Origin of the sequence: Duganella sp. SG902, assembly GCF_013376005.1 — a bacterium.
Classification (GTDB): domain Bacteria; phylum Pseudomonadota; class Gammaproteobacteria; order Burkholderiales; family Burkholderiaceae_D; genus Rugamonas.
On sequence record NZ_JABMJK010000016.1, the window covers coordinates 54873 to 109286 of the forward strand.

The window sequence follows — 54414 nt, forward strand, 5'->3', positions numbered from 1 at the left end:
TAGGTCAGGCCGGCCAACACCGCGCCCACCTTGTCCAGGATCTCGGCGTGGTACACCCCCAGCGCCGTGTGCGCATCGGCGCGTTGCGGCGCCAGCCTGATCGCCATGTCGAGACTGCGCTTGACCTTGGGCCCCAGCCCTTGCGCCAGCGCCTTCACAATCGAAATCCCCTGCGAATACTGGCCCAGCGCATAGGCGTGCCAGTAATAGCCGGCCGGATTATCCGGCTGCTCGAGCTGCTGGCGCTCGCAGCGCTCGGCCACGCATTCGAAGGTGGCCAGACGCTTCTTCAGATTGGGCTCCAGATAATTGGTGTGCATGCAGATGGCCTTGTGCGCCACCGCGTAGCCACTCACCCCGACGTCCAAACCCAGCCGCGCGGCCCGCTCGAACTCGCCGGCGTGGAAGGCGATCCATGCCTGCTGCAGGGCCGGATGGGCGGGGAACACCTCGCGGTCGCCGGCATGCAGTTGCGGCCAGGCCGCTTGCAGGCTCTCCGGCGTGTGTCGATAGGCTGGGTCGGGATACGGGAAAGGGGTCCACGCCATGAGGCCTCCGATTCTACTTCAACTTCTTCAGGTATTCTTCGGACAGTTTCTGGAACAGCAGGCTGGTTTCATTGCGCAGATAAGGGCCGATCTGCGACAGCACCTGGTAACAGCCGCGCGCCAGCGCGTCGGCCATCGACTGCTGCTCGCTGTACTTGCGCGGATTGCGCACGTACTCGTAGGACAGCCAGTACGTCGCCACCACCACCATGTTGGTGGCCATGGCGTCGATGGCGTTGTCGGACGCCTCCAGCGATTTCTCGCTGCGCAGGTCCTCGCACAGCTGCTTGGCGACCTTGATCTTGTGCGCCAGGATCTGCTTGAAGTGCAGCTCCAGCTTGCGGTTGCGCGACAGCAGGTCGTTCAGGTCGCGGTAGAAGAAACGATAGCGCCAGATCAGTTCAAACATCAGGTGCAGGTACAGCCACACGTCCTCGATGTTGGAACGGCGGCCGTTCGGCACGGTCAGGATGCGCTCGATCTCGGCCTCGAACTGCACGAAGATCGAGTTGACGATATCGTCCTTGTTACGGAAATGGTAGTACAGGTTCCCCGGCGAGATATTCATCTCCTCGGCGATCACCGTGGTGGTGATATTGGGCTCGCCGAACTCGTTAAACAGGCGTAAGGACAGCTCTAATATGCGTTCGCGGGTGCGGCGGGGGGCTTTTTGTAGCATGGCGGGGAGACCTCTGTTTTTTCTGGTGCAAGCATAACACCGATGCTCATCACAGAGGAACACCCACGCATGCTTTTAGGCGCACATAGCGCGCAGATGCCGTTATTTAGCCTTCTTCGCGGCCGGCTTGCCGGTGGCGGTCTTCTTGGCCGCGGGCTTCTTCACGGCCGGTTTGGCGGCGGCCTTGGTCCCGGCCTTTTTCACCGCCGGCTTGGCGGACAGCGCCGCCACCTGCCTGGTCAGCTCGTCGATGCGCTGGTGCAGCGCGTCGACCTCCTGCCGGGTCGGCACGCCGATCGAGCTCAGCGCGCGCAGCACGCGCTCCTCGAACAACTGCATGGAAAAGAACTTGCCCTCGTCCTCCTGGGCCTTGGCGAAGGCGGCCAAGCCGGCTTGCCAGATCTCTTGCGACGACATGCGGACCGCGTCCGCCAACTGATCATCGTTCTTCTTCAACTTCTTAGCCATGTCCATCCCATGCGTGCTGTTTGCCGATATTTTATTCTAGCCGAGCACTTCTAGAGAATGGTTACTAATGCGGCAGCGGAACATCGGCCGGCACTTGATGCGGCTTCATCCATTTCTGGTGAAGCTTGAGGAAGCTGCCATCGCGCTTCATGTCGCGCAGCGCGCCGTCCCAGGCGTTGATGGTGGCGGCCGGCGTGCCGCCGGAGAAGGCGAAATGCACGTCGATCTGATCGAGCCGGAAAGCCACCTCCACCTCGCCGGCCGGATAGCCGCTCTGGCGCAACGCGTCGACATACAGCTCCTCGCCGTCGAACCACAGGTCGAAGCGGTGATTCATCAACATCCTGGCGGCGGTGGCGGAGGTATTGGTTTCGTCCGACAAATTGTAGCCCTGCGCGCGCGGCAGGCTGACGAAGATGCTGCCGCGCCGTCCGCCGGCGCGCAACGTGCGCGGATCGACGTTCTGGCGCTGCCACTCGGCCGGCGCGCCCTTGCGCGCGAACGCCGTCACGCGGGTGCTGAAAATGGGGCCGACAAAGCGCATGCTGCGCTCGCGTTCTGCCGTGCGCACGATCGACAGCAGCATCACGCCGGGCTCCGCCACCGCCAGCGTATTGGCGCGCGCCCATGGCACGATCTCGATCGGATCGTGCTGGCCCAACCGGTCCTGGATCGCCAGCGCCAGCTCCACGGCGAAGCCATCGGGCCGCGCGCCGTTCTGGAAGCTCACCGGCTTGCTCTCCATGCCATAGATTTTCAACGGCGCAGCCTGGCCCGCGCCGGCCAGCAGCAGGCACAGGGCACAAGCGAGGCGTATCAGGTTCATGCACTGGATAGTACCTCAAGTTACCGGCTTGAAAGTATGGCCTTCAGGAGTAAGGAAATTCTGATTCCGTTGTCGGAAAATGGCGAACAGATTTTTGCGCCGCCTATGAAGAACGATAAAACTATCGATATCATAAATCCAATCAATTATAGCCATCAACAGCGGTGCCATATAGTCAGTCTTAACACCTCAACTGACAAGGATCCCACGATGATGCTATCCCCCCTGAAGGCCGAGGCCGCTGGCCCCAATCGAGCGTTCACGGCAATCACTCTCCCGAACATGGCGACGCTCGTACGGGCGAGGTAAGTTGCCCGCCAAACGAGCACGCGGCGCTGGCCGGCTATGCCGCGGTCGGCCACGGGCGAGGTGTCCGGCCTCATGTCTTCCACCTCAAATGCGACAACAACTCTTGATCTACTCGAAAAATAATATGAGCTTTCTTTTTAACATAGCCAATCTGAAGGTAGGCACGCGCCTCGCGTTGGGGTTTGGCATCCTGATGTCGTTGATGCTGGGCCTGACCGCGACCGGTGTGTACCGTGTCAATCGTATCAATACCAGCCTGGCCACCATTGGGGACGCCAACAGCGTCAAACAACGTTACGCCATTAACTTCCGTGGCAGCGTCCATGATCGCGCGATCGCTTTGCGCGATGTGGTACTTGAATCGGACCCCGGGGCTACGCAGCGACAACTCGCCCTGATCACAACATTGGCCGCCAACTATGCCCGCTCCGCCACCCCAATGGACGCGTTGTTGCGGGCAGGGAAAATGGATCAGCTCGAAGCCGACGCATTGCGCGACATCGCGGCGGTTGAAATCCGAGCGTTGAAGGCGACCGACGAGGTGGTGCGGCAAAAGTTGGCGGGCGATCTGGCATCCGCCCAGCGTGTGCTGCTGCACGAGGCCAGGCCGGCCTATGTCGACTGGTTGAACAACATCAATGTGCTGATCGATCTCGAGGAAGCCAAAAATAAGGCGGAATCAGCCGATGCCCGCGCTGTCGCCCAAGCCTTTGCACAACTGATGATTGGCTTGTCCGCGCTGGCGATCGGCTTGGCGGCGGTGATCGGCTGGATCATCACCCGTAGCGTGGTGGGGCCGATCAGGCAAGCGACCGCGGCGGCGCGCACCATGGCGACCGGCGATCTGACATTGTCTATCGACGCCAGCAGCAGCGACGAAGGTGGGCGCATGCTGCTGGCCTTGCGCGAGTTGCGCGACAGCTTGGAGGTCACGCTCAGGCAAGTAAGACGGCAGGCGCTCAGCGTGGCCGGCATTGGCGCCGAGATCGAAGCGGACAACCAGTTTTTGGACATGCGCACTTCTCAGCAGGCGACAGCGCTGGAAGAGACGCACGCGGTCATGCAGCAACTTAGCGCGCACGTCCAACACAATGCGCTCCGCGCACAACAGGCCCAACAATTTGCCGACGAGGCCAAGGCGGTGGCGGCACAGGGCGGCACGGCGGTAGCGGAGGTGGTGGCCACGATGCGGGCGATCGACGAAAGCGCCCGAAAAATCGGCGATATCATTGCCGTCATCGACTCGATCGCGTTCCAGACCAACATCCTGGCACTGAACGCGGCGGTGGAGGCGGCGCGCGCCGGCGAGGCCGGGCGCGGCTTCGCCGTGGTGGCGGCCGAGGTGCGCAACCTGGCCAGCCGTTGCGCCAGCGCCGCCATGGAGATCAAGCTGTTGATCTCGGCCAGCGAGCAAAATGTCGAGACCGGCGGTGTCCTGGTCAACCGCGCTGGCACCACCATGTCCGCCGTGGTTGGCTCGATATCGAAGGTGGCCGACATGATGGGCGGCATCCGCCAGGCCAGCGACGAGCAAGCAAAGGACGTGAGCAGCGCCGGCCAGGCAGTGGCCATGATGGACGGCGCCACCCGTGAGAATGCGGCATTGGTGACGCAGACCGCGAAGGCATCAGGCCAGATGCGGCTCAACGCGCAACAATTACTGGACGCGGTTGACGCGTTCGCCCTGGCGCCAGATGAGACGCCTGGTGAGCGTCCGCCGAACACCGGCCATGGTGCCGGCAGAAAAGTCTTACTGGAAAACTCCGCCAAATCACGGTAATCCAGGTCGCGACAGCAAGCGGGGCGACGACAACTCGCGGTTGCTCAACCGGTCAACGCGGCGAGAATTGCGCTCCCCCGGCGCGGGCACCGGCGCCCGGTAGGGGCGGCTTACTCCACCACCCTGGCTTCCTGGATCGCGGGCCCGGGGCCGCCGTGCATTTGCGCCTGCAGGCGGAAGCCTTCGCGGATGTTCTCGCGCAGCACCGCCCCCTTCCACGGCTTGGTGTAGAAGCGGTCGATGGCGCCGTGGTTGATGGCGGCCATGATCGGCGTCAGGTCGGCGTAGGCCGACAGCATGATGCGGAAGGTGTCCGGACACAGGTTCTTGACCCGCTCCATGAACTCGGTCCCGCTCATCAAGGGCATGCACTGGTCGCACAGGATCACCTGCACCCGGTGCCGCGCCAGGATGTCGAAGCCCTCGGCCGCCGTCTGCGCGGTCAGGATGCGGTAGCCGTCCTGAGACAGGAAGTCGGTCAGCACGTCCAGCATGAAGGCGTCGTCGTCGACGATCAGCAGGGTCTGCTGATCGACCACGTCCTCGTTCGGCGGCGCCTGCATGCGGCGGCCCTCGCGCAGCATGGCCTCGAACTCGTCCTCGGGCAGCGGCCGGCTGAAGAAGTAGCCCTGCATCTCGTCGCAGCCGTGGCGCCGGAGGTAGGACAGCTGCGCGTCCTTCTCCACCCCCTCGGCCACCACGTTCAGCTTGAGGCTGTGCGCCATGTTGATGATGGCCAGCACGATGGCGGCGTCGTCCGGGTTGCTGGTCACCTCGCGCACGAAGGCGATGTCGATCTTCAGCTTGTCGATCGGGAAGCGCTTGAGGTAGGCCAGCGAGGAATAGCCGGTGCCGAAGTCGTCGATGGAGATCTGGATCCCCAGCGCCTTCAGGTTTTGCAGCACGGTGATGGTTTCCTCGGCGTTGGACATCAGCGAGCTCTCGGTCAGCTCCAGCTCCAGCAGCTCCGGGGCGATGCCGTGCTCGCGGATGGCCTTCAGCACCTCCTCCTCCAGCCCGCCGACGAAGAACTGGATGCCCGAGACGTTGACCGACAGGCGCACCGCGCCGGCCTGCGTCTTGTGCCAGTGGGCGATCTTGCGGCAGGCCTCGTGGATCACCCAGGTGCCGACCCGCACGATCAGGCCGGTCTCCTCGAGGATGGGGATGAACAGCGCCGGCGACACCATGCCGTGGCCCGGCCGCTGCCAGCGGATCAGCACCTCGGCGCCGCTGACGCGGCCGCTGTCGATGTGCACCTTGGGCTGGAAGAACAGCACGAACTCCTCGTTCTCGATGGCGCGCCGCAGCGCGTTCTCCAGGTCCAGCCGCGCCAGCGACTGCGCGTTCATCTCGGCGGTGAAGAAGCGGAAGGCGTCGCGCCCGGCCTCCTTGGCGCGGTACATGGCGGTGTCGGCGTACTGGATCAGGGTGTCGGGCTCGGTGCCGTCGTCCGGGTAGACGGCGATGCCGATGCTGGCCGTGACCGTCGCCTCGTGCCCCTTCAGGTCGAACGGCCGGCGCAGCGCCTCGCGGATCTTGTCGACCACCGCGATGGCGTTCTGCGCGCCCTCGGGCAGCATCAGGATGGCGGCGAACTCGTCGCCGCCGAAGCGGCCGATGGTGTCGCGCACGCGCAGGCAGTCGACCAGCCGGCTCGAGAACTGGCGCAGCAGCTCGTCGCCGATGGTGTGGCCCAGCGTGTCGTTGACGTTCTTGAAGCGGTCGACGTCGAGGAACAGCACCGCCAGCGACCACTTGTGGTCCTCGGCCTGGCGCAGCGAGTGCGCCAGCGAGTCGTAGAACTGGCTGCGGTTGGGCAGTCCGGTCAGGGTGTCGAAGTGCGCCAGCTTGAGCAGGCGCTGCTCGGCCTCCTTGCGCTCGGTGATGTCGCGCGCCACCGCCACCAGGATCCAGTTGGCGCCCGAGCGCAGCGTGCGCCGCTGCACCTCCACCGCCAGCGCCGAGCCGTCCCTGCATTGCAGCAGCAGCTCGGTCATGGCGCCGCTCTGGTCGCCCGCCAGCAGCTTGTCGTACAGCTCCTCCAGCTTGTGCAGGTCGCCCTCGAGCGAGCGGTTGGGGCCGACCTTGAGGAAGTCCTCGCGCTCGAAGCCCAGCATGCGGCAGGCGGTGGCGTTGACGTCGACGAAGCACATGCCGGCGCGGTCGACCAGGAAGATGGCGTCGGCGGTGGCGTCCATCGCCAGCCGGAAGCGGCGCAGGTCCTCGTCCAGGCGGATGCGCGCGTTCATGTCCAGCGTCAGCTGCGCGTGGTGGCGCTTGATCTCCTCGTACAGCAGCAGGTTCTCGTAGGCCACCGCCAACTGCGCCGCCACCGTGCCGGCCACCCGCTCGTCGACCTCCGAGAAGCCGTCCGCGCCCAGCTTGTCGACCAGGTACAGCCAGCCGTGGGTGCGCTCGCGCGAGGCGATCGGCACGCCCAGGAAGGAGTGCACCGGCGGATGGGTGGGCGGCAGGCCGACGCTGGCCGGGTCGCCGTTCAGGTCGTTGATGCGGCACGGCAGGCGCTGGTCCAGCAGGCCGCGCAGCACGCCGGCGCGCGGGGTCTGCGCGATCTGCCGCGCCGGCATGCCGGCGCCGCAGCTGGCAAAGTAGCTCAGCTCACTCGCGCCCGGCTCCAGCACGCCCAGGCAGGCGTACTTGGAGACGCAGATGTTCTGCGCCACCCGGCAGCCGATCTCCACCAGCGCGGCCGGGTCGCGCTCGGCGCCGAGCTCGATGCCCAGCTCGATCAGCGCGGTCAGGCGCAGGCTCACCGCCTGCAGGCTGGACAGCGAATGCGAGAGCCGCTGCGTCATGCGCGACAGCGGTTCGGCGCTGTCCTGCTCGCTGTCGCCGGCCAGCTGGGTGATCAGCTGGCTGCTCGACTCCAGCTCGTCCAGGTACTCGGCCACCTTGTGGTCGATGTCGTGGAGGCGGCCCTCCGGCGGCGGCTCGGGCGCGAACGCCGGCAGCCCCGCGGCCGGCGGCGCGCCCTCGGCCAGGCCCAGCGCCTCCTGCACCGTCTGCAGGATCACCTCCGGGTCGGACGGCTTGGGCAGCACCCAGCGCACGCCGCACGACTGCGCCACCGCCATGGCCTCGCGCTCGCGGTAGGTGGCGGTGTAGAAGATCACCGGCACGTTGGCGGTCTCCTCGTGCTCGTGCATGCGGGTGACGAACTCGTAGCCATCCATGTTGGGCATCAGGATGTCGGAGATCACCAGGTCCGGCTTTTCCGCCAGCACCATCTTCAGGCCCTCGGCGCCGTTGGACGCCTCCAGCAGGCGGTGGCCGCCGTAGCTCAGCAGCGTCATCAGGAACTCGCGGTTGAGCACGTGGTCATCCACGATCAGGATCGTGGCCGTGTCGTTCTTGCCCGGGGACGACACCGCCCCTTGTAAAAAAGACTCGATCTGCGTGACGAAGGTGTCCGGCTCGATGGGCTTGCCGATGTAGCCGTCGAAGCCGGCCTCCAGCAGCTTCTCGCGGTCGCCCACCATCGCCAGCGCGGTCACCGCCAGCGCCGGGATGTGGCGCACGGCCGGATCGGACTTGAGCGCGGCCACCACGCCGTAGCCGTCCAGCTTGGGCAGGTGGACGTCGCAGATGATCAGGTCCGGCAGCTCGCGCCGGGCGGCGGCCACGCCGGCCTCGCCGTCGCTGGCCGACAGCGGCGTGTAGCCGAACGCGCGCAGCAGGTACACCATCAATTCCATGTTGGTGGCGTTGTCTTCGATAATCAGGATCCGTGCCGACACGCGTCCCTCGCTTTCTTATGGTTCCAGCGGCAGCGCCAGCGTGAACACGCTGCCCACGCCGTACTCGCTGTCAAATAAAATCTCGCCGTGCAGCAGCGACGCCAGCTTGCGGCTCAGGTGCAGGCCCAGGCCGGTGCCCTCGAACTGCCGCAGCGCGCCGGCGTCCAGCTGCGAGAACGCCTGGAACAAGGTGTCGCGCTGCTCGCTGCCGATGCCGATGCCGGTGTCGCTGACGCTGATGGTGGCGCACGGCCGCTGGCCCACCACCGCCTTGGCCAGCCGCACCAGCACCCTGCCGTTGTTGGTGAACTTGATCGCGTTGTGGACCAGGTTCATCAGGATCTGCTGCACCGCCCGGCGGTCGCTGCGCACCGTCACCTCCTCCGGCGCCGCCTCGAACTCCAGCGCCAGGCCCTTGCTGCGCGCCTGCGGCTTGAACGAGTCCAGCACCTCGTCGATCAGCGGCCGGCACGACAGCGGCGCCACCTCCAGCTCGATCTTGCCCGACTCGATGCGCGTCAGGTCCAGCAGATCGTTGATCAGCGACAGCAGGTGGCGCGCGCTGCTTTGGACCATGCGCAACTGTTTGTTCTGCTCGTCATTAATGGGCCCGGGCAACTTCATCAGCATAGTACCCGTAAACCCGATGATCGCGTTGAGCGGCGTGCGTAATTCATGGGACATGCCGGTCAGGAAGCGGTCCTTGGCCGCCACCGCCCTGGCCAGCTCGACGTTCTTTTCCTGCAGCGTGCGCTCGAACAGCTTGCGCTCGCTGATGTCGCGGATCGCGCTCATCACCAGCGCCCCCTCCTCCGTGTCGACCGGGCTCAGGCTGATCTCGACCGGGAACTCGGCGCCGTCGCTGCGCAGGCCGTAGAGGTCGCGGCCGCTGCCCATGGGCCGCACCATCGGCTGCGCCGCGTAGCCGGCGCGGTGGCGCAGGTGGGCGCCGCGGAAGCGCTCGGGCATCAGCGACTCCAGCAGCATGCCGCGCAAATGCCCGCGCGGGTAGCCGAACAGGTGCTCGGCCTGGCGGTTGGCCAGCACGATGCGGCCGGCCGCGTTGGCCATGATGATGGCGTCCGGCATGGAGTCGAGGATGCCGTCGTAGCGCGCCTCCACCAGCTTGGCGTCGCGCAGCACCTTGAGCTGGGTGACGTCCTTTTTACTCCACAGAATATAGGCGGGCTGGCCATCGTCGCCACGCACCAGCTTGCTGGAGCTGTCGATGTAGACCAGCGTGCCATCCTTGGCGCGGCGGATCGACTCGTAGCTGGCCACGCCGGCGTCGAGGGTGTGGCGCAGCACCTCGGCGCCCTCGCCGCGCAGGGGCGGCGGCATGATCAGCTCGTCCAGCCGGCGGCCCAGCGCCTCGGCGCTGGTGTAGCCAAAAACGGCTTCGGCGCCGTTGGTCCAGCACACCACCACGCCGTCGGGCGTGGTCAGCACGACGGCATCCGGGGTTTCGTTCAGGATCAGGGTGCCGAAATCGATGGTCATCGCCTCGCCTTATTGCTACGCGCACAGGAATAACCATACAGCAACGCGGCACGAAGATCCTCACACAAAATCACACATGCGCGGCCTCGATCTCCCGCAGCGTGCATTGCATGATGGCGGGATGGCGCCCCAGCGCCACGTGGCCTATGGCGCCAAACACCAGGTTGCGGGCGCCGGGCAGCGCGCTGGAGTCCTGCGGCGCGATGATGTTGTCGTGGACAGAATAGATGGAACTGATCAAAGTCCGTTGCGTAATTGCCTCAGACGCGGCCAGCGCGGCCAGCCAGGCGCTGTCGCGGCGCATCTGCGCGGCGTTGCTGCCGGGGCCGAAGTGGGCCAGCGCGGTGCCATGGTGCGGCGTGCCCAGCGTGATCACGCGCGCGATGTCGGCGCCGCCGTGGCGGCGCAGGTAGGCGCGCGCCACCAGCCCGCCCATGCTGTGGGCGACGATGATGACTTGCGGGCTGCCAGTCTCGCGGCGCAGGCGCGCCACCGCCGCCGCCACCTGCGGCACGTAGTCGTCGATCGAGGCGCCCGGCGGCTCGAGGTCGATGCCGTAATGGCTGACGCGCGCCGCGCGCAGCAGCTTGCTCATCGGTAGCCAGTAGCCGCTGTTGCAGGCGTAGCCGTGGATCAGCAGCACCGGCAGGCCGCGCGCGTCCGCCACCAGTCGCAGGCCGATCGGCCGCAGCATGTAGTAGGACGAGGTCAGCATGGAGGAGTGGAACTCGTGCCAGAACAGACGCGCCGCGCGCAGCGCAGTGAGCGCGTGGTCGGGCGGGGTGACGCTGCCGGCGCGCCAGCTCAGGTAAAAGTTGTTGGCCGAGATCAGCAGCCGCGCCAGCAGCACCAGCAGCAGGCCCAGCGCCAGGCAGGCCGCCAGCCTGGACGGCGCGCCGGGCGCGGCCTCCGCCGCCGGCCGCCACCAGGCATAGAGGCCGGCCGCCAGCAGGCCGGCGACCACGGCCTGCAGCAGCAGGAGCAGTATCAGCAATCGTTTGATCATGCGCGCATGATAGCGCGATTGCGCCCGCTCAGGCGGCCGCCGGCCGCGCCGCCGGCTTGCCGCTGAGCTCCTGCGCCAGTCCGCTGGCCAGGCGCGCCACGATGCCGTAGATCGACAGCTGCGGGTTGGCGCCGATCGAGGTCGGGAACAGCGAACCGTCGTGCACCGAGACGTTGGCCAGCCCGTGGTAGCGGCCGCGCGAACTGGTCACGCCCAGCCGCTCGTCGTCCGACATGCCGCAGCCGCCCATCACGTGCGCCGAGGCCAGCTTGGTCTGCAGCACCTTGTACGGCAGCGCGGCGATCGCGCTTTTGGCCTGGGTCCAGCTGGTGTAGGGCTGGGCGCGCTCGTGCACCGGCATCACGCTGCTGGCGCCGGCGGCGAACTGGATCTCCGCCATGGTCAGCAGCGCGCGGCGGGCGCCGTCCCAGATCGCCTCGCCCACGGGGTAGTCGAGCACGGGGGCGCCGTTCACCATCTCCACGCTGCCGCCCGGCGCGCCGTCGTTGAAGCCGTCGCGCAGCAGCGCCAGCGTCACGTGCAGGTGGGCGAACTGGCGCATCAGCTCCGCGTGCTGGGCGCCGAAGCCGGTCATGATCGACGAGAACAGCAGCGGATGCAGCGGCGGCACCTCCAGCTTGTAGCCGAGCGGGCCGTCGATGCGCCCGGTGTGCAGGAAATGGTCCGAGTACACCGTCTGCGGCGCGCCGGCGTAGGCCTGCACCGGCTGCTTGCAGGTGGCCACCGAGGCCAGCGACGGATGCAGGAAGGTGCGCTTGCCCAGCAGGCCGCGCGGATCGGGCGCGGCCGAGCGCAGCAGCAAGGCCGGCGTGTTGATGGCGCCGCCGGACAGCACATAGTGCCTGGCGCGCAAGGTTAGGCGGCGGCCGGTCGGGCCGAGGCCGTCGGCGGCCAGCGCCACGCAGTCGAGCCCGGTCACGCGGTCGCCCTGGATCAGCAGTCGCTCGGCGCGCGCGCGCGTCAGCAGGCGCGCGCCGTGCGCCAGCGCCGACGGAATGGTGGTGACCAGCATCGACTGCTTGGCGTTGGTCGGGCAGCCCATGCCGCAGTAGCCGAGGTTCCAGCAGCCGTTGACGTTGCGCCGTATCAGCCCGGTCGGTATGCCGAGCCGGGCCGCGCCACGGCGCAGCAGGTCGTTGTTCTCGTTGGGCGGGGTCGGCCAGTCGCTGATGTGGAGGCGCTGCTCCATCATGGCGAACCACGGCGCCAGCGCCTCCGGCGTGTAGTCGCCCAGGCCGAAGCGCTGGACCCAGTGGCGCAGCGTGATGTCGGGCGTGCGGAAGCTGCTGGTCCAGTTGACGGTGGTGCCGCCGCCCACGGTGCGCCCCTGCAGGATGGCGATGCCCTTGTCCTTGGTCTTGCGCGCGGCCGCCTCCTGGTACAGCGCCGGATAGGCCTCGGCCTCGCGCATCTTGAAGTCCCGGGACGACTTCAGCGCGCCCTCCTCGACGATCAGCACCTTGAGGCCGGACAGCGCCAGGATCTCGGCGGTGACGCCGCCGCCGGCGCCGCTGCCGACGATCACCACGTCCGCCTCCAGCGTCTGGTCGTCCCGCAGTTGCGCGCAGTCGGTCACCTGCCAGCCGGCGGCCAGGCCGGCCTGGATCGGGTCGGGAATCACGCTCATGTCGTCAACTCCTTGAGCGGGCCCGGATAGCCGATGCGCTCCCAGCTGGACGGGTCGCCATACCAGGCGCCGATGATCAGGTCATGCAGCGCCTGGTAGGCGATTTGCAGCGTCTGCAGGCTATGGGTGCGCCAGCTTTGCAGGAAGGCCGCCACCTGTAGCGGATCGGCGCGTTCCCAGCCGCCGCCCACGCCGGCCAGCAGGCGGCGCGCCGGCCCCAGCGCCAGCAGGCCGAACAGATCCTGTATCTCTTTTTGCGTGGCCAGCGGCAGCCCCAGCACGGTGTCGCGCACGCGCGCGCTGGCGGCCGCCAGCGCGGCGGCGCGCGCGGCCGGCGCCTCCGGCAGGACCGGCCCCAGCATGGCGGGGATGACGGCCTCGAGCACGGTCTGGGCGGCGCCCTCCAGCGCGAAGCGCTGCGGACCGGGCCGGTGGGCGAGGCGATAGATGGCGCCGCCGGCGGCGAGGGTTAACGCGCCGGCCACGCCGATCTTCAGAAAAGATCTGCGGGGTTGCTGCATAGTCTCCGTCCATTTTTTATGATTTTGTCTAGTGTAATGGAAACTGCAACCCCGCTCGCGGGCAAAAATAGAGGCTGGCGTCTATTTCGATTCAGGCCGCCGGGCGCGGCTCAAGGGGCATCCTTGCCGGCGCGCCCGCTCATGTGGCGGGCGATGCCGCGCAGGATGTTGACCTCCTCCTTCTCCAGCCGGGCGCGCGCGAACAGGCGCTTCAGGCGCGGCATCAGCTTGCGCGGGTTGCCGGCGTCGAGGAAGCCGATCGCCACCAGGGCCTGCTCGAGGTGGGCGAACATGCCCTCGATCTGCTCGATGCTGGCGGCCTCGCCCTGGAAGCCGACCTCGTTGGCGTCGCCCGCCGGCAGGCGCGGCGTCAGCGCCACGCCGGCGCCGTCCAGCACCGCCATGCGGCACTCGTAGGCCAGCACCTGGGCCGCCTGCGACAGGTTGAGCGAGGAATATTCGGGATTGGCCGGGATATTGATCAACACATTGCATTTCTCCACCAGCTCGTTGGGCAGGCCGAAGCGCTCGTTGCCGAAGATCAGGGCCGCGCGCAGCGCGGGCTGGGCCACCAGCTGTCCGGCCAGCTGGCGCGGCGACAGCACCGGCGGTGAGAATTCGCGCAATCTTGCCGAAACGGCGGCGGCGTAGTTGACGCCCTCGAGCGCCTCGGCCATGCTGCCCACCACGCGCGCGCCGCTTAAAATGTCCTGCGCGCCGCTGGCGAAGGCGACCGCCTCGGGGTCGTGCAGCGCGTCGCCGCAGCGCGGCGCCACCAGCACCAGGTCGCTGTAGCCCATGGTTTTCATGGCCCGCGCCACCGCCCCGATATTGCCCGCGCGGCTGGTTTCGACCAGAATAAATCGCAGCTGTTTGAAAAGATTCGTGTTGATTTGGGGCAGGTTCATTTAAAATAGCGCAATCGCGCGGTATCGATACGGAAATTCAGCCAGAATTTTACCCTGTCGGCGCCGCCCCGCTCTTTGTCATTTTGTCTCCCTGTCGTGCCGCCGGGCTGGAATTCCCCCGGTGGGCGTTAGCATTTTTATACGGAAAAGCCCATGCATCCAATGATCAATACGGCCGTGAAGGCCGCCCGCCGCGCCGCCGCCGTCATCAACCGCGCCTCCTTCGACCTCGATCGCGTGATCGTGACCGAAAAGAACCACAAGGACTTCGTCACCGACGTCGACCAGGCCGCCGAGCAAGCCATCATCGAGGTGCTGTCCAAGGCCTACCCCGACCACGCCTTCCTGGGCGAAGAATCCGGCGCATCGGCCAACGCGCACGACGAGGCAGAATACACCTGGATCATCGATCCTATCGATGGCACCACCAACTTCATGCACGGCTTCCCCCAATATTCGATCTCGATCGCGCTGTCGCAGCGCGGCGTGATCACGCAGTCGGTGGTGTACGACCCGGTGCGCAACGACCTGTTCACCGCCACCAAGGGCGCCGGCGCCTACCTGAACGAGAAGCGCATCCGCGTCGGCAAGCTGGACCGCATCGCCAACGCCCTGCTGGCCACCGGCTACCAGACCGGCAACCCGGCCGCGCTCAAGGAATACCTCGAGATGTACGGCATCATGGCCGAGCGCTGCCAGGGCGTGCGGCGCGCCGGCAGCGCCGCGCTGGACCTGGCCTACGTCGCCTGCGGCCGCCTGGACGGCTTCTACGAGAAGGGCCTGAAGCCGTGGGACATCGCCGGCGGCGCGCTGCTGGTGACCGAGGCCGGCGGCATCGTCGGCGAGTTCAACGGCGAATCCGAGTACCTGTACAAGGGCGACGTGATCGCCGCCAGCCCGAAGGTGTTCGGTCAAATGGTCGGCCTGCTCGCCCCGTACGCCTGAGTTCCTCACAGGCTGTTACAAAAAAAGGGAGCGCATGCTCCCTTTTTTATTTCCTTATTGAAACAAGCTGCTATACTGAAAGTTGCGGCATCGCTCAGTCCGATGCCGCAAACCAAGAATCCTCGACTGAATTATCGAATTATTATGTCCTTTTCTTCCCTCGGTTTGTCCGACGCCCTCGTCCGCGCAGTGAGCGAAACCGGCTACACCGCGCCGACCCCGATCCAGCAGCAGGCCATCCCGGCGGTGCTGAACGGCGGCGACCTGCTGGCGGGCGCGCAAACCGGCACCGGCAAGACGGCCGGCTTCACGCTGCCGCTGCTGCACCGCCTATCGACCGACGCCGTGGGCGTCAAGCAAAGCAGCAACAAGACGCCGCGCGCGATCCGCGCGCTGATCCTGACCCCGACCCGCGAACTGGCGGCCCAGGTCGAGGAAAGCGTGCGCGTGTACGGCAAGTACACCAACCTGAACTCGGCCGTGATCTTCGGCGGGGTCGGCATCAACCCGCAGATCAAGCAGCTCAAGCACGGCGTCGACATCCTGGTGGCCACGCCGGGGCGCCTGCTGGACCACATGGACCAGGGCACGGTCGACCTGTCGAAGATCGAGATCCTGGTGCTGGACGAGGCCGACCGCATGCTCGACATGGGCTTCATCCGCGACATCCGCAAGGTGCTGGCCGGCCTGCCGCCGAAGCGCCAGAACCTGCTGTTCTCGGCCACCTTCTCGGACGAGATCAAGGCGCTGGCCGACGGCCTGCTGAACAAGCCGGCCACCATCGAGGTGGCGCGCCGCAACTCGACGGTGGAAATCATCGCGCAGAAGATCCACCCGGTCGACCGCGACAAGAAACACCCGATGCTGGCGCACCTGATCAAGTCCAACAACTGGCACCAGGTGCTGGTGTTCACCCGCACCAAGCACGGCGCCAACAAGCTGGTCGAGCAGCTGGAGAAGGACGGCATCGGCGCCATGGCGATCCACGGCAACAAGAGCCAGTCGGCGCGCACCAAGGCGCTGGCCGAGTTCAAGGACAACAAGCTGCGGGTGCTGGTGGCCACCGACATCGCCGCGCGCGGCATCGACATCGACCAGCTGCCGCACGTAGTCAACTACGACCTGCCGAACGTGCCGGAGGACTATGTGCACCGCATCGGCCGCACCGGCCGCGCCGGCGCCACCGGCGAGGCGGTGTCGCTGGTGTGCGTGGACGAGCACCAGATGCTGAAGGACATCGAAAAGCTCATCAAGCAGACCCTGCCGCGCGACGTGATCCCGGGCTTCGAGCCGGATCCGGCCGCGCGGCCGCAGCCGATCCAGCTGCGCAGCGGCGGTCCCGGCCACCGCAACGGTCCGGGCCGTCAAGGCGGCGGCGCGCGCAAGCCCGGTAACGGCGGCGGCAACGGCGGCCAGCCGCGCGGCGCCAATGGCGGCGGTCCGCGCGCCGGCGGCAACGCCCCACGCGGCAACGGCGGCGGCGCCCAGCACCGTTCCGGCGGCCGCGGCCGCTAACCCCCGGCGCCCCCCGCAATCCGGGGTCAGGTCCTCCATTTCTACACGGCCACAGCCGTAGCGACACACTACAGTTGTGGCCGTGTTCAAATGGAGGACCTGACCCCGGATTTTGGATTAGGATAGCGGCTCGACCACCGACCGCTATCAGTCCATGCCCAAGTTCGCCGCCAATCTGTCCCTGCTGTACACCGAAGCGCCTTTCCTGGAGCGCTTCGCGCTGGCCCGCGAGGCCGGCTTCGACGCCGTCGAGTTCCTCTCCCCCTATGCCTTCGCGCCGGATCTGATCGCCGCCCAGCTGCGCCAGCACCAGCTCCAGCTGGTGCTGTTCAACCTGCCGCCGGGCGACTGGGAGGCCGGCGAACGCGGCATGGCCTGCCTGCCGGGCCGCGAGGACGAGTTCCGCGCCGGCGTCGCCACCGCCCTGCGCTACGCCCAGGCGCTCGGCGTCACCCAGCTGCACTGCATGGCCGGCAAGCCGCCGCCCGGCCTCGACCCGCGGCTGGCGCGCGCCACCTATGTCGCCAACCTGCGCTACGCCGCCGCGCAATCGCGGCCGGCCGGCATCAATTTGCTGATCGAGCCGATCAACCACTTCGACATGCCCGGCTATTTCCTCAACCGCAGCGGCCAGGCGCTCGACATCATCCGCGAAGCGGCCTGCCCCAATCTGTTCCTGCAGTACGACGTCTACCACATGCAGCGCATGGAGGGCGAGCTGTGCAACACCATCCAGGCCCATCTGCCCCTGATCCGGCACATGCAGGTGGCCGACACGCCCGGCCGCCACGAACCCGGCAGCGGCGAGATCAATTACCGCCACCTGTTCGCCTTCCTCGACCGGATCGGCTACGACGGCTGGATCGGTTGCGAATACATCCCGGCCGCCGGCACCGACGCCGGCCTCGGCTGGCGACAGGCGCTGACCACCTAGTCTGCGCCCGCGCAACACGCGGAAGTTCACCACCGGCAACAATCGTCCTACCAACCGTGGAGTGCCCCATGAAACTGTCTCGCCTGTTCCTGATCCTCGGCCTGCTGGCCCTTCTCGGCGGCTGCGCCAGCAGCACGCCGCGCATGGCCGACGTGCGCGCCTTCGCCGCCGAGGCGCCCAAGCTGGGCGCGTTCCACGAGCTCACCGAGCGCTACCGCAACACCTACCAGCGCGAGCAGCCCTACCTCTCGCCCGAGGCCGACGCCCGCGCGCGGCAGCTCGACGCCCGCCGCCAGCAGGCCTGCGACGACTTCGTCAAGCTGCACTACGGCCTGCAGGCGTATATGCGGACCCTGGGCAAGTTGGCCGGCGACAACCAGTACGACCTCGAGGACCAGGTGAAGAACGTCAGCGGCGGCATCAAGGCCTGGCCCGATTCCGGCATCGACGACCGCCACGTCAACGCCCTCGCCGGCCTGACGCGGCTGGTCTCGCGCGGCCTCACCCGCCAGCTGCAGGACAGCGCCGTCAACGATCTCATGCGCGAGGGCCAGCAGCCGGTGCAGGAGGTGCTGGACGCCATGCGCACCCTGTTGCGCCTGTACGACAAGACCAGCGACAACGAGGAGAAGACCGTCATCGGCATGCTGGAAAGCGAGATCCCGTTCCGCGATCCGCAGCGCGACCGGCTGCTGCTGGCCCTGGCCAGGGCGCAGCAACAGCAGAAGCAGGCCGAGTTCCGCCTGATCGGCCTGCGCTACACGCTGGCGCGCCAGAACCTGGACGCCATCGAGCGCCAGCACCGCGCGCTGGTGGCGCAAATCCCCGCCCAACCGTAAGGAGCCGCCATGAGCAACCTCCCAAAGCAGGCCGCGCTGGAAGCGCTGGCCGATCAGTTGTCGGCCTGCGCCGACGCCATCCACCGGCGCCTGATGCGCGCCATCCGCAAGCCGGCGGCGGACGGCGGCATCCCCGGCATTTCGCAGGGCGTGGCGCAGGCGCTGTTCGAGAACGAGGTGGCGCTGCGCCAGCGCGCCAACGGCCTGTACCTCGACGCCGCCGCGCTGGCCGCCGCCGGGCTCGAGGCGCACCAGCGGCAGCTGCTGGCCCTCACCGCGCGCGCGCAGGAAAAGATCGACCGGATCGACCGCATCAAGGATCTGGTCGACCTCGCCGCCGAACTGCTGACGCTGGGCGCGGCGGTGGCCACCGGCAAGCCCGACAAGGTGCTGGCGCCGCTGGAGCAGCTCAAGCACCACCTCGACGCGCTGTAGAACGAATCGGCGCCGCCACGGTCCAACGCCGTAAGGAGACCACGGCATGAACGGACTGGACGACCCTCAATGGCGGGCGCTGCGGGCGCGCCTGGAGCACGCGCGCGCCGCCCTGCTCAGCCAGCTCGCCGACGATCTCGACCGCGACACCGACCTGCGCCAGCCGCTGCCGCACGTGGCGGAGGCCTCGCCGGCCGACAACGCCAGCCAGCGCGCGCTGCACACGGCGGTGCACGAGGCGGCCGCGCACACGGCGCGCCAGCTCGACGTGGTGCGCCACGCGCTGGCCAAGTTCGACGACCAGAGTTACGGTTTATGTGAAAGTTGCGGCGGCGCCATCGGCTACTCGCGGCTGGACGCGCGCCCCGAGGCGCGCTTCTGCATCAATTGCCAGACGCGGCTGGAGCAGCGCCGGCGCCGCGGCGCGGGGCGCTAACCATCGCGCCACGGCTGGTCGCGGATCTGCGCCACCTGGCGCCGCGCCATCAGGCGCCACAGCCGCAGCGCGTCGGCCGGCGCCGCCACGGTCATGGTGCGCGGCGCCGCCAGCGCGATCTCGCAATCGCGGTCGGACCACTCGGCGAAGCGCACCGCGCCGCCGCCCGACACCTCGAGCTCGTACATCAGGCCGTCGTCGTAGCCGAAGCGCAGCACCGCGCTGCCGGGACCGCCGTCGGCGCCGCCCGCCTTGCCGCCATACACATCGGCCAGCGCGGCCGCCATCTGCGCCTCGGACGGCGCGCTGACCTCGCGCCCGTCCGGACCGGTGAGCACTAGCCATGCCTGGGTCATTGCCGCCTCCCGCTGTTCGGTTGGGTGTAGCGGCTATCATACCGAAAATCGCCGGGCGCGCCGCCATCGTCGCCGATACGCAACAACGCCGGCCATCGGGCGACGCCGGCCCGGCCTACAGCAGGACCGGCAGCGAGTTGGGATCGAAGTCGCGCCAGTCGCCGCCAGTGATGCTGCCCTCGGCGCGCTCGATGTCGCGCGCGCCCAGGCGGCGCAGCACCTCCAGCGCGCGCTGCTCGTGCGCCGCGTCATCCACCGCCACCGCGATCAGCATGCCGGACTTGCGCGGCGCCTGCTGGTTGCTGCCATCGGCGTCCGGCTCGCCGGCCTCCTTCATCTTGTGCAGGCTGTACAGCGAACCGACGTGGGCGCCGACCAGCGCGCCCACCACCGGCCCCACCGGACCGCTGACCGGGATGGTGGCCGCGCCCACCACCGCGCCGGCCACGGCGCCGGTGGCGCCGCCCTTCACCACCCCCTCGTCGCTCTCCCTGGCGCCGGGCGATTTGTCATGGTCGCCGCCAAGCTCGTACACATCGTGCTGGCCGGGCGGATTGACGTAAAAGGAACTGATGCGGGCGGCGGCGAAGCCGGCGTCGAGCAGCGCCAGGCGCGCGTCGGCGATTTCATCTTGCAACTGGAAATGGCCCGCGATAATCGTGCTCATGGTCTTCTCCTGTCGTGAATTAAAGCGCAGTATCGCCGCGCGCGGCCCGCGTTTCCGTGCGCTCACGCACGACGCGGCGATGTTGATTGGTGTGCCATGAACGGGCTTGCGGCTCTATAATCAACTTAGCTTGCCGCAGTGCCAACTTGTCTCTTGATAGGAACGCCGATGAATCCAGTGCCCGAGCAGCCCGGCGCGCAGCCGCCCCTGACCGGCCCGCAATGCGAGGCCGGCCTCGCGCTGGCGCTGGCCCATGACCAGTTGCAACTCCAATATCAACCCTTGGTGGACTTGCAAAGCGGCGCCGTGGTCAGCCTGGAGGCGCTGGTGCGCTGGCAACATCCTGAGCGCGGCCTGCTGATGGCGCACGATTTCCTGCCCCAGGCCGCCGCGCACACGGCCGCCATCGGCGACTGGGTGCTGCGCCGCGCGTGCGCCGACCTGCGCAGCTGGCGCCAGGCCGGCCGGCCCCATCTCAAGGTCGCCATCAACGTCGACGCCAGCCAGTTCCTCGACCCCGGGTTCGGCGCCGAGGTGGCGGCCACGCTGGACGAGTACGCCATCTCGCCCGACGCCCTCAGCCTCGAAATCACCGAGACCGCGCTGACCCGCGCCGGCGCCCGCTGCGACCAGCTGCTGGCCGGCTTCAAGCAGCGCGGCCTGTGCCTGACGCTGGACGACTTCGGCACCGGCCACGCCTCGCTCAGCAGCCTGAAGCGCTACCCCTTCGACGCCATCAAGATCGACCGCCACTTCATCCGCGACGTCGCCACCAGCGGCAGCGACGCCGCCATGTCGCGCAGCATCATCGACATGGCGCACCACCTCGGCATGAAGGTGGTGGCCGAGGGGGTGGAGACCGAGGCCCAGTGCGACTTCCTGCGGCGCAATATGTGCGACCAGATCCAGGGCTATTTCTTCGCCGCGCCGATGGCCGCGGCCGCGCTGCAGCAATGGCTGGCCGAGGCGCCGGCGCTGGCGCCGCACCTGCTGCGCATGCACCGGCCGCCGCGCCGCCTGCTGCTGGTCGACGACGAGCCCAACATCGTGGCCGCGCTCAAGCGCCTGCTGCGCGGCGACCACTACCAGATCTACACCGCCAACGACGGCCCGCAGGGGCTGGAGGTGCTGGCGCGCCAGCAGGTCGACGTGATCGTCTCCGACCAGCGCATGCCGGGCATGCTGGGCGCCGACTTCCTGCGCAAGGCGCGCGAGCTGGCGCCCGAGTCGATCCGCATCATGCTGTCCGGCTACACCGAGCTGCAATCGGTGACCGACGCCGTCAACGAGGGCGCGATCTACAAGTTCCTCACCAAGCCGTGGGACGACGAGCAGCTGCGCGGCCACATCGCCGAGGCCTTCCGCGTCAAGGAGAGCGCCGACGACAACCAGCGCCTGCACCTCGAGGTGCGCACCGCCAACCAGGAGCTGGCGGCCGCCAACCGCCGCATGGAGCAGCTGCTGCAGGAGAAGCAGCGCCAGATCAGCCGCGACGAGATCAGCCTGAACGTCGCGCGCGAGGTGCTGCAGCACCTGCCGCTGCCGGTGATCGGCCTGGACGACGCCGGCATGATCGCCTTCATCAACGGCGCCGCCGCCGCCCTGTTCCAGCAGCACGGCGGCCTGCTCGGCAGCGAGGCCGGCAGCGCGCTGCCCGAGTTGTTCGGCGCCGACGGCGCGCCGCCGTCCGGCCGCCACGTGGCGCGCGTCGGCCAGCAGGATTACGCCGTGCACTGCCACCCGATGGGCAGCGCCTCCACCTCGCGCGGCAGCCTGATCACCCTGAGCAGCCAGGAGGCCAGCCATGCATAGCGCCGGCAAGAGCAGCGAGATCGATCTGGAACAGGCGGCCGAGGGCATGACGCTGGCCAGCGCCCTGCTGGACGCCAACGGCAGCGTGCTGCTGCCGCAGGACGCGCCGCTGACGGCGGCGGTGCTGGCCGCGCTGCGCCGGCGCGGGATCGACCGCTGCGTGGTGTGGAGCGAGGAGGACGCGCCCGATCCGGCCGAGCTGGCGCGCCAGCGCGCGTTGCGGCTGCAGCGGCTCGAGCACCTGTTCCGCCACTGCGCCGACGCCGCCGGCAGCCAGGCCCTGCTGGCGCAATTGCGCAACTACCGCCAGGAGCAGGCATGACCGCGGACGACATCATCAAGGCGGTGCGCGACCTGCCCTCGCTGCCGGCGGTGGTCAGCGAGCTGCTGGCCAGCATCGACCAGGAGGACCTCGACACCCACGCGCTGGCCAGCAAGATCACGCTCGACCAGGCGCTCACCGCCAAGACCCTGCGCCTGGCCAACTCCTCGTTCTACGGCATGCCGTCCAAGGTCAACACCATCCACCAGGCGGTGGCGGTGCTGGGCTTCCACAGCATCCGCACGCTGGTCACGGCGTGCGCGGTGACCGGCAGCTTCCCGGCCGCGCCCGCCAGCGGCCTGGACTTCCCGGCGTTCTGGCGCCACGCGGTGGCCAGCGCGGTGTGCGCGCGCGTGCTGGCGCCCTACTGCCGCATCAGCCCCGACACCGCGTTCACCGCCGGCCTGCTGCACGACCTCGGCACGCTGGTGCTGGCCACCCGCTTCCCGACCCAGTACCGGCTGGTCATCGAGCACCAGCGCCAGCACGACTGCCTGAGCGTGACGTCGCAGCGCGCCGTGTTCGGCGTCGACCACGCGGCGGTGGGCGCCGCGCTGGCCGCGCACTGGAAGTTCCCGGCCGCGATCCAGGCCGCCGTGGCCGAGCACCACCAGGATCCGCCGGCCACGGCGCCCGGCACCCAGCTGCCGCTGACCACGCTGATCCACCTGGCCAACGCGCTGGCGCACGCGCTCGACCTGGCCGGGCGCGAGGACGACCAGGCGCCGCCGCTGTCGCTGGCCGCCTGGCAGGCGCTCGACCTGAGCGCCGTGGCCTGCGCGCGCGTGTTCCACGACACCGAACAGATGTACAACGACATGTGCCAGATGCTGCCCCCATGAGCGCCACCTCCGCCTCCGCCCCCGTCCACAGCGAAGTGGCGCTGTCCGAGTTCTTCGACGGCCACCCGGTGGCCACCTTCGCCATCGACGCCCGCCACGTGGTCACCCACTGGAACCGCGCCTGCGAGCACCTGCTGGGCTGGAGCAAGGCCGAGATGATCGGCACCGACCAGCACTGGCAGGCGTTCTACCCGCGCCCGCGGCCGCTGCTGGCGGACCTGATCGTCACCGGCCAGATCGACCAGCTGGGCCTGCACTACGGCGACAAATTCCGCCCGTGCGCGCTGATCCCGGGCGCCTACGAGGCCGAGGACTTCTTCCCCAACCTGGGCGCCGGCGGCCACTGGCTGCACTTCACCGCCGCGCCGCTGCGCGACAGCCGCGGACGCCTGGTGGGGGCGATCGAGACGCTGCGCGACGTCACCGAGCGGCGCGTGGCCGAGAACGCGCTGCGCCGCGCCTACGACAACCTCGAGCACGTGGTCCACAAGCGCACCGCCCAGCTGGCCGAGATGAACGAGCAGCTGCAGGACGACATCCGCCAGCGCCTGCTGGCCGAGGCCGAGCTGCGCAACCGCAACCTGGAGCTGACCGCGCTCAACGACCAGCTCTCGCGCGCCCAGCAGCAGCTGGTGCAGTCCGACAAGCTGGCCTCGATCGGCCAGCTGGCGGCCGGCGTGGCGCACGAGATCAACAACCCGGTCGGCTACATCTTCTCCAACTTCAGCACCCTGCAGGGCTACCTGGCGCAGCTGTTCGAGATGCTGGACGCCTACCAGCGCGCCGAGCCGGCGCTGGAGGCGGCCGCGCCGGCGGTGGCCGCCGCGCTGCGCGCGCGGCGCGAGCAGATCGACCTCGACTACCTGCGCGAGGACGTGCCGGCGCTCATGGTCGAGTCGCGCGAGGGCATCGTGCGGGTGCGCCACATCGTGCAGGACCTGAAGGATTTCTCGCGCGTGGACGCCAACCAGGAATGGGTGTGGGCCAATCTGCACCGCGGCATCGACTCCACGCTGAACATCGTCAGCAACGAGGTCAAGTACAAGGCCGAGGTGGTCAAGGAATACGGCGCGATACCCGACATCCAGTGCCTGCCGCTGCAGATCAACCAGGTGGTGATGAACCTGGTGGTCAACGCCGCCCACGCCATCGGCGCCGAGCGCGGCCGCATCACGCTGCGCACCGGCAGCGCGCGCGAGGACGAGGTCTGGCTCGAGGTGGAGGACAACGGCAGCGGCATTCCGCCCGACACGCTGGCGCGCATCTTCGACCCCTTCTTCACCACCAAGGCGGTCGGCCAGGGCACCGGGCTGGGCCTGTCGCTGGCGTACGGCATCGTGCGCAAGCACGGGGGCCGCATCGAGGTCGACAGCACCCCCGGCGCGGGCAGCCGCTTCCGCGTGCACCTGCCGGTGCGCCAGTCCGACACCCCCGCCCCGGAGGACGCATGAACACCGCGCTGGACCAACCGCCGGCCGCCGCGCCGGACGCCACCGCCAACGCCGCCACCGTGCTGTGCGTGGACGACGAGCCCAACATCCTGAGCGCGCTGCGCCGCCTGTTGCGGCCGGCCGGCTACCGCGTGCTGCTGGCCGAGAGCGGCGCCGCCGGGCTGGAGGTGCTGGCGCGCGAGGCGGTCGACCTGGTGATCTCCGACATGCGCATGCCGGAGATGAACGGCGCCCAGTTCCTGGCCCAGGTGCGCCAGCGCTGGCCCGACACCATGCGCCTGCTGCTGACCGGCTACTCCGACATCCAGTCGATCCAGGACGCCATCAACGGCGGCGAGATCTACCGCTACATCACCAAGCCGTGGGAGGATGGCGACATCCTGCTGGTGGTGCGCCACGCGCTCGAGCGGCGCCAGCTGGAGCAGGACAAGCGCCGGCTGGAGGCGCTGACCCTGCGCCAGAACGCCGAGCTGAAGGCCCTCAACCAGTCGCTCGAGGCCAAGGTCGAGGAGCGCACGCGCCAGCTGCGCGCCGAGCACGAGGCCACGGTGGCCGCCAACGCCAAGCTCAAGCAGAACTTCGTCACCACCATCAAGATCTTCTCCAGCATGATCGAGCTGCGCGCGCACAACCAGCCCGGCCACGCGCGCCTGGTGGCCGACCTGGCGCGCAAGATGGCCGCCGCGCTGGGGCTGGAGGGCCGCGAGGCGCAGGACGTGTTCATCGCCGCCCTGCTGCACGACATCGGCAAGATCGGCTTCAGCGACGAGCTGCTGATGACGCCGCTGACCCTGCTGCGCGGCGACGCGCTGGCGCAGTTCCGCAAGCACCCGGCGCGCGCCGCCGAACTGTTGATGCCGCTGGAGGACATGCGCGGCAGCGCCGCCATCCTGCGCAGCCAGCTCGAGCGCTTCGACGGCAACGGCTTCCCGGACGGCCTGGCCGGGCTGGCGATTCCGCTGGGCGCGCGCATCCTGGCGCTGGCCGCCGACTACTACAACCTGCAGCAGGGCGGCATGGTGCAGCGCCACCTGCGCGCCGACGAGGCCAAGTCGCTGATCCTGGACGCCGGCGGCAAGCGCTACGATCCCAACGTGGTGGCGGCGTTCCGCCAGGTGATCGACGGCGACGCCCTCGACAGCGGCGCCGGGGTCGAGGTGCTGTCCGGCGAGCTGCTGCCGGGCATGGTGCTGGCGCGCGACCTGGTCAGCCGCGACGGCCTGATGCTGCTGGCGGTCGACCACGTGCTGGACGCGCGCATGATCCAGCAGGTGCAGGACTTCGAAACCAAGAGCGGCGGCCGGCTGTCGATCTGGGTGCGCAATCCGCGGGAGGGAGAATGAGCGCGATCTTGCTGATCGATGACGACGCCCACGTGCTGGCCGCGCTGGAACGCGCGCTGCGCCAGATGCTGCGCGAGGCGCCGCCCGAGATCGAGGCCTACGCCGACCCGTTCGCCGCGCTGGCGCGCATCTGCGAGCGCGAGTTCGACCTGGTGATCTGCGACTACATGATGCCGCAGATCAGCGGCGGCGAGCTGCTGCGCGTGCTCAAGGACGTGGCGCCGCACACCGTGCGCATCATGCTGAGCGCCTCCACCGAGTATGGCACGGTGGTCAGCGCCATCAACGAGGCGGGCGCGTTCCGCTTCATGAGCAAGCCGTGGGACGCCACCGAGCTGGAGCAGAACGTGCGGCTGGCGCTGGCGCTGCGCGCCGGCCAGCAGGCGCCGCCCACACCGCAGGAGCAGGAGGCGCGGCGGCTGGAGGCCGAGGAGCCGGGCCTGCTGCAGGTCAGGCGCGACGCCGACGGCTCGGTCATCCTGTAGCGGCGCGAGCTAAGCCTGGGCCGGGGCCGCGCCGGGCGGCTTGACCGGCAGGTGCACGGTGAAGCGCGTGCCCTGCCCGAGCTCCGAGGCCACCTCGATGCGGCCACCATGGCGGTTGACGATGCCGTACGACAGCGACAGCCCGAGGCCGGTGCCGCTGCCGACCGGCTTGGTGGTGAAGAAGGGCTCGAAGATGCGGTTCAGGTTTTCCGGCGCGATGCCGACGCCGTTGTCGCCGATCTCGACCCACACCCAGTGGTCGCGCGGACCGCCGGGGCCGGCCTCGAGGCCGGTGCGGATGGTGATCACGCCCTGCTCGCGCATGGCGTGGGCGGCGTTCACCAGCAGGTTCATGAACACCTGGTTGAGCTGCGAGGCCAGGCAGGTCACCGGCGGCAGCACGCCATACTGCTTGTCGACCCGGGCCTTGTACTTGATCTCGTTGCTGACGATGTTGAGCGTGCTGTCCAGCCCGCGATGGAGGTCGGCCACCTGCCACTCGGTCTCGCCCACGTGCGAGAAATCCTTGAGCGCCTGCACGATGTCCTTGACGCGCTTGAGGCCGTCCATCGACTCGCGCACCAGGTCGGTCACGTCCTCCTTGAGGAATTCCAGGTCGGCCTGCTCGCGCAGCGCCGCCAGCTTGGCCGCCAGCGGCGGATGCGGCGCGGCCGCCTGCTCGTATTGCTCGATCACGCCGAGCAGCGTGCCGACATATTTCTGCAGCGAGCCCATGTTCGAATTCACGAAGCCGACCGGGTTGTTGATCTCGTGCGCGATGCCGGCCGCCAGCTGGCCGATCGACGCCATCTTTTCCGATTGCAGCAGCTGCTCGTGGGCGTTGCGCAGCTCGGCGATCAGCTTTTGCTGCTCCACGCCCTTGGCCTGCAAATCCTCCTCCATGCGCTTGCGCTCGGTGATGTCGGTCAGCGAGCCGATCACCTCCAGCGGCGCGCCGTGCTCGTCGCGGATCAGTCGCAGCGTGTCGTGCATCCACAGGTAGCTGCCGTCGTGGATGCGGAAGCGGTATTCGTAGGCGCGCTGGCCCTCGGTGAACACCAGCGCCAGGCTGGAGAAGATGTTGGGCGCGTCCTCGGGGTGGATGTGGTCGAACCAGAAGTTGGGGTCGGCCACCATTTGCTCGGGACGGTAGCCGAGCACGTTGTAGGCGTTGTTGCTGACGAAGGTCATCTTGAAGTCGCCGCTGGGCACGGTGCAGTAGATGATGGCCGGGGTATTGTCGACCAGGTACTGCAGGCGCACCAACGGCGACGCCGCGTGGGCGGCGGGCGGCGGCGCGGCGGCGCTGGTGGAAAGAGAATCGAACTCCTCGAATTGCATATCGGTAGCCTCGCTGTGGCTGCTCCACCGATTATGCCTGAGTTTTTCCCGATGCCGCGCTCGCCGCGCGAGTTTACCAGCCAGTGACGTAAGCGTACGACGGCGGCTCCGGCGGCGGTGGCGGCGGCGCCATCCATTCGCGCGGATCGACCCGGTAATACTTGAGGAATTCGGCGTACAGCTCGGCGTGGTGCTCGGCCATCTGGTAGGGTTTCTCGAAGAAGGTCTCGGTGGCCACGGCAAAGAATTCGGCCGGATTGGTGGCGCCGTAGGGATCCATCACCGTGTGCTGGCGGTACATGGCGTTCATGCGCAGGTTCTGGTAGTCGCGCGACAGCACTTCCGACCACTCGCGGTAGCTGGCCGGGTTGCCGAGGTAGGGCGCGCCGTTGGCGCGGCCCGATTCGCTGTCGAGCTGGTGCGCGAACTCGTGCAGCACCACGTTGTGGCCGTCGGTCCAGTCGGCCGCGCCGCGCCGCACGTTATCCCACGACAGCACCACGCGGCCGTCGTCCCACGACTCGCCCAGCATGCTCTGGCGGCCCGGCGTGACCACCCCGCCCGGCCCCACCTCGGCGCGCCGCGCCACGAATTCGCTCGGATAGACCAGGATGGTGTGCAGCGCCGGATACACCTTGCTGGGGCGGTTGAGCAGCAGCAGGCAGGCCTGGCCGGCGATGGTGACGGCCATCTCGTCGCTCACCTCCAGCCCCTCGCAGCCGACGAACTTCTTCTGATGCAGGAATTGCACCACCATGCGCCGCAGCTGCCGCTGCAGATCCGGGCTCATGCGTTGATAGACGGGGATGTTGCGCCGCAGGATGGCCTCCGCCTCGGGCGGCAACGGCCGGGCCAGCACGCGCCGCAAGCGCCAGCGCGGATACAGAAAAGGCGCTGCAATCAGCAGCGCCGTCAGGCCTATCCAGATCAAAGCTTCCATGTGCCGCCGTCCGTGTCATGTCGTGACGGAATAGTTGGGGTTGCATGTTTGCATTTCAATACGCAAACATCATACCCCGGCGGCCGGCGGGAAGCTCGCGCCGCTTATTCGGCTTTTTGCTGCGACTCCGGGCTGCCGAACAGGGCCGCCACCAGCGGATCGCGCATCACCGGGCCGCGGTTGACGCGGATGGCGTAGTGGGTGTCGTCGGCCAGGATGTGGAAGTGGCGGCCGCTGCCGGCCATGGCTTGCTCGCGCAGGCCCGGACGTTCCTTGCGCGGCGGCGCGCCTTCGCGTTTCGGCTGGGCGATGGCGGCCAGGAAGGCGGCGATGCGCTCCGGGTCGGGCGTCAGCTGGTAGACCGCCTTGCCCAGATAGGTGGCGGTGCCCTCGACGTAGCGCGCCAGCTCGATCACGCCGGCCTCGCGCAGGTCGCGGATGTATTTGCGGGCGCCGGACGGCGAAAACTTCAGGAACCAGGCGATTTCATCGGCCAGCATTTCGTGCTGGCTCAGCTCCGCGATCAGCTTTTGCATGTTTTCAATGCGGCGCAGCGTGGCCGAGGTCGAACGCACGCGCTCGATCGAGGCCATCGACAAACCCGGCTTGCGGTCCAGCGGCGCCGGGGTCGAACGGTCCATCAGCGTCAAGCGGGCCGTGGTGGATTGCATTTCCGGCGAGGCTTTCATCTCGTTCTGGACCATGGTTTGTTGTTTGCTGACTGCGTGCATGGGATCACTCCTTAAATTGATGCCTGATGTGGTGTGCGTTAGGCCTAAGAATGCCCGTTTGCCCCGTCCCGGTCTGTGCGGCAACGAACATTATTGAAAGATCTTTAACCTTAAGCTGGGACAAATGCCGGACGATTAAGTTTCGAGAAATGTAAAAAATTTGATACAGCTCAAAGTTTTGTGCGGTAGCGAACGGTGAGCGCGCACCAACTTCCCTAATCTTCGGTCCAACAGCGATACGACAACATTGCTGGCAGTGAAACTTTTTCGTTACCAATCGGGAGCTCACCTGTGAATAAATCCAAGAAGATTGCCCTCGCCGCCGCAGCCCTGTGTGCGTCGTTCTCCGCCATGGCCCAAGATCCGGTCATCAACCCCTCGTGGTACATCCAGCCCAGCGTCAACGGCGTCAAGCCCGACTCCGACTTCGGCGTGGACAAACGCGGCTATGGCGCCGGCCTGAAGTTCGGCAAAGCCGTCAATGAAAACTGGGACATCCAGACCGGCTACACCTACGCCCGCTCGCGGGAAAACAACCAGCGCTACCAGCAGGAAACGCTGGGCGTGGACGGCCTGTACATGTTCTCGCGCAAGAGCTTCCGGCCCTTCATCCTGGTCGGCGTCGGCGCCGAGCGCGACAAGGTGAACCTGCTCGGCGATGTCGAGCGCAAGAAAACCTCGCCCTACCTGAGCGCTGGCATCGGCTTCCAGGCCGACCTGAGCGAGCGCGTGGCGCTGCAGGCCGACATCCGCAACGTGCACGGCTTCATCCGTGGCGATGAGTTCCCCAACAGCAAGAGCAATAACTATTACGCAACGGTGGGCCTGAACATCGCGTTCAGCGCGCCGCCACGCCCGGCGCCACCGGCGCCGCCGCCAGCGCCGGTGGTGCAGGAACCGCCGCCACCGCCGCCAGCCCCGCCAGCGCCGCCGCCACCACCGCCGGCGCGCTTCGAGAAGGTGACCATGTCGGCCACCGAGCTGTTCGCGTTCAATAGCGCCAAGCTCAACCCGAACCAGCCCAAACTGGACGAGATCGCCAACGTGCTCAACGCCAACAGCGGCATCAGCGACGTCACCATCAGCGGTTACGCCGACCGCCTCGGCAGCGACAAGTACAACCTGAAGCTGTCCGAACGCCGCGCCAACGCGGTCAAGGACTACCTGGTGAGCAAGGGCGTGGCCGCCAACCGCCTGACCGCCGTCGGCAAGGGCGAGTCCAACCCCGTGGTCGAGTGCAACGACAAGAAGCGCGCCGACCTGATCAAGTGCCTGGAGCCTAACCGCCGCGTCGAGGTGGAGCAGATCACCATCGAGCGCCGCGTGCAGTAAGGCGCCGGCGTCCCGGCAATCCCGCACCCTGTGCGGCCAGGGCCGGATCCCACGCGGGGTCCGGCCCCTTTTTCATTTTGGGGCAGCCATGAAACCAGCCAGCTTATTCCAGGTGCTCAAATGCACCGTCCTCGAATGGTTCGAACACCGCGGCGGCAGCATGGGCGCGGCGCTGGCGTTCTACACCCTGTTCTCGCTGGCGCCCATCCTGGTGCTGGTGCTGGCCATCGCCGGCTGGTTCTACGGCCCGCAGGCGGCCCAGGGGGAATTGTTCGCCCAGCTGCGCGGCCTGGTCGGCCCGCAGGGCGCGGAGGCCATCCAGCTGGTGCTGGCGGGCGCGCGCAACAAGGAGGAAGGCCGGCTGGCGACGCTGGTGGCGGGCGGCCTGCTGCTGTTCGGCGCCACCACCGTGTTCGCCGAGCTCAAGGACAGCCTCGACGCCATCTGGCAGGTGCCGCCGCTCACCCACGGCACCGTGTGGAACGTTGTGCGCACCCGCCTGCTCTCGTTCGGCATGATCCTGGTGCTGGCCTTCCTGCTGATGGTGTCGCTGGTGGTCAGCGCCGCGCTGACGCTGCTGGAGAAATACTGGGGCGGCCTGTGGAACGAGGCCGGCCTGGTGTTGACGGTGCTGAACGCGGCGATCAGCTTCCTGGTGATCGCCGCGCTGTTCGGCGTGATCTTCAAGATGCTGCCGCGCGTCAAGCTGTCCTGGCATGACGTCAGCATCGGCGCGCTCGGCACCGCCGCCCTGTTCACGCTGGGGAAATATGCGATCGGCGCCTACATCGGCAACAGCGGCGTGGCCAGCAGCTTCGGCGCGGCCGGCTCGCTGATCGCGCTGCTGCTGTGGGTGTACTACTCGGCGCAGATCTTCTTCCTCGGCGCCGAGTTCGCGCGCCAGTACGCGCTGCAGCTGGGCAGCCTGCGCCACAGCTCACTCGCCCAGTAGCTCGGCCACCACCCCCATCCCCTCCACCCGCTCGGCCACCACCTTGACGATCACCGTCAGCGGCACGCCCAGCAACAGGCCCCACACGCCCCACAACCAGCCCCAGAACAGCAGGCTGACGAACACCGCCGCCGCGTTCATGCGGGCGAAGCGGCCGGTCATCCAGGTCGCCACCACGGTGCCGATCAGGGTGGCGATGGCCAGCGAGGCGCCCATCACCAGCAGGCTCATTTGCAGCGATTCGAATTGCAGGAAGGCCACCACGCCGGTCGCCACCATGATCAGCAGCGGCCCGAAGTAAGGCATCAGGTGCAGCAGCCCGGCCACGATGGCCCAGGCGCCGGCGTTCTCCAGCCCGACCCAGCGCAGCGCGACCCACATCAGCAGCGCCAGCGCGGCGTTGGTCACCAGCAGCATCAGCATGTATTTCTGGATCGAGCTGTTGATGTCCTCGAGGATGTGCACGGTGATGCGCTTCTTGGTCAGCGACGGCCCGGTCAGCTTGACCAGCTTGCGCTTGAAGGTGTCGCCCGACAGCAGCAGGAAGAACACCAGGAAGATCACCATGGTGGCCTGGCTCAGGAAGCCGACCACGCCCATCGAGCCGGCCCAGATCCAGTTCATCACCGGGAACGCCTCCGACGGCGGCGACGGCGTGGCGCGGCGCGCGGCGCGCCGTTCCTGGGCGCCGGCGGTGGCTTGCTGCAGCTCGGCCGCCACGTCCTGGATGCGCTGCAGGGCGCTGGGGCCGCCGCTGTGCAGGCGCTCCGACAGCAGGCGCGACAGCTTGTGGCCGGCGGTCGGCAGTTCATCGACGATGGATTGGAATTCGCCCTGCACCTTGTCGATCACCAGCGCCGAGCCGCCCAGGATGGCGGCCGTCACCAGCGTGGCGCCGACCAGGCGCGGAATGCGCAGGCGTTCCAGCCAGCACACCAGCGGACTCAGGGTGTAAGTGATGAGGATGCCCAGCACCAGCGGCACCAGGAAATTGCGGGACCACTGCAGCGCGTACAGAAACGCCACCGTGGCGATCACGCCCAGCGCCAGGCCGCGCGCGTGGACATGCAAGGGCATACGAGGAGCATCCAGATCCTCTGCGGGCTGGTTCATGTTGGCTCACAAGAATTGCCGGCGCGTCCATGCGCGCCGGCGGGGCTGCGGAGATACCGGTACTTGATTACTTGACGTGGATGTCGTTTTTCACGGCGGTCACGCCTTTCACGCCGCGGGCGATTTCGCCGGCCTTGGCGATGTCCTCGGGCTGGGCCACGAAGCCGCTCAGCTGCACGGTGCCCTTGAAGGTTTCCACGTTGATCTCGGTCGATTTCAGGGTCGGCTCGTTGAAGATGCTGGCCTTGACCTTGGTGGTGATGACGGAATCGTCGACATATTCGCCGGTGCCTTCCTTGGTCGAGGTCGATGCGCAGCCGGTCATGGCGCCCAGCAGCGACACGGTGAACAGGGCAGTAGCGATTTTATGTGCGATTTTCATGGCGATTCTCCTTGGAGTAATGGGAACAATGAGTTTGTCAGCCAGCGGGACGTCTTGCCGTCTCTGCTACCGATGTCGCCATTAAACGCCGCTTCACCGCGCTTCTCTGTTCGGTAGCGTACAAAAATCGCCACGCGCCGCATCGTGCGTAATCGCACAGACCCGGCGGCGTGGGCTGTCTATGCTGGCATCACACTTTTCCAGGAGGACAATATGAAACGCTCAACTACGATTGCCGCCGCGGTCTTCGCCGGCGTTGCCGTATTGAGCGGCTGCGCCAGCGACCGCCAGCAGCCGCAACAGATCGGCTATATCAGCAATGACGCTGCCACCTACGGCACCATCGATTCGATCCAGGTGACCCAGGCCCGCGGCAGCTCCGGCGTGGGCGCCGTCACCGGCGGCCTGATCGGCGGCCTGCTCGGCAACCAGGTCGGTTCCGGCAGCGGCCGCACGGCGGCCACCGTGGCCGGCGCCGTCGGCGGCGCGGTGGTCGGCAACAACGTCGAGAACAACCGCAACGCCGGCAAGCAGGAATACCAGATCAGCGTGCGCATGGACAACGGCGACTACCGCATCGTCCAGCAGGACAGCATTTACGATCTGCGCGTGGGCAACCGCGTGCGCCTGATCGACGGCCGTCTGTACCGCTACTAACAACCTAGGAGAATGCCATGGGCACCATTATTCTGATCATTCTGGTTCTGGCGCTGATCGGCGCGCTGCCGACCTGGCCGCACAGCCGCAACTGGGGCTATGCGCCCAGCGGCATCACGGGCCTGATCGTCGTGATCCTGCTGATTATGCTGCTCACTGGCAGGCTATGACAACCAGGAGAACATCATGCTTCGTCACATCGTCACCGGCGTGATGATGGCGTGCACGGCGCTGGCCGTGCACGCGCAGGACACCACGCCACCGCAGAATGTCCAGCAACAACACCAGGAAATCGCCAAGGGCGAGCCGACGCGCTGGTCGCGGCCGGACACCACCCGGGCCGCGCAGGAACGCACGCTGCGCAAGGAAATCGGCGCCGCGCTGGCCGAGGCCAGGCAGGCCTGCAACAAGGGGCCGGCGAGCGAACGCGGCGCCTGCCTGAAGGACGCGCAGGCCACCTATCAACACGATCTGGCCAACGTGCCGCAATTGCTGGCGCAAAGCCAGCAGACGCAAAGCCAGCAAAGCCAATAAGCAAGCCCCACCAACAACAAGGCCGCTTCTGGAAGCGGCCTTGTTTCACTCGTCCTGCAGCGGCGCGCTCTTGCGCCTGAATAGCCAGGCCACGCCGGCCCCGGCCACCACGGCCAGCGCCAGCGCCGGCTTGATCAGGCGCTTGCGCGCGATGAACGAGCCGACGGTCAGCGCGTACGGCATCAGCGACTTGAAATTAATGCCGCTCAGGCCGCCCGGCTGCAGCAGGCCGCCCAGGCGCGCCTGCGCCAGCCCGACCGCGTGGTCGACCGCGCCATGCAGCAGCGCGTCCGGCTGCAGCGCCTGCGCCACCAGCGCCTTCGCGTGCACCACCTTGATGCGGTACAGCTCGCCCTCGCGTATCAGTCTTTGCTTTTCGGCCGCCAACGCGGCCGGATCCTCGTGCTTGCTCATCTGCCACTCCTCATACCAGCATGTCGCGGTCGGACTTAAGCTCGGCCATGGTGGCCGGCAGCGACAACTGTCCGCTCTTCAGCATGGCGCGCGCGTACAGGATCAGGCCGATGGCCACCAGCAGGAACACCGCCGTGATGATCGGCAGGATCAGCCAGCCGATCGCGGCCCACGCCAGGTAGACCACGGTGACCGTGGCGTACACCAGCGCGAAACCGCCCAGCAGCACCGCCAGCGCGAACACCAGCACCAGCTTGAGCAGATGGTCGCGCACCCCCGCCAGCTCCAGCGCGGCCAGTTCCAGCCGGTTGAGCAACAGGCCGACCGCGTTGCGGGCCACCAGGCCCAGCGACGCGATCAGGCCCGGCGGACGATTAGCTTCGTCTTGGGACACGGTGGCTTACTTGCGGCCGATGATGACGCCGATCAGCAGGCCGACGCCGGCCGCCACCGCGATCGAACGCCAAGGGTTCTCCTTGACGTACTCGTCGGCGTGCTTGGCGGCCTCCTTGGTGGCGGCCACGGCGCTGACCTGGGCCTCGTGGGCCTTGGCCAGCGCGGTGTCCAGCGCGCGCATGCCGCGGCCGCGCAGTTCCTCGGCCTTTTCACCGGTCAGCGCGGTGGCGGCGGTGAACAAGGCCTGGGCATCCTTAACCAGAGTTTTCACGTCGTTATTCACGGTACTGATGTTTTGTTCCAGCATGATGAAGCTCCTGTTGTGGTTGTTGATGTGAAAACTGTACAGCAAATGGGCTCACGCCGCCTTCCCGTGTTCGTCAAGCAGATCACGCATATCGTCGGCGTGTTCTTCTTCCACCGCCATGATCTTGATCAAGAGTTGGCGCGTGGTCGGATCGCTGTCGCCGATTTTGGCGATCATTTGCCGGTACGACTCGATGGCCACGCGCTCGGCGATCAGGTTGGCGCGCACCATCGATTGTACGTCTTCTGACGCATCATACTCGGCATGGCTGCGTGCGAGCAATGTTGCCGGATTGAAATCGGGATCGCCGTTCAGCTGGACGATGCGCTCGGCCAGCCAGTCGGCGTGTTCCTGCTCCTCCTGCGCGTGCTCGAGGAACTCGGCCTTGATGCCGGCGTTCTCGCGTCCGGACACCGTGTAGTAATGGCGCTTGTAGCGCATGATGCACACCAGCTCGGTGGCCAGCGCCTCGTTGAGCATTTGCACGACGGCGCGCCGGTCGCCCTGGTAGCCGGCCGTCACCGGCCCGTCCTCCAGGTTGCGGGCGGCGGCGCGGATGGCTTCGACATCAATGCCGGTTGGGGTAGATTCAGCCATGGGGTGTTCCTTCCTCGTTGATGAAAAATTAGCGGCGGTTGGCGATCGGGGCGCCGTTTTGCGACAGCACGATCTCCACCCGGCGGTTCAACTGACGGCTGCCGGCGTCGGCGTTGCTGGCCACGGGATAGGCCTCGCCGTAGCCGCGCGTGCCGATCTTACCGGGCGGCACGCCCAGGCCGATCAGGGCGCTGCGCACCGATTCGGCGCGGCGCTGCGACAGTTCCAGGTTGTGCGAGGCGGTGCCGGTGCTGTCGGTAAAGCCTTCGACCAGCACCACGCTTTGCGGTTCCTGCATCAGCACGTCGGCCACCTTTTGCGCGGTGCGCATGCCTTCGGCGCTGAGCTCGGCGCGGTCGACGTTGAACAGCACGTCGCTGAGGGTGATCACGATGCCGCGCTCGGTCTGCTTGGCCTGCAGGTCGGCCAGCTGCTGCTGCAGGGCGGCGTTCTTGGCCGCCTCGTCGCGCGCCGAATTGGCGGCCGCCTCGGCCTGCAGGCGGGCGGCGTCGGCGTCGGCCTTGGCCTGCTCGGCCTGCGACTTGGCGCGCTCGGCGCTCACGCGGGCGTTGTTGGCCTCGGCGGTGCGCGCCTGCAGCCGGATCTCGTCGCGCTGGCGGGCCGCGTTGGCCACGTCGGCCTCGGCCTGCTTGGCCTTGGCCACCTCCTGCGCGGTGGCGATCTTCTGCTTGGCGATGTAGGCCAGCTTGTCGATCTCGTTCAGGCTTTCCTTCTGGGCGGCGGCGGCGTTGGCGCGATCGAGCGCGTCGGCGGCGGCCTTGAATTCCAGCGGCGCGTTGGCGGCCACCGACGGGTTGCCCTGGGCGGCGCTGAAGTCGCTGCGCGCCTGGTCCAGCTGGGTCGTGGTGGTGGGGGTGGTGCTGCAGGCCGCGAACAGCATCGAGACGGCGAACGCGGTGGGCAGCAGGGCGAGTTTTTTCATGATGGGCTCCCTTGATCTTATTGCTGGCTGGTGGCGTTGGCGCGCTGCAGCTCCTCGCGCAGCAGGCGGATGTTTTGTTGCAGCTCGTCGGCGGCGCTGGTGGCCTTGGCCGAGGTGGCCTTGCTTTGCGCCAGTTGCGCGTCGGCCGAGGCCTGGGTGGCCAGGTCCTGCGCGGTCTTGTAGTCACGCGCGGCCAGCGCTTGGTTGGCGCGCATCAGTTTGTCCCGCGCCGACTGCATCTCGGCCGGCGCCAGCTCGGCGGCGCCGGCGCTGGTGGCGGACGCCACGGCGGCGCGCGAGACCGCCACGTCGGCGGTGGCCGGGGCCTTGTCGCTGGCGCAACCGCCCAGGCCGAACAGCACGGCCATGCCGCACAACATTTGCCATTGGGTGTTCATGGTCATCATTATTATTCTCCTCAAAATGTTTGGGATGAGCGTATTTATAAGCCCATGGCTGTCCAGCATCAGTACGGTGACGCACAAAAACGGAATGTGTAAAATGATGCAACTATCACTTTCCGCCGCTCCGCCTCATGCCCCTACCCCGCCGTACCCGCATCGCCCTTGCCGTCAGCGCCGTGGCGCTGACCCTGCCCGTGGCCGCCGTCGTCGCGCTCAGCCAGTACGACTGGAACCGCGCGCGCCCCTGGCTCAACGACAGGATCAGCGCCGCGATCGAGCGCCCGTTCGCCATCCGCGGCGAGGTGACGCTGGCGTGGCGCCAGCAGGGCCGCTGGCTGCCGCTGCCGCACCTCGTGGCCAGGGACGTGCGCATCGGCAATCCGCGAGGCATGAGCGCGCCGGCCGAGATGGTCAGCGTCGACCAGTTCGCGTTCGCCATCGAGCCGCTGCCGCTGCTGCGCCGGCGCATCGAGATCCCCGAGCTGCGCTTCGACAACCCGGCCCTGCTGCTGCAGCGCGACGCCGACGGCCGCAACAACTGGACCTTCAAGCGCGACGACCAGCCGTCGGCCTGGACGCTGGACGTGCACAGCGTGGTGTTCTCCAAGGGCACGGTGCGCTACATCGACGCCATGACCCACGTCGACGCCAGCGCCCAGGTCGACACCATCGACGACGCCCGCTACGGCGTGGCCTGGCAGCTGCGCGGCAAGTGGAACCAGCAGGACGTGAGCGGCGCCGGCAAGGCCGGCGCGGTGCTGTCGCTGCAGCGGCAGAGCACGCCCTTCCCGCTCGCGGCCAGCCTCAACGTTGGCGGCACCAGCATCAGCTTCGAGGGCACGCTGACCAAGCCGGCCGCGCTGGCGGCGCTGGACATGCGGCTCAAGCTGTCCGGCCCCAGCATGGCGCGGCTGTACGGCCTGACCGGCGTGCTGCTGCCGGAGACGCCGCCATTCGCCACCGAGGGCCACCTCACCGGCAACCTCGGCGCCAACGCCAGCCACTGGATCTACGAGCGCTTCACCGGCAAGGTCGGCCAGAGCGACATCGGCGGCAAGCTGGACTTCAAGACCGGCCAGCCGCGCCCGCTGCTGAGCGGCAGCGTGCAGTCGCAGCTGCTGCAGGTGTCGGACCTGGGACCGCTGATCGGCGCCGACTCCAAGGCCAGCAAGGAGGCGCGCGGCGCCGAGACGGTCCAGCCCGGCAACCGGGTGCTGCCGGTGGAAACCTTCCGCACCGAGCGCTGGACCGCGATCGACGCCGACGTCAACTTCAAGGCCGCGCGCATCACGCGCAACCAGGACCTGCCGATCCACAACCTCGACACGCAGATCCACATGAAGGACGGCGTGCTGGCGCTGACGCCGCTCAACTTCGACATCGCCGGCGGCCGCTTCAACTCCACCGTGATGCTCGACGGCAGCGGCAAGATCAATCCGCACGCCATCCGCGCCGAGCTGAAGGCCGACGCGCGCCACCTGCAGCTCAAGCAGCTGTTCCCGGCCATCGAGGGCATGCAGGCCACCGTGGGCGAGGTCAACGCCGACGTCTCGCTGTCAGCCAGCGGTAACTCGGTGGCCAGCCTGCTGGGCGCGTCCAATGGCGAGCTCAAGGGCGTGGTCAACCAGGGCAGCGTCAGCAAGCTGATGCTGGAGGCCATGGGCCTGAACATCGGCAGCGTGGTGCTGACCAAGCTGGCGGGCGACCAGCAGGTCAAGCTCAACTGCATGGTGACCGACTTCGCCGTCACCAACGGCCTGATGAGGTCGCGCCTGTTCGTGGTCGACACCGCCGACGCCCGCATCGACATCGGCGGCACAGTCAACCTCGCCGACGAGCGGCTCGACCTGACCGTGCGGCCGGACGCCAAGAGCATGCGCGTGATCTCGCTGCGCGCGCCGATCTATGTGCGCGGCACCTTCAAGCAGCCCGACATCAGCGTCGACAAGGGCACGCTGGCCTTGCGCGCCGGCGGCGCGCTGGCGCTGGCGGTGGTGGCGCCGGTGGCCGCCATCGTGCCGCTGGTCAGCACCGGCCCCGGCGAGACCGGCGGCTGCCAGGCCCTGACGGCGCGCTGATGGCCCTCTATGTGTGGTGGCGAACGGAAGCGCGCGGACCGATTCGGTAGCCTGTGACCATCGGTGATGGCGCAATACCGCGCCTAGCCTGCCAGAGGAGAACATCATGAACAACATCAAGCGAGTTGCAGCAACCGCCGCCGTGCTGGCGGCCACCCTGGGCCTGAGCGCCTGCGCCAACATGTCGGCCCAGGATAAGAACACCGCGATTGGCGCCGGCGTCGGCGCCGTGGCCGGCTCGGTCCTGACCGGCGGCAGCGCGGTCGGCACCGTCGGCGGCGCGGCCGTGGGCGGCGTGATCGGCAACCAGGTGCAAAAACCGCCGCGTTAAATCACCACCAACCCAAGCAACGTCATTCCGGCGCAAGCCGGAATCCATGCTGAGCCAAGCGCCAGCGTTCCATGGATTCCGGCCTGCGCCGGAATGACGTTGTCACTTCTCCTTGAACAAATCGTAGCAGTGGCAGGAGACCGACTCCAGCCCGGCGGCGTCGAGAATCTCGATATTGCCGCGGCTGTAGGTGATCAGCTTCTGCTGCTGCAGCGCGCTGGCCGCCTTGGTGACGCCCACGCGGCGCACGCCCAGCGCGTGGGCCAGGAACTCGTGGGTCAGATGGAATTTATCGGACTGCAGACGGTCACGCGTGATCAGCAGCGAGCGCGCCAGCCGCGCCTCCAGCACGTGGAAGCGGCTGCACACGGCGATCTGGATCGCCTGCGCCAGCATGGTGTCGGTGTAGCGGTGCAGCAGGCGCTGCAGCGATTCCATGCGATGGAACTCGGTCACGAAGTCGCCGGCCGCCATGCGGTACACGCGCCCCGAGCGCTGCACCACCGCGCGCACCTGGGCCTGCTCGTGCCCCAGCACCACCGAGGCGCCCAGCATGCCCTCGCGCCCCAGCGAGCCGACCTCCAGCGTCATGCGCCCCTCGGCCACCCCCAGCAGCGAGATCAGGCAATCGATGGGGAAATACACGTAGCGCATCTCCTTGCCCGGCTCGGACAGCAGCTGGCCGTTCTCGACCCGCACCGTCTCGCAGCGCTCCGCCAGCTGCAGCTGGTCGTCGTCCGGCAGGCTCGCCAGCAGGCGGTTGTTCGCCAGCCGTGGCGGCACGCGGTCGGGGTCGGTGGAGGGTGAAGTCGTGGTATGCATGGAACCAGCGTAAAGGCAATATTTTGCTCTGTATGTACGGTGACGCACGGAAGGATTAGATGTCCTGCAGGAAAATGTATGCCTCAATAAATAACAAAGGACATCTCATGGACACCCCAAACAAACCAGCCACCCACCCGATCATGGTCATCGCCGCCGTGGCGGTGGTGCTGTTCTGCGGCGTCGGCAGCGCCGCCATCCTGGGCTGGCTGCCGACCTCGAACGCCACCGTGCCGGAGAAAGTCAGCGGCATGCCACCGGCGTCGGAACAAGCGCCGCCAGCCGCCTACGCCAACGCCGCGCCGCCGCCGGCGCCAAGCCAAGCGCTGGCCCAGCAAGGCCCGGGCCAACAAGCTGAACAGGAAGGCCGCCAGGCGCCGTGCGCCAACTGCGGCGTGGTCGAGTCGGTGCGCGCGATCGAGCACCGTCCGCAAAGCAGCGGCGTGGGCGCGGTGGGCGGCGCGGTGCTGGGCGGCCTGCTCGGCAACCAGGTCGGCAGCGGCCACGGCCGCCAGCTGGCGACCGTGGCCGGCGCGGTGGGCGGCGCGGTGGCCGGCAACCAGATCGAGGGCAATATGAAAACCACCCACACCTGGGACATCGTGGTGCGCATGGACAACGGCAACAAACGCACCTTCCACCAGTCGTCGCAACCGTCGTGGCGCTCGGGCGATTCGGTGCGCGTGGTGAAAGGCCAGTTGCGTCCGCTCGACTAAGGGCCAAGGTACGGCAGCGTACAGAATTCACGACGGCAAGGCCCGATAATCATTTCAACACAACCTGAGGAGATAATCATGCTTTACACCATCGCTGTAGTGCTGCTCATCCTGTGGCTGCTGGGTCTGGTAACTTCCTACACCATCGGCGGTTTCATCCACATTCTGCTGGTGGTCGCCATCATCATGGTGCTGCTGCGCCTGATTAGCGGACGCGGCGTGTAGCGGCCTTCCCCGCCTTCGATTAAGCGGCGCCTGGTTCAACCGGCGCCGTTTTCGTTTATGCTCGTGTTTTTGGGAGGTTCCATGAAACGTCTTTTGCTTACGCTGGCGATGGCGGCCGCCGCCCACGCCGCCGCCCAAACGTCCATCAAGCCCGGCTTGTGGGAATTGAATAACAAGGTCAGGACCGGCAACGCCCAGACCGACCAGGCCGTGAGCGCGGCGCTGTCCCAGCTGGCGGCGCTGCCGCCGGCCCAGCGCGCGCAGATGGAGGCGATGATGGCGCAGAACGGCATCTCCATGCCCAAGGCGGGCGGTGACGGCGGCCTCACGCTGACCGCCTGCGTCACGCCTGAGATGGCCGCGCGCAAGGAATTGCCGCTCAATCAGCAAGGCAAGTGCACCTCGACCCAGCAGCCGGTGGCGGGCGGCATGAACGTGTCCTTCACCTGCACCAATCCGGCCTCCAGCGGCACCGGCCAGATCCGCTTCAATGGCGACCAGGCCTACACCATGACCATGAACGTCATCAACAACAGCGGCGCGGGCCCGCAAAACGCCACGGTGGAGTCGACCGGGCGCTGGCTCGGCGACACCTGCCCGGCCCGGCCGAAGTGATCAGAAAGCGTGCTTGAAGCCGACGTTGACGGCGCGATCGCTGCCGCCGCCCATGGGGCCGGTGCGATGCTGGATGGTGGCGAACGACGCGTACACATTGCTGCGGCGCGAGAACGCATAGCTGGCGCCAACCGCGAACTGGGTGGCGTCGCGGTCGGCCAGACCGCGGTCGTCCTTCTTGATGTAGGAGGCGAGGAAGGTGGTGGCGCCGCGCGGCACCGCCACGCCCACCAGCACGTCGCGGCTGTTGGTGGACGGATAGCGCAGCGCCACCGCGCCGTAGGGATTGGTTTCATCCCACTGCATGCCGGCGTCGCCCCGGCTGAGGCCGTAGGCGGCGTAGCCGATGAAGCGGCCGAAGTCGACATTGGCCACCACCAGCGAATTGCGCGCCGACTGGTCGACCGGCGGCGTGGTGCCGGTGGCGTCCAGCATGTTCTCCTTGCGCTGGTGCGTGATGCTCAGACTGACCCGGCCCTTTTCATAGCCCAGCGTGGCGCTGTAGGCGCGGTTGACCCAGGTGTTGAACGGCGCCTCGCCCACGTTGTACGTCAGCGAACCGACGAAGCCGCTGCGTGAACGCGGCGACTTGAATTTCATCGAGCTGTCGTAGCGTTTGTTGATGCCGACCTCGGTGTCGTCCACCAGGTTGTACTGGCGGCCGGTGGTCACCATGCCGAACGGACTGTCGAGCAAATCCAGCAGCTCGCGGTCCGACAACTGCACACCCGGCGCCTTGGGATCGAGCGCACGGTACACCTCGGTCTGCGCTATCGCAGCCAGGGGTGCAATCAGGGCAAGGGTGGCAAGTGCGGTTTTCATGATGGCTTCAGTGTAGGCCCGCGCCGTAAGGCCTTCTGTGCGCATGATCACGCACCGGTCAGATTGCGCAACGGAAATCTATGTACGCCAGCGTACATACAAGCCGGGCGGCGCTGGCTATACTCGCCGCATGTTAGAAATCCTCGAAAAAATCGACGCGGAAAGCAGCGACATCGGCCTGATGGTCGCGCTGTTCGACACCCTCCGCCCCCAGCGCGCCAGCGACGGCGCCCGCGCCACCGCCAACGTGCGCACCTTGTGTCAACTGTTGAAAGGCAATCCCGCGCACGCCGTGGCCCTGCGCGGTTACGCACGCACGCTGATCGCCGCGCGCCGCCACGCCAGCCTGTACACCGAGATCGGCGTGCTGTCGAACGACGGCTTCTTCTCCGAGCTGCGCACGCGCATCGCCTACCGCATCCTGCCGCCCGCGCTGGGCAACGACTACCTGAGCGAAGCGCTGGACCAGATCGTCTACAAGCGCACCGACTACCTGTGGATGGCCGCCGTGCCGGCCGAAGACTGGCTGGCGCTGTGCGACGTGGTCTGCAAGGCCGAGCAGCGCGCCGACGCGCCGCGCGAGCCCAACCTGATGCTGCCCGGCCTGCTGGACGCGCTGCGCACCCTGTCCTACCGCGTGTGCGCCATCGGCCTGGAGCCGCGCCTGACCAATTTCCACACCGAGATGGAAACCTACGAATCGCCGTTCATGGTGCAGAACTTCGAGCTCAACGCCTGGCTCGACGCCTATCAGCGCAGGCTGGCCGGCGAGGACGTGGCGCTGGAGGACAGCCGCCACCTGCTGGTGATGCTGGACCAGTGCGACGGCGTGATCGCCAGGATCCGCAAGAAAGCGCTGAGCCAGGGCACCAGTATCGCCCTCACCTACCTGCTGGTGTCGCTGACGCAAAGCCTGGACCGCATGCGCAAGCTGCTGTGGCTGGTCGACCGCCAGCACGACGGCGACCGCCGCCACGCGGCGGTGGCGCTGGGACTGGAGCTGGTGGAGGCGCACAACAACAAATACATGGTGCGCGACCTGCTGCGCGACAACGTCGACCTGCTGGCGCGCAACGTCACCGAGAACGCCAGCCACACCGGCGAGCACTACGTGGCCGACAGCCGCAAGGAGCTGCGCGCCATGTTCGTGTCGTCGGCCGGCGCCGGGCTGGTGATCGGCTTCATGGCGCTGTTCAAGATCCTGCTGTCCTACCTGCGCGCGGCGCCGCTGGTGGAAGCCTTCCTGTTCAGCATGAACTACTCGCTGGGCTTCGTGTTCATCCACCTGCTGCACTTCACGGTGGCGACCAAGCAGCCGGCCATGACCGCCTCGCGCATCGCCTCCGGCCTGCACTCCAGGGACGGCCGCAACATCGACATCGACAGCATGGCCGAGCTGTGCGCCAAGGTGATCCGCACGCAAAACATGGCGGTGCTGGGCAACCTGGCGGTGTGCATCCCGACCGCGTGGCTGATCGCGATGGCGTGGCCGTGGCTGACCGGCCACCACCTGGTGTCGCCGGAGAAAGCCATGCACCTGCTGCACGACATCGACCCGATCCACGCGCCCACGCTGATCTACGCGGCCATCGCCGGCGTCTGCCTGTTCGTGGCCGGGCTGATCTCGGGCTACTACGACAACAAGGCGCTGTACACGCGCTGGGCGCAACGCATCTCGCAGCTGCGCGGCCTGGGCTGGCTGCTGGGCCAGGAACGGCTGGACCGGCTGGGCGTCTACCTGGAGAACAATCTGGGCGGGCTGATGGGGAATTTCTGCTTCGGCATCCTGCTCGGCGTGATGCCGTTCATCGGCTTCGTGCTGGGGGTGCCGCTGGACATCCGGCACGTGACGTTCTCGTCCGCCAACTTTGCGACAGCGATTGTTGGACTCGATCACAATGTCAGCTGGGAACTGGTTGTGACCTCGGTGGCAGGTTTCCTTTCCATAGGGACAGTCAACCTGCTGGTCAGCTTTGGTCTCGCCCTGTGGGTGGCGCTGCGTTCGCGCAACGTCCATTTCAAGCATGGCTGGCTGCTGCTCAAGGCGCTGGGCCGCCAGTTCCGGCAGGGGCCGGTCGCGTTCTTCTTCGGGCCGAAAGACGATAACCAACTCATCGAAAAGGTCGACAAATGAAATCGGTGCACATGCGCTTCTGGCTCCCTGTCCTGCTGATGTGCTGGGGTTTGCTGGGCGCCTGTGCCTCGTTGCCGAATGTGACCGGGCTGAACGAAAAGATCGACGCGCCGGCCGCGCCCACCGTCAAGGGCCCGAACGGCGAACTGAGCGACGCGCGCACCAAGGCCCTGCTGGCCAAGCGCTGGTCCAAGGGCACGCTCGACCTGCAACAGCAGGCGGCGCTGGAGGAGGCGGCCACCGGCGTACCCCTCATCGCCGGCAACAAATGCACCCTGCTGTTCGACGGCCCGCAAACCATGTCGGAGATGCTGAAGGCGATCGCGGCCGCGCGCAATCACATCAACCTCGAGACCTATATCTTCGACCAGGACGAGCTGGGCCTGAAGTTTGCCGACGCGCTGATCGAGAAGCAGCAGCAAGGCGTGACCGTCAATATCCTGTACGACAGCGTCGGCACCATCGGCGTGCCGGCCGAGTTCTTCGCGCGCATGCGCAAGGCCGGCATCCGCCTGATCGAATTCAATCCGGTCAATCCCGCCAAGGTCAGCGGCGACGGCTGGAAGCTTAACAACCGCGACCACCGCAAGGTGCTGATCGTCGACGGCAAGGTGGCGTTCACCGGCGGCATCAACATCAGCGCGACCTACGCCAAGAGCTCGCTGTTCCGCTCGTCCTCCAAGCCGACCGACAAGTCGCAGGTGGGCTGGCGCGACACCCACATCAAGGTCGAGGGGCCGGCGGTGCAGGCGTTCCAGTGGCTGTTCGTGCGCCAGTGGGCCTCGCAGGACAAGGACGACTTGCCCGAGGCCGACTACTTCCCCAAGCCGGTGATCGCCGGTGACAAGGTGGTGCGCGTGCTCGGCAGCGAGCCGGGCGGCAAGTTTGAGATCTACAAGGCGTACGCGCTGGCGATCCAGGAAGCGAAGAAGTCCATCCACATCACCTCGGCCTACTTCGTGCCCGACCGCCAGACCGTGGACGCGCTGATCGCGGCGGCCAGGCGCGGCGTGGACGTCAAGATCGTGCTGCCGGGCGTGTCCGACAGCGGGCTGGTGTTCTATGCAGGCCACGCGTTCTACGACGATTTGCTGTCGGCCGGCGTGAAGATCTACCAGCTCAAGCTGGCCGTGCTGCACGCCAAGACCGCCGTTATCGATGGCGCCTGGTCGACGGTCGGCTCGACCAACATCGACACCCGCAGCTTCCTGCACAACAGCGAGATCAACGTGATCGTCATGGGCGAGGCGTTCGGGGTGGAGATGGAAAAGGCGTTCCAGGAGGACATCAAGGATTCCAACGTCATCACGCTGGAGCAATGGCGCGACCGGCCGCTGGTCAACCGCATGAAGGAATGGGCGGCGTGCTTCATGAACTACTGGCTCTGACCGGTCGTTCCGGCGAAAGCCGGAACCCATGGAACGCGTGCTCAGCATGGATTCCGGCTTTCGCCGGAATGACCGGGTTACGCCTCGGCCGCCAGCGACCAGACATCCCCGCTGCGGCGGAAGCATTCCGTGTGGACCGGCTCGAAGCTGCCCGTGCCCTCGATCCAGCTATAGCGCTCGACCCGCACATCATCCGGATCGACGCGCAGCACATTGAAGGAATTGGACTCCCCGCGCCCGCGCGTCGACGTGGCCGTGCCGGCCTGCACCACCAGCGCCGCGTAACCGCTGATCTTGTAGCGATGCGCGCTGTTGCCCGCGTGGCTGGAATGCAGGTGCCCGGCCAGCAACACGTCCACGCCGCACTCGGCGAACGCCTGCATCGCCATCGGCGCGCGGTCGACCAGGTCGTCCGGGTCGAAGTTGTCCGGCAGGTCGAACGGATGATGGGTGACGATGATGCGCGTGTGATCCGGCCCCACCGCTTGCATGCGCTGACGCATCTGCGCCAGCTGCTCCTTGTTGACACGTCCATCCTTGAACGTCAGCGAGCGCGCGGTGTTGATGCCGAGGACGGCGATCTCCTCGTCCACATATTCCGGCGCCAGGTCGAGCGTGACGTAGCGCGTGTACTTGCGCAGCGGCGTCAGGAAGCGGCTGGCGACGTTGTACAGCGGGATGTCGTGGTTGCCCGGCACCACGATCTGCGGCCCCGGCAAGGTGTCCAGCCACGCGCGCGCGGCCTTGAACTCCTCGGTCCTGGCGCGCTGGGTCAGGTCGCCCGAGACCACCACCACGTCCGGCGCCAGCCGGGTCACCAGTTCCTGCAGGGGCCGCAGCAAGTCCTGGTCGACGCGGCCGAAATGCAGATCGGATAAATGGACGATGGTGCGCATGCTCCCCTCCTAGGCCGGCACGATCACGGTCAGCGCCGATGCCCTTGAACGATAGCACAACGGCGGGCTCATGAGCGTGACCTCGCCATCGGTCGCCACCCGCAGGCGCTGGTGACGCGTCTCGATGGTCAGCTCCGGCGACGACAGCACGTCGAAGTCGCGCGCCTCGCGCAGCTTGCCGAACAACGCGTGCAGCGCGTAGCGCAGCAAACCGAGCCGGGTCGGCTTCTGCGCCACGTACAGGCAGAGCTTGCCGGTGTCCAGCCGCTCGCGCGCGCCCAGCGTCAAGCCTTGCAGGTATTCGTTGTTGCCGATGAAGACAAACGGCGTGCGCCGCAGATGTTCCTCGCCATTGATCCTGAGCCGCACGCTGAGGAAGGGAAACCGGCGCAGCGCGGCGAACAGCGCCCAGCCGAACGCCGGCCACTTGGCGCGGCCGAGGTGGCGCTGCTGCTGCTCGCGGTCGCGCACGATGTCGGGGTAGATTCCCAGGCTGGAATTGTTCAGGAAGATGCGGCCGTTGACTTCGCCCACATCCACCTTGATGGCGACCCCATGCACGACGTTGGCCACGGCCTCATCCAGATCCAGCGGGATCTTCAAGTCCTTGGCGAAGTGATTCAGGGTGCCCAGCGGCAGCACGCCCAGCCGCGTCGTCGTGCCGGCCAGCACCGAGGCCACGGCGTTGATGGTGCCGTCGCCGCCGCCCGCCACCACCACGGGCGCGCCCTCGGCCACGGCGCGCTCGGCGCGGGCGATCATCTCCTCGCCGCTTTTCGCCAGCGTGATGTCGGCCTCCACGCCCTGCGCGCGGAACTTCTCGGACAGCGCGGCGGTCCAGCCGCCGCAGTAGCCCAGGCCGGCGCTGGCATTCACAATGACGACGATTTGATCCATACGATTTATATTGTTTTCGCTTCGCGCCGGCGGCGCAAGGTGGAAATGGCGGTGATGCAAACGGCCAGCCACGCCACGCTGCCCGCCATCGCGGCCAGCACGTCGCTGACATAGTGCGCGCCCAGATAGACGCGGCTCAACGCCACCAACAATACCATCGTCAGGCAGAACGCCACCGTTCCCAAGCGCACATTCCACGCCGGCCGGGCGATCACGAGATAGCTGGCCAGCAGGCCGTAGAAGCAGGTGGCCGCCGTGGTGTGGCCGCTGGGGAAGCTGTAGGTCGCCAGCGTCACCAGCGGTTCCTCGAACACCGGCCGGGTGCGCTGGAACACATGCTTGAGCGCGACGTTCAGCAGCATCCCGCCCGGCACCGCGAACGCCAGCGCCAGCAGCCAGTAACGCTCCCGCGAGCGCCACAGATGCAGCGCGAAGACGCCAAACAGCAGCACCATGCCGGCCACCGAATGGGCCAGCGAGATGCCGAGCATGAAGCCGGTGAGCGGTTCGAACGCATGGGCGTTGAACCAGTGCGCCACCTGATGGTCCAACAGCGTGATGGCCTCCTGCCCCATCACCGCCTCGGCCAGTTCATGGAATACCCATCCGGAAATCACCAGCAACACCATGCCCACGGTCAGGTGCAGGCCGAATTCGCCGCCCGGAGACAATCTTGCCTCCACGAAACTAAGCAATTTGTTAGAAATTTGGTCCTCCCGCTTGGTCTGCCGATGAAGTTGGCCTAAAAACCACGAAACAACGAATTTACTGTTTATTTGCACAGTACCTGTTTATTCATACAGTAGTTGTGCTATTCTGAACTCCTCGATCAACACATCACCAACAAAAAGGAATTCACATGAGCACTTTGAACAGCAGCTATGGTTCCCGCTTCGGTCTGGAATACCTGCCTACCTCTTTCATGGTTCGCATGGGCAAACGCGAAATGATGGTGTGCCGTGACTTCCGCAAGCGCTTCTACGCGGTGAACCCGATCATGGAATGCGACACCGGCGTGCAGGCTGGCCATCTGGAAGTCCTGCTGTTCCGCCGCTGGCTGCTGATCCTGTCGAAATCGAAGGCTCACTAATGGTTGCCGGTGCCAGTTGCCCCACCCAGTCGCATGACAGGCCGGCCAACGCCGCCGCCTCGCTAGCGCTCCTCACCTGGGTTTGGCAACTGGCGAGCCGACATCCCGCGCCTCCACCGGATGCGCCTCATGCCACAGCGTTACAAACAGCACCATCACCACCGGACCGATAAACAGTCCCACCAGGCCCAGCGTTTCGACGCCGCCCAGTATGCCGAACAGTACGGCCAGGAATGGCAGCCGCGTGGCGTTGCCGATGATGCCTGGCCGTACAAAGTGATCCGCGACGAACAGCACCACGCCGCCCCACACCGCCACCCCGATGGCGGCGGGCAGCGCGCCATTGAAGGCCAGCAGGCCGGCCGCGCTCAGGAACGCCAGCGGCGCGCCGAAAGGAATGATGGCCAGGATGCCGGTCGCCGCCGCCCACAGCGCCGGCGAGGACAAGCCGGCCAACGCATAGCCAATACCGATCAGCACGCCTTCCGCCAGGCCCACCAGCACCAGTCCGTTGACGGTGGCGCGGATGGCGGTCGGGATTTTTTGCGCGTAATGCAGCCAGCGCTCGGGGCTGAGCCAATGGCTGCCGATGGCGCTGATCTGCCGGTTCAGCACCTCGCCGTCCTTGTAGAAGAAGAACAGGCACAGGAAGGCCAGACCGAAATCGACCAGCCGGTGCATGAAGCCCACGCCCGCTACCTTGAGCATGTCGCTGGCCGAATGGAAGCCGTTGATCTGGCGCTCGGACATCAGGTGCGCCAGGCCGTGCGGCTGGCTCAGCGTGGCTTGCCACCAGTCCGTGATGGCGTCGCCGATCACCGGCAGGTGGTGGATGAAGGCCGGCACAGGGATGCCGTCGGTGTTGGCCGTGACCACGTAGTTGGCCAGCTCCGGCGCCTGCCGCGCCGCCTGCGTCACGCCCAGCAGCACCGGCACGATGAACACGGCCGCCATCAGCAAGGTCAGCACGGCCGCCGCGATGATGTCATGCCGGCCGAAGCGCGCCCGCATGCGCAGGTACAGCGGCCAGGTCGCCACGCACAAGATTCCGGCCCAGATCAGCGGCAGGAAGAAGCGGTGCGTCACGAAGGCGGCCAATGCGATCAGCGCCAGCGAAAAACCGGCGCTCAGGATATCGCGCTGGGTTTCGGTCATTGCTCTCTCCCGAATGTTCTTATTGCCGCTATGGTAAGCGCATTTCGTCGCAATGCCACCACACCAATGACCGATTTCAGGCGTCCTTAAGCTTTTTCACACTGGCCGCGCAGGAAGTCGCGCAGCTGCAGCACCGTGGGCGTGACCTGCGAACGGTGCATGCACAGCATGTTGAGCGCGGTGGGCTCGCCCAGCACGTCGGGCAGCAACACCTGCAGCCGCCCGGAGCGGATATCGGCGCTCAGATCCAGCCGCGACTTGTAGGCGACGCCCAGTCCGGCCACCGCCCAGCGCCGCACCACGTCCGCATCGTCAACGCTGCGGTTGCCGCTGACGTGGATGACTTCCGGCTCGGCGCCCGCCTCTCGGTAAAAACTCCAGCGGTCGTGGATCACGTCATCCAGCATGAAGCGCAGGCAGTTGTGGCGCGACAGGTCGGCCAGCGAGTTCAGCTTGCCGTACTGCCGGATGTACTCCGGCGAGGCCACCAGCACGCGGCGGTTTTCCGGCGCCAGCGGGAAGGCGATCAGGCTGGAATCCTCCTGTACGCCATAGCGGATCGCGATGTCGACCGGCTGCCGGTACATGTCCGCCACGCGGTCGCTGATGGTGAGCTGGAAGCTGACCTTGGGGTACAGCGCCTGGAATGCGTCCAGCCACCCGACCACCATGTTGCGCCCGAGGTCTGACGGCATGGAAATTTTCAGCGTGCCGCCCGGTGTGTCCTGTCCCTGCGTCAGCGCATCGTGCCCTTCCTGCAGCAGGCGCAACGCCTCGCGCGCGTGGCGCAGATAGGTCTCGCCCTCCTCCGTCAGCCGCAGCGACCGCGTGGTGCGGGCGAACAGGCGCAGCTTCAGCTCGCCCTCCAGCCGCTTGACGGCCGCGCTGGCGAGCGCCGGCGAAATCTCCAGCTCGCGCGCGGCGGCGGACAAACTGCCCCGGTCGGCGGTCCGGACAAACACGGTTAAATCATCCAATCTCAGCATTTTCTTCAATTCTTTGAAAGTGTTTCTCCATAAAGCCTCTTTTTCGCCGCTGCGAAATAAATGATGATACGCCCATCCCAACCATTTCGGAGCAAATTCATGAAAGCCATTGCCTACCGCCAGTCCCTCCCGATCGAACATGCCGATTCGCTGATTGACATCGAGTTGCCGACGCCACAAGCCACCGGCCGCGACCTGCTGGTCGAGGTGCGCGCGATTTCGGTCAATCCGGTCGATACCAAGATCCGCCGCAACGTCGCCCCGGCCGAAGGCCAGGCCAAGGTGATCGGCTGGGACGCCGCCGGCGTGGTGCGAGCGGTCGGCCCCGACGTCACCCTGTTCAAGCCAGGCGACGAGGTGTGGTACGCCGGCGACCTGACCCGCGCCGGCACCAACAGCGAGCTGCACCTGGTGGACGAGCGCATCGTCGGCCACAAGCCGAAGAATATCGACTTCGCGCAGGCCGCCGCGCTGCCGCTGACCACCATCACCGCCTGGGAATTGTTGTTCGACCGTCTGGAAGTGAGCCGCGACGCCAGCGCCACGCAAGGCAAGTCGCTGCTGGTGATCGGCGCGGCGGGCGGCGTCGGCTCCATCCTGGTGCAGCTGGCGCGCCAGCTGACCGGCCTGACCATCATCGGCACCGCCTCGCGTGCGGAGACCGGCGAGTGGATCAAGCAGCTGGGCGCCCATCACGTGATCGACCACAGCAAGCCGCTGAACGAGGAGATCAGCCGCCTCGGCCTGCCACCGGTGACGTACGTGGCGGCGCTGAACCAGACCGACCACCACTGGGCCGCCATCGGCGAGCTGGTGGCGCCGCAAGGCAAGGTCGCGCTGATCGACGATCCGGCCGCCATCGACGTGCGCACGCTGAAGCGCAAGAGCGTGTCGCTGCACTGGGAGTTCATGTACACCCGCTCGATGTTCCAGACAGACGACATCCAGAAGCAGCACCAGTTGCTGAACGACGTCGCCAGGCTGGTGGAGACCGGCGCGGTGAAGACCACGCTGGCCGAACGCTACGGCAAGATCAACGCCGCCAACCTCAAGCGCGCGCACGCCCTCATCGAGAGCAACACCGCCAAGGGGAAGATCGTGCTGGAAGGCTTCTGATCAGGCTCGGGCAGCGGCGGCGGTCGCGGCGTCCGCCTCGGCCCGCAGCCGCGCCAGCACCGCCTCGTCATGCCGCGTCAGCGCGTCCTGCATGCGGCTGGCGGCGGCGCAGGAATCCTCCAGCACCTGTATCAGCGCGGCTTGCCGGCGCTTCAGGCCGGCCGAGTCGTAGCCCAGATCGTCGAACATGCGGCCGATGTCCGCGCAGTAGTCGCGCAACTCCATCATGGAGCCCTTGGTGAATTCGATATCGGTGCGCATGCTGTGGTCGAGGTCCAGCATCTCCAGCTTTTCGTGCGCCACCGGCGACGCTTCGCGAATCGCCGGCCCCCAGCGTTCAAACTTGCCGGCGATGCGGCGCATGGTGACGATTTTCTGATCCAGCATGCGGCAGTAGTGCCAGCACAGCCACCACACCGGCAGGCGCGCCATGAAGCGCGGCAGTCCGGCCGTGGTCAGGTTACGTTCGAGTTTTTGGACAGCGGCGACCAGACGCCGCGCGCTGGGTCCGGTGGAAAATTGGGACATGATGGCAGCTCCGAGGATGAGTCCAGAGAGCTACGGTAGCCGCCGCATCAAATGCACGGTTTGATGCGGCTTAAACTTCGTGCGGATTTTATGCGGAAGTCTTGCGCAGCATGGCTTTGATGCCGCGCAGGCCCTGACGGATGCGCGCCTCGTTCTCGATCAGCGCGAAGCGCACGTACTCGTCACCGTACTCTCCGAAACCGATGCCGGGGGACACGCAAACCTTGGCCTCGGCCAGCAGCAGCTTGGAGAACTCCAGCGAGCCGAGATGGCGGTACGCTTCCGGGATGCGCGCCCAGATGTACATCGAGGCTTTCGGCTTGTCGACCGGCCAGCCCGCCTCGCACAGGCCCTTGTGCAGCACGTCGCGCCGGCTCTGGTACTGCGCGCAGATCTCGCTCACGCACGACTGGTCGCCTTCCAGCGCCGCGATGGCCGCCACCTGCACCGGCGTGAAGCTGCCGTAATCGTGGTAGCTCTTGATGCGCGCCAGCGCCGCCACCAGCTCCTTGTTGCCGACCATGAAGCCGACCCGCCAGCCCGCCATGTTGTAGCTCTTGGACATGGTGAAGAATTCCACCGCCACGTCGCGCGCGCCCGGCACCTGCATGATGGACGGCGCCTTCCAGCCGTCGAACACGATGTCGGCGTAGGCCAGGTCGTGCACCACCAGGATGTTGTGCTGGCGCGCCAGCGCCACCACCCGCTCGAAGAATTCCAGCTCCACGCACTGCGCGGTCGGATTCGAGGGGAAGCCGAGGATCATCATCTTCGGCTTCGGATAGCTTTCGCGCACCGCGCGTTCCAGTTCGTCGAAGAAGTCGACGCCCGGCGTCATGCGCACCGAGCGGATGTTCGCGCCGGCGATCACCGCGCCCCAGATGTGGATCGGGTAGCTGGGATTCGGCACTAGCACGGTGTCACCCTGGTCCAGCGTGGCCAGCATCAGGTGCGCCAGGCCTTCCTTGGAGCCGATCGTGACGATGGCTTCCGAGTCCGGATCGAAGTCGACCTCGTAGCGGGTTTTGTACCATTTGGAGATGGCGCGGCGCAGGCGCGGAATGCCTTTGGAGGCCGAGTAGCCGTGCGTATCGGGCCGCTGCACGGTGTCGACCAGCTTGCCCACGATGTGCGGCGGCGTGGCGCCATCGGGATTGCCCATCGACATGTCGATGATATCCTCGCCGCGCCGGCGTGCCGCCAGCTTGAGCTCGGCGGTGACATTGAAAACGTAAG

59 protein-coding genes (2 of these 59 running past the window's edge) are annotated in these 54414 nt (G+C 67.0%); 27 read left to right on the plus strand and 32 right to left on the minus strand.

The genetic code is table 11. From position 1 onward, the window contains the following. The 4 genes from FHW83_RS25290 to FHW83_RS25305 form a co-directional block, all read right to left on the minus strand. Positions 1 to 548 carry the 5' portion of a hypothetical protein gene (locus tag FHW83_RS25290; RefSeq protein WP_176649130.1) on the minus strand. It extends 241 nt beyond the left edge of the window, so the window shows 548 of its 789 coding nt (coding positions 1–548); its start codon is at positions 546 to 548; its stop codon lies off the left edge, out of view. 13 nt (positions 549 to 561) lie between these two features. Further along, positions 562 to 1227, minus strand: coding sequence for a TetR/AcrR family transcriptional regulator (locus FHW83_RS25295; RefSeq protein ID WP_166100382.1), 666 nt, complete (start codon positions 1225 to 1227; stop codon positions 562 to 564). A gap of 102 nt (positions 1228 to 1329) precedes the next feature. Beyond that, positions 1330 to 1695 (minus strand): phasin family protein, encoded by a 366-nt coding sequence (locus FHW83_RS25300; protein ID WP_176649131.1) that lies wholly within the window; start codon positions 1693 to 1695, stop codon positions 1330 to 1332. A gap of 64 nt (positions 1696 to 1759) precedes the next feature. Continuing rightward, positions 1760 to 2521: an ABC transporter substrate-binding protein gene (locus FHW83_RS25305; protein ID WP_229224359.1), complete on the minus strand. Its 762-nt coding sequence runs from the start codon at positions 2519 to 2521 to the stop codon at positions 1760 to 1762. Positions 2522 to 2918: 397 nt separating this feature from the next. On the opposite strand from FHW83_RS25305, the gene FHW83_RS25310 reads away from it, so the two are divergent. Next, a complete protein-coding gene (locus FHW83_RS25310; protein WP_176649132.1) occupies positions 2919 to 4610 on the plus strand; it encodes a methyl-accepting chemotaxis protein in 1692 nt (563 codons plus the stop codon). Between the two features lie 110 nt (positions 4611 to 4720). Here FHW83_RS25310 and FHW83_RS25315 read toward each other — a convergent pair whose 3' ends face one another. The 6 genes from FHW83_RS25315 to FHW83_RS25340 all read right to left on the minus strand — a co-directional run bounded on the left by FHW83_RS25315 (position 4721) and on the right by FHW83_RS25340 (position 13954). Further along, positions 4721 to 8371, minus strand: coding sequence for an EAL domain-containing protein (locus FHW83_RS25315; protein ID WP_176649133.1), 3651 nt, complete (start codon positions 8369 to 8371; stop codon positions 4721 to 4723). Between the two features lie 15 nt (positions 8372 to 8386). Then, a complete protein-coding gene (locus FHW83_RS25320) occupies positions 8387 to 9871 on the minus strand; it encodes a PAS domain-containing sensor histidine kinase (protein WP_176649134.1) in 1485 nt (494 codons plus the stop codon). A gap of 70 nt (positions 9872 to 9941) precedes the next feature. Then, positions 9942 to 10877, minus strand: coding sequence for a triacylglycerol lipase (locus FHW83_RS25325; RefSeq protein WP_176649135.1), 936 nt, complete (start codon positions 10875 to 10877; stop codon positions 9942 to 9944). Positions 10878 to 10905: 28 nt separating this feature from the next. Next, positions 10906 to 12525 carry a GMC family oxidoreductase gene (locus tag FHW83_RS25330; RefSeq protein WP_176649136.1) on the minus strand — a complete coding sequence of 540 codons (1620 nt, stop codon included), beginning with the start codon at positions 12523 to 12525 and terminating at the stop codon, positions 10906 to 10908. Beyond that, positions 12522 to 13046 carry a hypothetical protein gene (locus FHW83_RS25335; protein WP_176649137.1) on the minus strand — a complete coding sequence of 175 codons (525 nt, stop codon included), beginning with the start codon at positions 13044 to 13046 and terminating at the stop codon, positions 12522 to 12524. The genes FHW83_RS25330 and FHW83_RS25335 overlap by 4 nt, the downstream gene beginning before the upstream one ends. Before the next feature lie 110 nt (positions 13047 to 13156). Next, positions 13157 to 13954 (minus strand): RNA methyltransferase, encoded by a 798-nt coding sequence (locus tag FHW83_RS25340; protein WP_176649138.1) that lies wholly within the window; start codon positions 13952 to 13954, stop codon positions 13157 to 13159. Positions 13955 to 14116: 162 nt separating this feature from the next. Here FHW83_RS25340 and FHW83_RS25345 point away from each other — a divergent pair, with 162 nt between their 5' ends. From FHW83_RS25345 to FHW83_RS25370, 6 genes are all read left to right on the plus strand, one after another. After that, entirely contained in the window at positions 14117 to 14899 is a 783-nt protein-coding gene (locus tag FHW83_RS25345; RefSeq protein ID WP_176649207.1) for an inositol monophosphatase family protein, read from the plus strand. 144 nt (positions 14900 to 15043) lie between these two features. Further along, positions 15044 to 16414 carry a DEAD/DEAH box helicase gene (locus tag FHW83_RS25350; protein WP_176649139.1) on the plus strand — a complete coding sequence of 457 codons (1371 nt, stop codon included), beginning with the start codon at positions 15044 to 15046 and terminating at the stop codon, positions 16412 to 16414. A gap of 154 nt (positions 16415 to 16568) precedes the next feature. Then, positions 16569 to 17348, plus strand: a complete 780-nt coding sequence (gene otnI, locus FHW83_RS25355; protein ID WP_176649140.1) for a 2-oxo-tetronate isomerase — start codon at positions 16569 to 16571, stop codon at positions 17346 to 17348. A gap of 68 nt (positions 17349 to 17416) precedes the next feature. Next, a complete protein-coding gene (locus FHW83_RS25360) occupies positions 17417 to 18187 on the plus strand; it encodes a hypothetical protein (protein WP_176649141.1) in 771 nt (256 codons plus the stop codon). A gap of 9 nt (positions 18188 to 18196) precedes the next feature. Then, the gene (locus tag FHW83_RS25365; RefSeq protein WP_176649142.1) at positions 18197 to 18622 is read left to right on the plus strand and encodes a hypothetical protein; all 426 of its coding nucleotides are present in this window, start codon (positions 18197 to 18199) and stop codon (positions 18620 to 18622) included. Positions 18623 to 18668: 46 nt separating this feature from the next. After that, positions 18669 to 19058 (plus strand): TraR/DksA family transcriptional regulator, encoded by a 390-nt coding sequence (locus FHW83_RS25370; protein ID WP_176649143.1) that lies wholly within the window; start codon positions 18669 to 18671, stop codon positions 19056 to 19058. On the opposite strand, the gene FHW83_RS25375 is transcribed toward FHW83_RS25370, so the two are convergent. Beyond that, positions 19055 to 19414, minus strand: a complete 360-nt coding sequence (locus FHW83_RS25375; RefSeq protein ID WP_176649144.1) for a hypothetical protein — start codon at positions 19412 to 19414, stop codon at positions 19055 to 19057. The two genes, FHW83_RS25370 and FHW83_RS25375, sit on opposite strands and share 4 nt — an antisense overlap. A 115-nt stretch (positions 19415 to 19529) precedes the next feature. Continuing rightward, complete coding sequence (locus FHW83_RS25380) at positions 19530 to 20081, minus strand: glycine zipper domain-containing protein (protein ID WP_176649145.1); 552 nt, start codon at positions 20079 to 20081, stop codon at positions 19530 to 19532. A gap of 168 nt (positions 20082 to 20249) precedes the next feature. Between FHW83_RS25380 and FHW83_RS25385 the strand changes: the two genes are divergently transcribed. From FHW83_RS25385 to FHW83_RS25410, 6 genes are read left to right on the plus strand one after another with little or no spacing between them, the layout of a single operon-like run. Next, complete coding sequence (locus FHW83_RS25385) at positions 20250 to 21893, plus strand: EAL domain-containing protein (RefSeq protein WP_176649146.1); 1644 nt, start codon at positions 20250 to 20252, stop codon at positions 21891 to 21893. Further along, positions 21886 to 22215: a hypothetical protein gene (locus FHW83_RS25390; protein WP_176649147.1), complete on the plus strand. Its 330-nt coding sequence runs from the start codon at positions 21886 to 21888 to the stop codon at positions 22213 to 22215. The genes FHW83_RS25385 and FHW83_RS25390 overlap by 8 nt, the downstream gene beginning before the upstream one ends. Next, a complete protein-coding gene (locus FHW83_RS25395; RefSeq protein WP_176649148.1) occupies positions 22212 to 23057 on the plus strand; it encodes an HDOD domain-containing protein in 846 nt (281 codons plus the stop codon). Before FHW83_RS25390 ends, FHW83_RS25395 begins: the two co-directional genes overlap by 4 nt. Next, complete coding sequence (locus tag FHW83_RS25400; RefSeq protein ID WP_176649149.1) at positions 23054 to 24508, plus strand: ATP-binding protein; 1455 nt, start codon at positions 23054 to 23056, stop codon at positions 24506 to 24508. Before FHW83_RS25395 ends, FHW83_RS25400 begins: the two co-directional genes overlap by 4 nt. Beyond that, positions 24505 to 25851, plus strand: a complete 1347-nt coding sequence (locus FHW83_RS25405) for an HD domain-containing phosphohydrolase (protein WP_176649150.1) — start codon at positions 24505 to 24507, stop codon at positions 25849 to 25851. The genes FHW83_RS25400 and FHW83_RS25405 overlap by 4 nt, the downstream gene beginning before the upstream one ends. After that, entirely contained in the window at positions 25848 to 26336 is a 489-nt protein-coding gene (locus FHW83_RS25410) for a response regulator (protein ID WP_176649151.1), read from the plus strand. The genes FHW83_RS25405 and FHW83_RS25410 overlap by 4 nt, the downstream gene beginning before the upstream one ends. Positions 26337 to 26345: 9 nt before the next feature. Here FHW83_RS25410 and FHW83_RS25415 read toward each other — a convergent pair whose 3' ends face one another. The 3 genes from FHW83_RS25415 to FHW83_RS25425 form a co-directional block, all read right to left on the minus strand. Continuing rightward, complete coding sequence (locus FHW83_RS25415) at positions 26346 to 27677, minus strand: ATP-binding protein (RefSeq protein ID WP_176649152.1); 1332 nt, start codon at positions 27675 to 27677, stop codon at positions 26346 to 26348. Between the two features lie 73 nt (positions 27678 to 27750). Further along, entirely contained in the window at positions 27751 to 28617 is an 867-nt protein-coding gene (locus tag FHW83_RS25420) for a zinc-dependent peptidase (protein ID WP_176649153.1), read from the minus strand. 104 nt (positions 28618 to 28721) lie between these two features. Further along, positions 28722 to 29348 carry a winged helix-turn-helix domain-containing protein gene (locus FHW83_RS25425; protein WP_373997269.1) on the minus strand — a complete coding sequence of 209 codons (627 nt, stop codon included), beginning with the start codon at positions 29346 to 29348 and terminating at the stop codon, positions 28722 to 28724. Between the two features lie 291 nt (positions 29349 to 29639). Here FHW83_RS25425 and FHW83_RS25430 point away from each other — a divergent pair, with 291 nt between their 5' ends. Together FHW83_RS25430 and FHW83_RS25435 are read left to right on the plus strand one after the other, a co-directional pair. Further along, positions 29640 to 30680, plus strand: a complete 1041-nt coding sequence (locus FHW83_RS25430; protein ID WP_176649154.1) for an OmpA family protein — start codon at positions 29640 to 29642, stop codon at positions 30678 to 30680. Positions 30681 to 30768: 88 nt separating this feature from the next. Beyond that, positions 30769 to 31632, plus strand: a complete 864-nt coding sequence (locus tag FHW83_RS25435) for a YihY/virulence factor BrkB family protein (RefSeq protein WP_176649155.1) — start codon at positions 30769 to 30771, stop codon at positions 31630 to 31632. Here FHW83_RS25435 and FHW83_RS25440 read toward each other — a convergent pair. Together FHW83_RS25440 and FHW83_RS25445 are read right to left on the minus strand one after the other, a co-directional pair. Further along, complete coding sequence (locus tag FHW83_RS25440) at positions 31618 to 32745, minus strand: AI-2E family transporter (protein WP_176649156.1); 1128 nt, start codon at positions 32743 to 32745, stop codon at positions 31618 to 31620. The genes FHW83_RS25435 and FHW83_RS25440 overlap by 15 nt on opposite strands. Positions 32746 to 32812: 67 nt before the next feature. Next, a complete protein-coding gene (locus tag FHW83_RS25445) occupies positions 32813 to 33127 on the minus strand; it encodes a BON domain-containing protein (protein ID WP_176649157.1) in 315 nt (104 codons plus the stop codon). A gap of 213 nt (positions 33128 to 33340) precedes the next feature. Here FHW83_RS25445 and FHW83_RS25450 point away from each other — a divergent pair, with 213 nt between their 5' ends. The 3 genes from FHW83_RS25450 to FHW83_RS25460 are packed head-to-tail and all read left to right on the plus strand — an operon-like array spanning position 33341 to position 34318. Next, entirely contained in the window at positions 33341 to 33784 is a 444-nt protein-coding gene (locus FHW83_RS25450; protein ID WP_176649158.1) for a glycine zipper 2TM domain-containing protein, read from the plus strand. Between the two features lie 17 nt (positions 33785 to 33801). Further along, entirely contained in the window at positions 33802 to 33954 is a 153-nt protein-coding gene (locus tag FHW83_RS25455) for a DUF3309 domain-containing protein (protein WP_090192273.1), read from the plus strand. A 16-nt stretch (positions 33955 to 33970) separates the two neighbouring features. Then, a complete protein-coding gene (locus tag FHW83_RS25460; RefSeq protein WP_176649159.1) occupies positions 33971 to 34318 on the plus strand; it encodes a hypothetical protein in 348 nt (115 codons plus the stop codon). Between the two features lie 45 nt (positions 34319 to 34363). On the opposite strand, the gene FHW83_RS25465 is transcribed toward FHW83_RS25460, so the two are convergent. The 6 genes from FHW83_RS25465 to FHW83_RS25490 are packed head-to-tail and all read right to left on the minus strand — an operon-like array spanning position 34364 to position 37379. Beyond that, positions 34364 to 34732: a hypothetical protein gene (locus tag FHW83_RS25465; protein ID WP_176649160.1), complete on the minus strand. Its 369-nt coding sequence runs from the start codon at positions 34730 to 34732 to the stop codon at positions 34364 to 34366. Positions 34733 to 34742: 10 nt separating this feature from the next. Continuing rightward, positions 34743 to 35126: a phage holin family protein gene (locus FHW83_RS25470; RefSeq protein ID WP_373997270.1), complete on the minus strand. Its 384-nt coding sequence runs from the start codon at positions 35124 to 35126 to the stop codon at positions 34743 to 34745. 6 nt (positions 35127 to 35132) lie between these two features. Then, positions 35133 to 35435, minus strand: coding sequence for a YqjD family protein (locus FHW83_RS25475; RefSeq protein ID WP_176649161.1), 303 nt, complete (start codon positions 35433 to 35435; stop codon positions 35133 to 35135). Positions 35436 to 35486: 51 nt separating this feature from the next. Beyond that, entirely contained in the window at positions 35487 to 36032 is a 546-nt protein-coding gene (locus tag FHW83_RS25480; RefSeq protein ID WP_155466997.1) for a bacterioferritin, read from the minus strand. Between the two features lie 28 nt (positions 36033 to 36060). Continuing rightward, on the minus strand, positions 36061 to 36975 hold the full coding sequence (locus tag FHW83_RS25485) for an OmpA family protein (protein ID WP_176649162.1): 915 nt from the start codon (positions 36973 to 36975) through the stop codon (positions 36061 to 36063). Between the two features lie 17 nt (positions 36976 to 36992). Then, positions 36993 to 37379: a DUF4398 domain-containing protein gene (locus tag FHW83_RS25490; protein ID WP_373997271.1), complete on the minus strand. Its 387-nt coding sequence runs from the start codon at positions 37377 to 37379 to the stop codon at positions 36993 to 36995. Positions 37380 to 37510: 131 nt separating this feature from the next. Here FHW83_RS25490 and FHW83_RS25495 point away from each other — a divergent pair, with 131 nt between their 5' ends. Together FHW83_RS25495 and FHW83_RS25500 are read left to right on the plus strand one after the other, a co-directional pair. Continuing rightward, on the plus strand, positions 37511 to 39457 hold the full coding sequence (locus tag FHW83_RS25495; RefSeq protein ID WP_176649164.1) for an AsmA family protein: 1947 nt from the start codon (positions 37511 to 37513) through the stop codon (positions 39455 to 39457). Between the two features lie 106 nt (positions 39458 to 39563). Further along, entirely contained in the window at positions 39564 to 39788 is a 225-nt protein-coding gene (locus tag FHW83_RS25500) for a glycine zipper 2TM domain-containing protein (RefSeq protein WP_176649165.1), read from the plus strand. Between the two features lie 102 nt (positions 39789 to 39890). Here FHW83_RS25500 and FHW83_RS25505 read toward each other — a convergent pair whose 3' ends face one another. Further along, positions 39891 to 40610, minus strand: a complete 720-nt coding sequence (locus FHW83_RS25505) for a Crp/Fnr family transcriptional regulator (protein WP_176649166.1) — start codon at positions 40608 to 40610, stop codon at positions 39891 to 39893. Between the two features lie 107 nt (positions 40611 to 40717). Here FHW83_RS25505 and FHW83_RS25510 point away from each other — a divergent pair, with 107 nt between their 5' ends. The 3 genes from FHW83_RS25510 to FHW83_RS25520 all read left to right on the plus strand — a co-directional run bounded on the left by FHW83_RS25510 (position 40718) and on the right by FHW83_RS25520 (position 42166). Then, positions 40718 to 41326, plus strand: a complete 609-nt coding sequence (locus FHW83_RS25510; RefSeq protein ID WP_176649167.1) for a glycine zipper 2TM domain-containing protein — start codon at positions 40718 to 40720, stop codon at positions 41324 to 41326. A gap of 78 nt (positions 41327 to 41404) precedes the next feature. Next, complete coding sequence (locus FHW83_RS25515; protein ID WP_008446864.1) at positions 41405 to 41551, plus strand: lmo0937 family membrane protein; 147 nt, start codon at positions 41405 to 41407, stop codon at positions 41549 to 41551. Between the two features lie 81 nt (positions 41552 to 41632). Further along, positions 41633 to 42166, plus strand: a complete 534-nt coding sequence (locus FHW83_RS25520; protein ID WP_176649168.1) for a DUF3617 domain-containing protein — start codon at positions 41633 to 41635, stop codon at positions 42164 to 42166. Here the strand turns inward: FHW83_RS25520 and FHW83_RS25525 are convergent, their stop codons facing one another. Beyond that, the gene (locus FHW83_RS25525) at positions 42167 to 42988 is read right to left on the minus strand and encodes a porin (protein WP_176649169.1); all 822 of its coding nucleotides are present in this window, start codon (positions 42986 to 42988) and stop codon (positions 42167 to 42169) included. A gap of 130 nt (positions 42989 to 43118) precedes the next feature. Between FHW83_RS25525 and FHW83_RS25530 the strand changes: the two genes are divergently transcribed. Together FHW83_RS25530 and cls are read left to right on the plus strand one after the other, a co-directional pair. Then, positions 43119 to 45122, plus strand: coding sequence for a site-specific recombinase (locus tag FHW83_RS25530; RefSeq protein WP_176649170.1), 2004 nt, complete (start codon positions 43119 to 43121; stop codon positions 45120 to 45122). After that, on the plus strand, positions 45119 to 46510 hold the full coding sequence (gene cls, locus FHW83_RS25535; RefSeq protein WP_176649171.1) for a cardiolipin synthase: 1392 nt from the start codon (positions 45119 to 45121) through the stop codon (positions 46508 to 46510). Before FHW83_RS25530 ends, cls begins: the two co-directional genes overlap by 4 nt. A gap of 77 nt (positions 46511 to 46587) precedes the next feature. On the opposite strand, the gene FHW83_RS25540 is transcribed toward cls, so the two are convergent. Genes FHW83_RS25540 through FHW83_RS25550 form a run of 3 tightly spaced genes read right to left on the minus strand, consistent with a single transcriptional unit; the run spans position 46588 to position 48974 of the window. After that, a complete protein-coding gene (locus tag FHW83_RS25540) occupies positions 46588 to 47406 on the minus strand; it encodes a metallophosphoesterase (protein ID WP_176649172.1) in 819 nt (272 codons plus the stop codon). Between the two features lie 9 nt (positions 47407 to 47415). Next, complete coding sequence (locus FHW83_RS25545) at positions 47416 to 48303, minus strand: diacylglycerol kinase family protein (RefSeq protein WP_176649173.1); 888 nt, start codon at positions 48301 to 48303, stop codon at positions 47416 to 47418. A 5-nt stretch (positions 48304 to 48308) separates the two neighbouring features. Continuing rightward, positions 48309 to 48974 (minus strand): phosphatase PAP2 family protein, encoded by a 666-nt coding sequence (locus tag FHW83_RS25550; protein WP_229224360.1) that lies wholly within the window; start codon positions 48972 to 48974, stop codon positions 48309 to 48311. Positions 48975 to 49162: 188 nt separating this feature from the next. On the opposite strand from FHW83_RS25550, the gene FHW83_RS25555 reads away from it, so the two are divergent. Continuing rightward, complete coding sequence (locus tag FHW83_RS25555) at positions 49163 to 49393, plus strand: hypothetical protein (protein WP_090192292.1); 231 nt, start codon at positions 49163 to 49165, stop codon at positions 49391 to 49393. Between the two features lie 72 nt (positions 49394 to 49465). Here FHW83_RS25555 and FHW83_RS25560 read toward each other — a convergent pair whose 3' ends face one another. Next, positions 49466 to 50548: an AI-2E family transporter gene (locus FHW83_RS25560; protein ID WP_176649174.1), complete on the minus strand. Its 1083-nt coding sequence runs from the start codon at positions 50546 to 50548 to the stop codon at positions 49466 to 49468. An 86-nt stretch (positions 50549 to 50634) separates the two neighbouring features. After that, positions 50635 to 51534 (minus strand): LysR family transcriptional regulator, encoded by a 900-nt coding sequence (locus FHW83_RS25565; RefSeq protein WP_176649175.1) that lies wholly within the window; start codon positions 51532 to 51534, stop codon positions 50635 to 50637. 99 nt (positions 51535 to 51633) lie between these two features. Here FHW83_RS25565 and FHW83_RS25570 point away from each other — a divergent pair, with 99 nt between their 5' ends. Continuing rightward, positions 51634 to 52650: a zinc-binding alcohol dehydrogenase family protein gene (locus FHW83_RS25570; protein WP_176649176.1), complete on the plus strand. Its 1017-nt coding sequence runs from the start codon at positions 51634 to 51636 to the stop codon at positions 52648 to 52650. Here FHW83_RS25570 and FHW83_RS25575 read toward each other — a convergent pair whose 3' ends face one another. Together FHW83_RS25575 and alaC are read right to left on the minus strand one after the other, a co-directional pair. After that, positions 52651 to 53178 carry a hypothetical protein gene (locus FHW83_RS25575; protein WP_176649177.1) on the minus strand — a complete coding sequence of 176 codons (528 nt, stop codon included), beginning with the start codon at positions 53176 to 53178 and terminating at the stop codon, positions 52651 to 52653. Positions 53179 to 53266: 88 nt separating this feature from the next. Next, positions 53267 to 54414 carry the 3' portion of an alanine transaminase gene (gene alaC, locus FHW83_RS25580; protein WP_176649178.1) on the minus strand. 52 nt of this gene lie beyond the right edge of the window, so 1148 of the gene's 1200 nt are visible here — the last part of the coding sequence; its start codon lies off the right edge, out of view — the gene reads right to left on this strand; its stop codon occupies positions 53267 to 53269.

Bases quoted from the DNA above. Each gene is read 5' to 3' on its own strand.
- FHW83_RS25295 (WP_166100382.1), bottom strand. From the start codon at position 1,227: ATGCTACAAAAAGCCCCCCGCCGCACCCGCGAACGCATATTAGAGCTG.
- FHW83_RS25300 (WP_176649131.1), bottom strand. From the start codon at position 1,695: ATGGCTAAGAAGTTGAAGAAGAACGATGATCAGTTGGCGGACGCGGTC.
- FHW83_RS25305 (WP_229224359.1), bottom strand. From the start codon at position 2,521: ATGAACCTGATACGCCTCGCTTGTGCCCTGTGCCTGCTGCTGGCCGGC.
- FHW83_RS25310 (WP_176649132.1), top strand. From the start codon at position 2,919: ATGCGACAACAACTCTTGATCTACTCGAAAAATAATATGAGCTTTCTT.
- FHW83_RS25320 (WP_176649134.1), bottom strand. From the start codon at position 9,871: ATGACCATCGATTTCGGCACCCTGATCCTGAACGAAACCCCGGATGCC.
- FHW83_RS25325 (WP_176649135.1), bottom strand. From the start codon at position 10,877: ATGATCAAACGATTGCTGATACTGCTCCTGCTGCTGCAGGCCGTGGTC.
- FHW83_RS25330 (WP_176649136.1), bottom strand. From the start codon at position 12,525: ATGAGCGTGATTCCCGACCCGATCCAGGCCGGCCTGGCCGCCGGCTGG.
- FHW83_RS25335 (WP_176649137.1), bottom strand. From the start codon at position 13,046: ATGCAGCAACCCCGCAGATCTTTTCTGAAGATCGGCGTGGCCGGCGCG.
- FHW83_RS25340 (WP_176649138.1), bottom strand. From the start codon at position 13,954: ATGAACCTGCCCCAAATCAACACGAATCTTTTCAAACAGCTGCGATTT.
- FHW83_RS25345 (WP_176649207.1), top strand. From the start codon at position 14,117: ATGATCAATACGGCCGTGAAGGCCGCCCGCCGCGCCGCCGCCGTCATC.
- FHW83_RS25350 (WP_176649139.1), top strand. From the start codon at position 15,044: ATGTCCTTTTCTTCCCTCGGTTTGTCCGACGCCCTCGTCCGCGCAGTG.
- otnI (WP_176649140.1), top strand. From the start codon at position 16,569: ATGCCCAAGTTCGCCGCCAATCTGTCCCTGCTGTACACCGAAGCGCCT.
- FHW83_RS25360 (WP_176649141.1), top strand. From the start codon at position 17,417: ATGAAACTGTCTCGCCTGTTCCTGATCCTCGGCCTGCTGGCCCTTCTC.
- FHW83_RS25365 (WP_176649142.1), top strand. From the start codon at position 18,197: ATGAGCAACCTCCCAAAGCAGGCCGCGCTGGAAGCGCTGGCCGATCAG.
- FHW83_RS25370 (WP_176649143.1), top strand. From the start codon at position 18,669: ATGAACGGACTGGACGACCCTCAATGGCGGGCGCTGCGGGCGCGCCTG.
- FHW83_RS25375 (WP_176649144.1), bottom strand. From the start codon at position 19,414: ATGACCCAGGCATGGCTAGTGCTCACCGGTCCGGACGGGCGCGAGGTC.
- FHW83_RS25380 (WP_176649145.1), bottom strand. From the start codon at position 20,081: ATGAGCACGATTATCGCGGGCCATTTCCAGTTGCAAGATGAAATCGCC.
- FHW83_RS25385 (WP_176649146.1), top strand. From the start codon at position 20,250: ATGAATCCAGTGCCCGAGCAGCCCGGCGCGCAGCCGCCCCTGACCGGC.
- FHW83_RS25390 (WP_176649147.1), top strand. From the start codon at position 21,886: ATGCATAGCGCCGGCAAGAGCAGCGAGATCGATCTGGAACAGGCGGCC.
- FHW83_RS25395 (WP_176649148.1), top strand. From the start codon at position 22,212: ATGACCGCGGACGACATCATCAAGGCGGTGCGCGACCTGCCCTCGCTG.
- FHW83_RS25400 (WP_176649149.1), top strand. From the start codon at position 23,054: ATGAGCGCCACCTCCGCCTCCGCCCCCGTCCACAGCGAAGTGGCGCTG.
- FHW83_RS25405 (WP_176649150.1), top strand. From the start codon at position 24,505: ATGAACACCGCGCTGGACCAACCGCCGGCCGCCGCGCCGGACGCCACC.
- FHW83_RS25410 (WP_176649151.1), top strand. From the start codon at position 25,848: ATGAGCGCGATCTTGCTGATCGATGACGACGCCCACGTGCTGGCCGCG.
- FHW83_RS25415 (WP_176649152.1), bottom strand. From the start codon at position 27,677: ATGCAATTCGAGGAGTTCGATTCTCTTTCCACCAGCGCCGCCGCGCCG.
- FHW83_RS25420 (WP_176649153.1), bottom strand. From the start codon at position 28,617: ATGGAAGCTTTGATCTGGATAGGCCTGACGGCGCTGCTGATTGCAGCG.
- FHW83_RS25425 (WP_373997269.1), bottom strand. From the start codon at position 29,348: ATGCACGCAGTCAGCAAACAACAAACCATGGTCCAGAACGAGATGAAA.
- FHW83_RS25435 (WP_176649155.1), top strand. From the start codon at position 30,769: ATGAAACCAGCCAGCTTATTCCAGGTGCTCAAATGCACCGTCCTCGAA.
- FHW83_RS25440 (WP_176649156.1), bottom strand. From the start codon at position 32,745: ATGAACCAGCCCGCAGAGGATCTGGATGCTCCTCGTATGCCCTTGCAT.
- FHW83_RS25445 (WP_176649157.1), bottom strand. From the start codon at position 33,127: ATGAAAATCGCACATAAAATCGCTACTGCCCTGTTCACCGTGTCGCTG.
- FHW83_RS25450 (WP_176649158.1), top strand. From the start codon at position 33,341: ATGAAACGCTCAACTACGATTGCCGCCGCGGTCTTCGCCGGCGTTGCC.
- FHW83_RS25455 (WP_090192273.1), top strand. From the start codon at position 33,802: ATGGGCACCATTATTCTGATCATTCTGGTTCTGGCGCTGATCGGCGCG.
- FHW83_RS25460 (WP_176649159.1), top strand. From the start codon at position 33,971: ATGCTTCGTCACATCGTCACCGGCGTGATGATGGCGTGCACGGCGCTG.
- FHW83_RS25465 (WP_176649160.1), bottom strand. From the start codon at position 34,732: ATGAGCAAGCACGAGGATCCGGCCGCGTTGGCGGCCGAAAAGCAAAGA.
- FHW83_RS25475 (WP_176649161.1), bottom strand. From the start codon at position 35,435: ATGCTGGAACAAAACATCAGTACCGTGAATAACGACGTGAAAACTCTG.
- FHW83_RS25480 (WP_155466997.1), bottom strand. From the start codon at position 36,032: ATGGCTGAATCTACCCCAACCGGCATTGATGTCGAAGCCATCCGCGCC.
- FHW83_RS25485 (WP_176649162.1), bottom strand. From the start codon at position 36,975: ATGAAAAAACTCGCCCTGCTGCCCACCGCGTTCGCCGTCTCGATGCTG.
- FHW83_RS25490 (WP_373997271.1), bottom strand. From the start codon at position 37,379: ATGACCATGAACACCCAATGGCAAATGTTGTGCGGCATGGCCGTGCTG.
- FHW83_RS25495 (WP_176649164.1), top strand. From the start codon at position 37,511: ATGCCCCTACCCCGCCGTACCCGCATCGCCCTTGCCGTCAGCGCCGTG.
- FHW83_RS25500 (WP_176649165.1), top strand. From the start codon at position 39,564: ATGAACAACATCAAGCGAGTTGCAGCAACCGCCGCCGTGCTGGCGGCC.
- FHW83_RS25505 (WP_176649166.1), bottom strand. From the start codon at position 40,610: ATGCATACCACGACTTCACCCTCCACCGACCCCGACCGCGTGCCGCCA.
- FHW83_RS25510 (WP_176649167.1), top strand. From the start codon at position 40,718: ATGGACACCCCAAACAAACCAGCCACCCACCCGATCATGGTCATCGCC.
- FHW83_RS25515 (WP_008446864.1), top strand. From the start codon at position 41,405: ATGCTTTACACCATCGCTGTAGTGCTGCTCATCCTGTGGCTGCTGGGT.
- FHW83_RS25520 (WP_176649168.1), top strand. From the start codon at position 41,633: ATGAAACGTCTTTTGCTTACGCTGGCGATGGCGGCCGCCGCCCACGCC.
- FHW83_RS25525 (WP_176649169.1), bottom strand. From the start codon at position 42,988: ATGAAAACCGCACTTGCCACCCTTGCCCTGATTGCACCCCTGGCTGCG.
- FHW83_RS25530 (WP_176649170.1), top strand. From the start codon at position 43,119: ATGTTAGAAATCCTCGAAAAAATCGACGCGGAAAGCAGCGACATCGGC.
- cls (WP_176649171.1), top strand. From the start codon at position 45,119: ATGAAATCGGTGCACATGCGCTTCTGGCTCCCTGTCCTGCTGATGTGC.
- FHW83_RS25540 (WP_176649172.1), bottom strand. From the start codon at position 47,406: ATGCGCACCATCGTCCATTTATCCGATCTGCATTTCGGCCGCGTCGAC.
- FHW83_RS25545 (WP_176649173.1), bottom strand. From the start codon at position 48,303: ATGGATCAAATCGTCGTCATTGTGAATGCCAGCGCCGGCCTGGGCTAC.
- FHW83_RS25555 (WP_090192292.1), top strand. From the start codon at position 49,163: ATGAGCACTTTGAACAGCAGCTATGGTTCCCGCTTCGGTCTGGAATAC.
- FHW83_RS25560 (WP_176649174.1), bottom strand. From the start codon at position 50,548: ATGACCGAAACCCAGCGCGATATCCTGAGCGCCGGTTTTTCGCTGGCG.
- FHW83_RS25565 (WP_176649175.1), bottom strand. From the start codon at position 51,534: ATGCTGAGATTGGATGATTTAACCGTGTTTGTCCGGACCGCCGACCGG.
- FHW83_RS25570 (WP_176649176.1), top strand. From the start codon at position 51,634: ATGAAAGCCATTGCCTACCGCCAGTCCCTCCCGATCGAACATGCCGAT.
- FHW83_RS25575 (WP_176649177.1), bottom strand. From the start codon at position 53,178: ATGTCCCAATTTTCCACCGGACCCAGCGCGCGGCGTCTGGTCGCCGCT.